62 protein-coding genes (1 of these 62 only partly in view) are annotated in these 54,642 nt (G+C 69.8%); 19 read left to right on the top strand and 43 right to left on the bottom strand.

The features are described 5' to 3' along the window. Nucleotides 1–410 carry the 5' portion of a hypothetical protein gene (locus tag JL475_RS21000; protein WP_202279343.1) on the bottom strand. Its footprint begins 10 nt before the window's first position, so only the first 410 of its 420 coding nucleotides appear in the window; it begins with the start codon at nt 408–410; its stop codon lies beyond the left edge, outside the window. Between the two features lie 90 nt (nt 411–500). On the opposite strand from JL475_RS21000, the gene JL475_RS20995 reads away from it, so the two are divergent. Further along, nucleotides 501–995, top strand: coding sequence for a winged helix-turn-helix domain-containing protein (locus JL475_RS20995; RefSeq protein WP_202279342.1), 495 nt, complete (start codon nt 501–503; stop codon nt 993–995). Further along, nucleotides 992–1,570 carry a transposase gene (locus tag JL475_RS20990; RefSeq protein WP_307825119.1) on the top strand — a complete coding sequence of 193 codons (579 nt, stop codon included), beginning with the start codon at nt 992–994 and terminating at the stop codon, nt 1,568–1,570. Before JL475_RS20995 ends, JL475_RS20990 begins: the two co-directional genes overlap by 4 nt. Before the next feature lie 32 nt (nt 1,571–1,602). Here the strand turns inward: JL475_RS20990 and JL475_RS41720 are convergent, their stop codons facing one another. The 4 genes from JL475_RS41720 to JL475_RS20970 form a co-directional block, all read right to left on the bottom strand. Continuing rightward, entirely contained in the window at nt 1,603–1,749 is a 147-nt protein-coding gene (locus JL475_RS41720) for an HNH endonuclease family protein (RefSeq protein ID WP_202279341.1), read from the bottom strand. Nucleotides 1,750–1,821: 72 nt separating this feature from the next. Continuing rightward, the gene (locus tag JL475_RS20980; RefSeq protein ID WP_202279340.1) at nt 1,822–4,572 is read right to left on the bottom strand and encodes an RNaseH domain-containing protein; all 2,751 of its coding nucleotides are present in this window, start codon (nt 4,570–4,572) and stop codon (nt 1,822–1,824) included. Continuing rightward, a complete protein-coding gene (locus JL475_RS20975; RefSeq protein WP_202279339.1) occupies nt 4,569–7,961 on the bottom strand; it encodes a hypothetical protein in 3,393 nt (1,130 codons plus the stop codon). The genes JL475_RS20980 and JL475_RS20975 overlap by 4 nt, the downstream gene beginning before the upstream one ends. Continuing rightward, nucleotides 7,958–9,157 (bottom strand): hypothetical protein, encoded by a 1,200-nt coding sequence (locus JL475_RS20970; RefSeq protein WP_202279338.1) that lies wholly within the window; start codon nt 9,155–9,157, stop codon nt 7,958–7,960. Before JL475_RS20970 ends, JL475_RS20975 begins: the two co-directional genes overlap by 4 nt. 509 nt (nt 9,158–9,666) lie before the next feature. Here JL475_RS20970 and JL475_RS20965 point away from each other — a divergent pair. Both JL475_RS20965 and JL475_RS20960 read left to right on the top strand, forming a co-directional pair. Then, nucleotides 9,667–10,638, top strand: a complete 972-nt coding sequence (locus JL475_RS20965) for a hypothetical protein (protein ID WP_202279337.1) — start codon at nt 9,667–9,669, stop codon at nt 10,636–10,638. A gap of 238 nt (nt 10,639–10,876) precedes the next feature. Further along, nucleotides 10,877–11,317, top strand: coding sequence for a hypothetical protein (locus JL475_RS20960; protein WP_202279336.1), 441 nt, complete (start codon nt 10,877–10,879; stop codon nt 11,315–11,317). 175 nt (nt 11,318–11,492) lie between these two features. Here the strand turns inward: JL475_RS20960 and JL475_RS20955 are convergent, their stop codons facing one another. After that, nucleotides 11,493–12,284: a replication-relaxation family protein gene (locus JL475_RS20955; protein WP_202279368.1), complete on the bottom strand. Its 792-nt coding sequence runs from the start codon at nt 12,282–12,284 to the stop codon at nt 11,493–11,495. A gap of 385 nt (nt 12,285–12,669) precedes the next feature. After that, nucleotides 12,670–13,137 (bottom strand): hypothetical protein, encoded by a 468-nt coding sequence (locus JL475_RS20950; protein WP_202279335.1) that lies wholly within the window; start codon nt 13,135–13,137, stop codon nt 12,670–12,672. Nucleotides 13,138–13,473: 336 nt separating this feature from the next. Between JL475_RS20950 and JL475_RS20945 the strand changes: the two genes are divergently transcribed. Further along, complete coding sequence (locus JL475_RS20945) at nt 13,474–14,097, top strand: hypothetical protein (protein ID WP_202279334.1); 624 nt, start codon at nt 13,474–13,476, stop codon at nt 14,095–14,097. 561 nt (nt 14,098–14,658) lie between these two features. Here JL475_RS20945 and JL475_RS20940 read toward each other — a convergent pair. Then, entirely contained in the window at nt 14,659–15,006 is a 348-nt protein-coding gene (locus JL475_RS20940) for a hypothetical protein (RefSeq protein ID WP_202279333.1), read from the bottom strand. Further along, nucleotides 15,003–16,811, bottom strand: coding sequence for a MobF family relaxase (gene mobF, locus JL475_RS20935; protein WP_237407773.1), 1,809 nt, complete (start codon nt 16,809–16,811; stop codon nt 15,003–15,005). The genes JL475_RS20940 and mobF overlap by 4 nt, the downstream gene beginning before the upstream one ends. 159 nt (nt 16,812–16,970) lie before the next feature. On the opposite strand from mobF, the gene JL475_RS20930 reads away from it, so the two are divergent. The 3 genes from JL475_RS20930 to JL475_RS20920 all read left to right on the top strand — a co-directional run bounded on the left by JL475_RS20930 (nt 16,971) and on the right by JL475_RS20920 (nt 19,103). After that, a complete protein-coding gene (locus JL475_RS20930; protein WP_202279332.1) occupies nt 16,971–17,165 on the top strand; it encodes a hypothetical protein in 195 nt (64 codons plus the stop codon). 220 nt (nt 17,166–17,385) lie between these two features. Next, the gene (locus tag JL475_RS20925; RefSeq protein ID WP_202279331.1) at nt 17,386–18,186 is read left to right on the top strand and encodes a ParA family protein; all 801 of its coding nucleotides are present in this window, start codon (nt 17,386–17,388) and stop codon (nt 18,184–18,186) included. Further along, a complete protein-coding gene (locus tag JL475_RS20920; protein WP_202279330.1) occupies nt 18,183–19,103 on the top strand; it encodes a hypothetical protein in 921 nt (306 codons plus the stop codon). Before JL475_RS20925 ends, JL475_RS20920 begins: the two co-directional genes overlap by 4 nt. 152 nt (nt 19,104–19,255) lie before the next feature. Here JL475_RS20920 and JL475_RS20915 read toward each other — a convergent pair whose 3' ends face one another. The 18 genes from JL475_RS20915 to JL475_RS20830 form a co-directional block, all read right to left on the bottom strand. Continuing rightward, nucleotides 19,256–19,933, bottom strand: coding sequence for a hypothetical protein (locus tag JL475_RS20915; protein WP_202279329.1), 678 nt, complete (start codon nt 19,931–19,933; stop codon nt 19,256–19,258). Next, nucleotides 19,930–20,367 (bottom strand): RNase adapter RapZ, encoded by a 438-nt coding sequence (locus tag JL475_RS20910; protein WP_202279328.1) that lies wholly within the window; start codon nt 20,365–20,367, stop codon nt 19,930–19,932. The genes JL475_RS20915 and JL475_RS20910 overlap by 4 nt, the downstream gene beginning before the upstream one ends. Nucleotides 20,368–20,456: 89 nt before the next feature. Further along, nucleotides 20,457–20,639, bottom strand: a complete 183-nt coding sequence (locus JL475_RS20905) for a hypothetical protein (protein WP_202279327.1) — start codon at nt 20,637–20,639, stop codon at nt 20,457–20,459. After that, nucleotides 20,636–21,118, bottom strand: a complete 483-nt coding sequence (locus JL475_RS20900) for a hypothetical protein (protein ID WP_202279326.1) — start codon at nt 21,116–21,118, stop codon at nt 20,636–20,638. Before JL475_RS20900 ends, JL475_RS20905 begins: the two co-directional genes overlap by 4 nt. Further along, on the bottom strand, nt 21,118–21,321 hold the full coding sequence (locus JL475_RS20895) for a hypothetical protein (protein ID WP_202279325.1): 204 nt from the start codon (nt 21,319–21,321) through the stop codon (nt 21,118–21,120). The genes JL475_RS20900 and JL475_RS20895 overlap by 1 nt, the downstream gene beginning before the upstream one ends. Before the next feature lie 24 nt (nt 21,322–21,345). Continuing rightward, nucleotides 21,346–21,612 (bottom strand): hypothetical protein, encoded by a 267-nt coding sequence (locus JL475_RS20890; RefSeq protein WP_307825118.1) that lies wholly within the window; start codon nt 21,610–21,612, stop codon nt 21,346–21,348. Next, nucleotides 21,609–22,055: a hypothetical protein gene (locus JL475_RS20885; RefSeq protein WP_202279324.1), complete on the bottom strand. Its 447-nt coding sequence runs from the start codon at nt 22,053–22,055 to the stop codon at nt 21,609–21,611. Before JL475_RS20885 ends, JL475_RS20890 begins: the two co-directional genes overlap by 4 nt. Then, on the bottom strand, nt 22,052–22,729 hold the full coding sequence (locus JL475_RS20880; RefSeq protein WP_202279323.1) for a GGDEF domain-containing protein: 678 nt from the start codon (nt 22,727–22,729) through the stop codon (nt 22,052–22,054). The genes JL475_RS20885 and JL475_RS20880 overlap by 4 nt, the downstream gene beginning before the upstream one ends. Before the next feature lie 89 nt (nt 22,730–22,818). Continuing rightward, on the bottom strand, nt 22,819–23,118 hold the full coding sequence (locus tag JL475_RS20875) for a hypothetical protein (RefSeq protein WP_237407771.1): 300 nt from the start codon (nt 23,116–23,118) through the stop codon (nt 22,819–22,821). Nucleotides 23,119–23,230: 112 nt separating this feature from the next. After that, on the bottom strand, nt 23,231–23,431 hold the full coding sequence (locus JL475_RS20870) for a hypothetical protein (protein WP_202279321.1): 201 nt from the start codon (nt 23,429–23,431) through the stop codon (nt 23,231–23,233). Further along, nucleotides 23,428–24,387 carry an ATP-binding protein gene (locus JL475_RS20865; RefSeq protein WP_202279320.1) on the bottom strand — a complete coding sequence of 320 codons (960 nt, stop codon included), beginning with the start codon at nt 24,385–24,387 and terminating at the stop codon, nt 23,428–23,430. Before JL475_RS20865 ends, JL475_RS20870 begins: the two co-directional genes overlap by 4 nt. Continuing rightward, nucleotides 24,384–24,734, bottom strand: a complete 351-nt coding sequence (locus JL475_RS20860; RefSeq protein WP_202279319.1) for a hypothetical protein — start codon at nt 24,732–24,734, stop codon at nt 24,384–24,386. Before JL475_RS20860 ends, JL475_RS20865 begins: the two co-directional genes overlap by 4 nt. Then, the gene (locus JL475_RS20855) at nt 24,731–25,237 is read right to left on the bottom strand and encodes a hypothetical protein (protein WP_202279318.1); all 507 of its coding nucleotides are present in this window, start codon (nt 25,235–25,237) and stop codon (nt 24,731–24,733) included. Before JL475_RS20855 ends, JL475_RS20860 begins: the two co-directional genes overlap by 4 nt. Before the next feature lie 73 nt (nt 25,238–25,310). Beyond that, the gene (locus tag JL475_RS20850) at nt 25,311–25,772 is read right to left on the bottom strand and encodes an RRQRL motif-containing zinc-binding protein (protein ID WP_202279317.1); all 462 of its coding nucleotides are present in this window, start codon (nt 25,770–25,772) and stop codon (nt 25,311–25,313) included. 196 nt (nt 25,773–25,968) lie between these two features. Further along, nucleotides 25,969–26,208 carry a hypothetical protein gene (locus JL475_RS20845; protein ID WP_202279316.1) on the bottom strand — a complete coding sequence of 80 codons (240 nt, stop codon included), beginning with the start codon at nt 26,206–26,208 and terminating at the stop codon, nt 25,969–25,971. Between the two features lie 109 nt (nt 26,209–26,317). Then, nucleotides 26,318–26,569 (bottom strand): hypothetical protein, encoded by a 252-nt coding sequence (locus tag JL475_RS20840; protein WP_202279315.1) that lies wholly within the window; start codon nt 26,567–26,569, stop codon nt 26,318–26,320. 49 nt (nt 26,570–26,618) lie between these two features. Next, a complete protein-coding gene (locus JL475_RS20835; protein WP_202279314.1) occupies nt 26,619–27,386 on the bottom strand; it encodes a hypothetical protein in 768 nt (255 codons plus the stop codon). Between the two features lie 121 nt (nt 27,387–27,507). After that, nucleotides 27,508–28,056 (bottom strand): hypothetical protein, encoded by a 549-nt coding sequence (locus tag JL475_RS20830; RefSeq protein ID WP_202279313.1) that lies wholly within the window; start codon nt 28,054–28,056, stop codon nt 27,508–27,510. 152 nt (nt 28,057–28,208) lie between these two features. Between JL475_RS20830 and JL475_RS20825 the strand changes: the two genes are divergently transcribed. Beyond that, nucleotides 28,209–28,370, top strand: a complete 162-nt coding sequence (locus JL475_RS20825; protein ID WP_202279312.1) for a hypothetical protein — start codon at nt 28,209–28,211, stop codon at nt 28,368–28,370. On the opposite strand, the gene JL475_RS20820 is transcribed toward JL475_RS20825, so the two are convergent. The 11 genes from JL475_RS20820 to JL475_RS20770 all read right to left on the bottom strand — a co-directional run bounded on the left by JL475_RS20820 (nt 28,371) and on the right by JL475_RS20770 (nt 38,551). Beyond that, nucleotides 28,371–28,559, bottom strand: a complete 189-nt coding sequence (locus JL475_RS20820; RefSeq protein ID WP_202279311.1) for a hypothetical protein — start codon at nt 28,557–28,559, stop codon at nt 28,371–28,373. It lies immediately after the preceding gene. Nucleotides 28,560–28,635: 76 nt separating this feature from the next. Next, on the bottom strand, nt 28,636–30,780 hold the full coding sequence (locus JL475_RS20815) for a chromosome segregation protein ParM (protein ID WP_202279310.1): 2,145 nt from the start codon (nt 30,778–30,780) through the stop codon (nt 28,636–28,638). 78 nt (nt 30,781–30,858) lie between these two features. Continuing rightward, entirely contained in the window at nt 30,859–31,278 is a 420-nt protein-coding gene (locus JL475_RS20810; RefSeq protein WP_202279309.1) for a conjugal transfer protein TraB, read from the bottom strand. 18 nt (nt 31,279–31,296) lie between these two features. Continuing rightward, complete coding sequence (locus tag JL475_RS20805; protein WP_202279308.1) at nt 31,297–33,060, bottom strand: ATP/GTP-binding protein; 1,764 nt, start codon at nt 33,058–33,060, stop codon at nt 31,297–31,299. A 550-nt stretch (nt 33,061–33,610) separates the two neighbouring features. Further along, the gene (locus JL475_RS20800; RefSeq protein ID WP_202279307.1) at nt 33,611–33,919 is read right to left on the bottom strand and encodes a hypothetical protein; all 309 of its coding nucleotides are present in this window, start codon (nt 33,917–33,919) and stop codon (nt 33,611–33,613) included. Further along, nucleotides 33,916–34,392 carry a hypothetical protein gene (locus JL475_RS20795; protein ID WP_202279306.1) on the bottom strand — a complete coding sequence of 159 codons (477 nt, stop codon included), beginning with the start codon at nt 34,390–34,392 and terminating at the stop codon, nt 33,916–33,918. The genes JL475_RS20800 and JL475_RS20795 overlap by 4 nt, the downstream gene beginning before the upstream one ends. Nucleotides 34,393–34,506: 114 nt before the next feature. After that, nucleotides 34,507–36,228, bottom strand: a complete 1,722-nt coding sequence (locus tag JL475_RS20790; RefSeq protein ID WP_202279305.1) for a DUF2637 domain-containing protein — start codon at nt 36,226–36,228, stop codon at nt 34,507–34,509. A gap of 240 nt (nt 36,229–36,468) precedes the next feature. Next, entirely contained in the window at nt 36,469–36,828 is a 360-nt protein-coding gene (locus tag JL475_RS20785) for a hypothetical protein (RefSeq protein ID WP_237407768.1), read from the bottom strand. 110 nt (nt 36,829–36,938) lie between these two features. Further along, the gene (locus JL475_RS20780; protein ID WP_202279304.1) at nt 36,939–37,250 is read right to left on the bottom strand and encodes a WhiB family transcriptional regulator; all 312 of its coding nucleotides are present in this window, start codon (nt 37,248–37,250) and stop codon (nt 36,939–36,941) included. A gap of 163 nt (nt 37,251–37,413) precedes the next feature. Further along, a complete protein-coding gene (locus JL475_RS20775; protein WP_202279303.1) occupies nt 37,414–37,599 on the bottom strand; it encodes a hypothetical protein in 186 nt (61 codons plus the stop codon). Nucleotides 37,600–37,942: 343 nt separating this feature from the next. Continuing rightward, the gene (locus tag JL475_RS20770) at nt 37,943–38,551 is read right to left on the bottom strand and encodes a hypothetical protein (protein ID WP_202279302.1); all 609 of its coding nucleotides are present in this window, start codon (nt 38,549–38,551) and stop codon (nt 37,943–37,945) included. A 338-nt stretch (nt 38,552–38,889) separates the two neighbouring features. Between JL475_RS20770 and JL475_RS20765 the strand changes: the two genes are divergently transcribed. From JL475_RS20765 to JL475_RS20730, 8 genes are all read left to right on the top strand, one after another. After that, nucleotides 38,890–39,648, top strand: coding sequence for a GntR family transcriptional regulator (locus JL475_RS20765; protein ID WP_202279301.1), 759 nt, complete (start codon nt 38,890–38,892; stop codon nt 39,646–39,648). Further along, nucleotides 39,645–40,355, top strand: coding sequence for an AAA family ATPase (locus tag JL475_RS20760; protein ID WP_307825116.1), 711 nt, complete (start codon nt 39,645–39,647; stop codon nt 40,353–40,355). The genes JL475_RS20765 and JL475_RS20760 overlap by 4 nt, the downstream gene beginning before the upstream one ends. Before the next feature lie 236 nt (nt 40,356–40,591). Next, nucleotides 40,592–41,824: an XRE family transcriptional regulator gene (locus JL475_RS20755; protein WP_202279300.1), complete on the top strand. Its 1,233-nt coding sequence runs from the start codon at nt 40,592–40,594 to the stop codon at nt 41,822–41,824. Between the two features lie 1,217 nt (nt 41,825–43,041). Continuing rightward, nucleotides 43,042–44,544 (top strand): helix-turn-helix domain-containing protein, encoded by a 1,503-nt coding sequence (locus JL475_RS20750; protein ID WP_307825115.1) that lies wholly within the window; start codon nt 43,042–43,044, stop codon nt 44,542–44,544. A gap of 9 nt (nt 44,545–44,553) precedes the next feature. Next, nucleotides 44,554–45,435 carry a DciA family protein gene (locus JL475_RS20745; RefSeq protein WP_202279299.1) on the top strand — a complete coding sequence of 294 codons (882 nt, stop codon included), beginning with the start codon at nt 44,554–44,556 and terminating at the stop codon, nt 45,433–45,435. Nucleotides 45,436–45,798: 363 nt separating this feature from the next. Continuing rightward, nucleotides 45,799–46,320 (top strand): RNA polymerase sigma factor, encoded by a 522-nt coding sequence (locus JL475_RS20740; protein ID WP_202279298.1) that lies wholly within the window; start codon nt 45,799–45,801, stop codon nt 46,318–46,320. Further along, a complete protein-coding gene (locus JL475_RS20735; protein ID WP_202279297.1) occupies nt 46,317–47,024 on the top strand; it encodes a hypothetical protein in 708 nt (235 codons plus the stop codon). The genes JL475_RS20740 and JL475_RS20735 overlap by 4 nt, the downstream gene beginning before the upstream one ends. A 92-nt stretch (nt 47,025–47,116) precedes the next feature. Next, nucleotides 47,117–47,287, top strand: a complete 171-nt coding sequence (locus JL475_RS20730; RefSeq protein ID WP_202279296.1) for a hypothetical protein — start codon at nt 47,117–47,119, stop codon at nt 47,285–47,287. A gap of 30 nt (nt 47,288–47,317) precedes the next feature. On the opposite strand, the gene JL475_RS20725 is transcribed toward JL475_RS20730, so the two are convergent. Next, entirely contained in the window at nt 47,318–48,289 is a 972-nt protein-coding gene (locus JL475_RS20725; protein ID WP_202279295.1) for a hypothetical protein, read from the bottom strand. A 194-nt stretch (nt 48,290–48,483) separates the two neighbouring features. Between JL475_RS20725 and JL475_RS20720 the strand changes: the two genes are divergently transcribed. Both JL475_RS20720 and JL475_RS20715 read left to right on the top strand, forming a co-directional pair. Beyond that, the gene (locus JL475_RS20720) at nt 48,484–50,733 is read left to right on the top strand and encodes a transcriptional regulator (protein WP_202279294.1); all 2,250 of its coding nucleotides are present in this window, start codon (nt 48,484–48,486) and stop codon (nt 50,731–50,733) included. Between the two features lie 9 nt (nt 50,734–50,742). Continuing rightward, nucleotides 50,743–51,300 (top strand): XRE family transcriptional regulator, encoded by a 558-nt coding sequence (locus JL475_RS20715; protein WP_202279293.1) that lies wholly within the window; start codon nt 50,743–50,745, stop codon nt 51,298–51,300. Nucleotides 51,301–51,391: 91 nt separating this feature from the next. Here JL475_RS20715 and JL475_RS20710 read toward each other — a convergent pair whose 3' ends face one another. From JL475_RS20710 to JL475_RS20695, 4 genes are all read right to left on the bottom strand, one after another. Then, nucleotides 51,392–52,318: a zeta toxin family protein gene (locus JL475_RS20710; protein WP_202279292.1), complete on the bottom strand. Its 927-nt coding sequence runs from the start codon at nt 52,316–52,318 to the stop codon at nt 51,392–51,394. Further along, nucleotides 52,315–52,743: a hypothetical protein gene (locus JL475_RS20705; protein WP_202279291.1), complete on the bottom strand. Its 429-nt coding sequence runs from the start codon at nt 52,741–52,743 to the stop codon at nt 52,315–52,317. Before JL475_RS20705 ends, JL475_RS20710 begins: the two co-directional genes overlap by 4 nt. A gap of 605 nt (nt 52,744–53,348) precedes the next feature. After that, nucleotides 53,349–54,119: a transposase gene (locus tag JL475_RS20700; RefSeq protein WP_202279290.1), complete on the bottom strand. Its 771-nt coding sequence runs from the start codon at nt 54,117–54,119 to the stop codon at nt 53,349–53,351. 7 nt (nt 54,120–54,126) lie between these two features. Continuing rightward, nucleotides 54,127–54,471 carry a hypothetical protein gene (locus JL475_RS20695; protein WP_202279289.1) on the bottom strand — a complete coding sequence of 115 codons (345 nt, stop codon included), beginning with the start codon at nt 54,469–54,471 and terminating at the stop codon, nt 54,127–54,129. Nucleotides 54,472–54,642: the final 171 nt, after the last annotated feature.

Genomic DNA, 54,642 nt, shown 5'->3' with positions numbered 1-54,642 from the left:
TTGCGGGCGGACAACGGGCTGGAGCCGGGGACGGCCCGGATGCCGGGAACGTTGTCGGCGCGGAGCCTGGCGGCCACCGCGCCGGCGCTGATCTCACCGGCCCCGTACTGGCTGGTGCGGGCTGCCACCATCTGCGCGACCGTCAGGACGCTCCCGGCCGAGAGACCCGCGAAGGCCTCGCGTATGTGGCGGGCGACGTCACGGCGGGCTCTGGGCACCGTGACCGTCGCCGGCCTGCCGGCGGGCGTGATCTTCTGTGCCCCCAGCCCGGGGGCCGGGAGGTCTGCGACCGAGAGGGCCGGTGCCCCTCCCTCCGGGCGCTGCCAGCGCTGGCAGAACGCCTCTGCCAGATGCTCCGCCCGGGCCAGGACGGCCTCCTCATCCCACTGCGCGGGCAGGGAACGGTTCAACGACAGCGCACTGTGCAAGAGGATGTCGGAGCGCTTCTGAGTTTTTCGCGTCGAGGTGCGGGGGCTCGCGGTCGGGTGTAGGCCGGAAGTATGAGGTATCCCGATGGTGGCGGCCTGACCGCGCCCCAGCGTGACCGGCGAGAGCAGGTCCGCTTCCGGGCCGCCGAGATGTTCGCGCAGGGGATGCGGCCGCCGCAGGTCGCCGAGCGGCTGCGGGTCTCGCAGAAGTCGGCCCGGGCCTGGCACGCCCAATGGCGCGCGGGCGGGACCGGGGCGCTGCGCTCGAAGGGGCCCAGCGGGCCGTCCAGCCGGTTCAGGCCGCAGTGGCGCACGGAACTGGCCGTGCTGCTGGAGCAGGGCCCGGCGGCGCACGGCTGGGTCGAGGACCAGCGCTGGACGCTGGCCCGGGTGGCCACCGTCATCGGCCGCCGCCGGCACATCTCGCTCAGCGTGCCGCAGACCTGGCGGCTGCTGCGGCAGATGGGCTTCACGGCGCAGGTGCCGGTGCACCGGGCCGCCGAACGCGACGAGCAGGCGGTGGCCACCTGGGTCGAGGAAGTCTGGCCGGTGGTGGAACGACGGTGAGGGAGCAGGACGCCTGGCTGTGCTTCGCCGACGAGTCCGGCCAGGGCATGCGCCCGCCCAAGGCCCGCACCTGGTCTCCCCGGGGCACCACTGCGGTGGTGAAGGTCACCGGCAGGGGCGGCGGGCGGGTGTCCCTGGTCAGTGCGGTGTGCTGCCGCCTCGGGGAGCGCACCCGGCTCGTGTACCGGATGCTGGTGCGCCACCCCGGCCGCGGGGGTGAGAAGAAGGGCTTCCGGGAGCCGGACCTGGCGGCCTTCCTGGACGCAGCACACCAGGAACTCGGTTGCCGGCCGATCGTGTTGGTGTGGGACAACTCCACCCAGCACACCGACCGCGCGATGCGTGCCCTGCTCGCCGCGCGTTCCTGGCTGACGGTGTTCCACTTCCCGTCCTATGCACCGGATTTGAACCCTGATGAGAGCGTGTGGGCGAGCCTGAAGAAGACGCTGGTCAACTTGGCTGCCTGCACCACCGACGAACTCGCCGCGCTGATACGGACCCGGCTCAAGCGGATGCAGTACCGTCCGGGCCTCCTGGACGGCTTCATCGCCGAGACCGGTCTCGTCCTGACGTGATGACAGGAGCAACGCACCCCGACGCGAAAACCTCAGTTGCGCTCCCAGGGGCCGTTGGAGACCGCTGGGTTGAGCCTGCGGGTGAGCAGGGTCAGGTTCCCCAGGGTATGGACGAGTACCTGCCGGCGCTGATGAGCCTCGACGCTGCCGCGGCCTGCGCTCTGGGGAAGCGAGTTCACCGCCTGTCGGCACAGCCGTTGTGCCCGCTGCGGTGATCCAGTCCTCCTTTCTCGGATCAGCTTCAGAGTGGCTCAGGTGTTAGCAACGCCCGGTACCGCGATGAGCGCCTCTGGTTCTTCGCAGCTACGCCGGTAGTAGGGGTGGTTTGTGTCGATCTGTTTCGCCAACCGGGAGGGCGTGGGTTCGGTTTGTCGGCCGTCCCAGCTGACTCCCTGGTTGATGAGGACGATGCCTGCCTTGCCGATCAGATCGGCATCGGCGTTGTCCGCGGTGGGGATCACCGTGAGACGTACGGCTGTGTGCGCGTATCCGTTCTTCCCTTGCCGCTGGACGGCTTCCGGTGCGAATCGTGAGTATTCCGAGCCGAAGCGGCCGGGGGGGCCGGCGGCCCAGGGGCGCGGCACGGTGGTGAGAAGGAAGTCGGGGAGGTAGCTCGATCCGTCGTCGGACACGAGCTGGAACGGGCTCTCAGTGGTCTTCGTCCGCTCCCATTGCCCGCTCTTGCCCCAGATGTAACCCCCGGTCGGCCGTCCGATGCGTTCGAGGTCGGTGATGGTGCGGACGACGGCGAGGGGTCGTTGGGTTCGGGGAAGGCCGTGGCCGGGGAGCCACAAGGCGGGCCTGGGCAGATCTGCAGGTGGTTGCTGTCCCAGGTTCTCGTCTCGGAGACCGGCCCAGATGGGCTCGCTGGTGTCGCCATTGACGTAGATGACCATGGGGGCGGATTGAGGCAGCTGGATACGCGCGGCCAGGAGCGCGGCTTCGGTGATCTGTGCTGCTGCCGATGCCTGGTGGCTTTCGTCTCCGATGGTGGGAAAGCTGGAGACGTCCAGTCCGAGGTCAACGGAGTGAACGGCAAGTCGGGTCTTCCGGTAGGGCTCCCATTGCGAGGTGATGGGCGAGTAGGCCCACGTGGTCCATGGCTCGGTCACGCCGCCGACGGGCCGCATGGCTGTGAGCACGATGGTGAGCGGGGCGGGTTTGGTGTTCCGCTGTCCGTACTGGCGGGGTTGGGCGTGCCGTCGGATGTGGATGCCGATGTGCCAGTAGTCAGGGAGCGGAATTTTCCCGAACGCGGTTCCGAGGCGGTGGTCGATGACGCCAAGGCCGCGGAGCAGGTCGCGGAGGGCGTTCTCCGTGGAGTTGGCCAGGCCGCCCTCGCGCGCTTTGGTCTCTCGTTCGATGAAGTACGGCTTGCACGGCTCGCCGTTCTTCTTGACTGTGGGCACCGGTGGGGGAGCCTGTTTGATGTACTGCGAGCTGATGCTGAGCCTGGCGAGTGCTGCTTTGGACGGCCACTTGCCGTCTTCGGCCTCTGCTTTCTTCTTCTGCTCTGGTGTGGGGTACTTCCGGTTGGGGTCCCACTCCGTCTCGCAGATGGCGGCGATGACTCGCCCTTCTTCTTGGAAGGGCGCCAGAAGTTCGGCGAGCTGCTGCTGTCGGCGCTCTGCGGTGGCCGGCCCGTGAGCGAGGGCGCCCGCCTTGTCCTCTAGGAAGAGCACGTCTACACGGCCGGGGATGACGTTGTCTTTCACGTTTCCGTCAGAGGCAACGAAGTCGTCGCCCAGGTGCCACTGGCGTGCGATCTCGCGTTGGACGCGGGAGCGGACTTCGTCGTCGTGGTAGAGCACTCCGAGGAGAAGCCGGTCGATGCCTGCGGCGTCCATGGCGGCGGGAAGGTGCTGGGGCTGGATCGGCCCGCTGGTGCGCACGCCGGTCTTCGCCGTGGGAACCGACAGACCCGGCACCTCGATGTAGACGGGTGACTTGTCCCGGTATGCCTCGCAGTGCTTGTCGATGTGGGACTCGATCCGGCGGAACATCTCCATTCCGTGGCCGCGGCCCAGGCCGGGTGTGGTGATGCTCTCGGGCGCCACGGCCCGGACCGCACCCAGCGCGGTGCCAGCCGCGATGACGTTCTCGTCCAGGGCATCAGGGAAAGGCGGCACCCGGTGGGTCAGACGTGGCAGCCCGGCCAGGCGCCGGCTGGCAGCCACGGCGGGCACGTTCAGGCGCCGTTTCCAAGGCGGCCCATCAGTGTGGGCGGACACGGCGAGGGGCTGGTCGGGATTGGAAAGCAGGACCGTAGCGACCCCGTACCAGCGATTGGCCAGGAGAGTGGTGACGGCGTTGACAGTGACTGCGTGCCGGGCGGAGTGTCCTGCGGCTGCGGTTCCGATCTTGATGCGCGGCAGGAGGCGGTGGAGTCGTCCCTCCGCGTCCGGTGCGCTGGGCAGTTCGTGGCCGATGGCAGCGAGGGTCCCGTCGGTGCACAGTACGAAGCGGGTCGGCTCCTTGCCTCCGAGGTTCCATTCGATGGCGGCCAGGTCTTCTGCAAGGCGCCATCGGGCCAGTTCACCGGGCCACCAGGTCAGGGTGCGCCGTCCGGCCACTGGGCGGGGCAGATCGGGGTAGGGCAGGGCTGGTGTTGCTGCGATCAGGTCGGCCAGCCGCATGACGGCTTCGTGCCCGGGCTCGTCGGGGAGGAAGGCTTCGCCCCAGTAGGCAAAGACGTCATGCCGGTCTTCGCCGGTCATCTCGGCGGCGGTGAGGAGTTGTGCCTGCCCGTTGCTGACGTCCCAGCGCGCCCAGGTCCCCAGCACGGCGCGCAAGATAGCTTCCAGGGCTCGGTACGGCGGCTGGACGTCCTGCTTCTTGTCGCCCACACGGTCTTTGTAGGCGCGGCACAAGTCGTGCCAGAGGCCGAGTGCGGCTGGGCCGGGGCGGTAGGCGATAACGGTGCCGAGGACTGCCGGGTGGGTGCGGTACTGCAGCAGGCCGGCGCGTTTGCGGTGTTCGTCTCCGGGGGGACACACGGTCATGCGGCTACTCCGAAGTGGTCGGGGTACCCCTTGCGCAACCCGGTGAGCAGGTGCGGGGCCTGGGCGTAGTCGAGGAACTCCTCGGCGGTGAAGCCATAGGTGCGGCCGGCTCCGGCGAGCTCCTGAGGGGTGTAGCTCTCGTACAGTTCGCGCACGAGGGTCGGCAGGTCGGTTCCCCAGGTGGTGTCGTGGAAGGCTCCGTCGATGAGGTGGAGTTCGACGTGGGTCTGGCCTCGTCGGCCGCGGCCGGCCAGTTGGATGCACTGGCCGAGGACGGTTGCGATCAGTTCGCAGCGCAGGTCTTCGGGGAGCGCCGTGAAGCGCTTGGGGGCGGCAAGGGTGGCCCACAGGCGAGCGCGGGCTGTTTTGCGGACGGCGGCAAGGCGCGCGGCGGGGGGCCCGTCGCGGGGTGTGGAGCGCCAGGCGCAGGCGGCGATGCTGGCGGACAGGGCGGCCGGTTCATCGACGGGCATGACGGGCCGGATGGCGAGGCCGATCAGAGTGATCGCGGATTCTCGTTTACCCGAGGGGGCCGTGGTGAGGATGTTCAGGCCGCGTTCGGTTCGCGGGAGAGGCGAGATGAGCACGTCGCCGCCCCGCTCGGCGAGCTGGGAGAACTGGTCGCGGGTGACCAGGGTGACGGCGTCGGGAACCGCCGGCAGATCGGGGTTGTCCGTGTCGGAGGTGGCCACGAAGATTTTCAGCCTATGTCCCAGTGCGAGGGCGGCTTCGTACAAGGCCGTCGCGAAGATGCGGGCCTGAGCGTAGGAGTTGACGGCGATCAGGGCGCGGGCTCGGTGGGCGGTGGCGATGTCACCCGCGAGGCGCCGGAGGTCGCGGATGAGGGTTGGTGCGTACCCGCGGGCGAGCGCGGCGACGCGTTCAGCACGCTCGTGAAGGGGTGTGCTGCCCACGGCCAGGGCGCGGCTGTCGGCCATGGGCGTACTGCGGAAGATACTGAGCCCTCCCCGCTGGGCGTCGGGCATGGCCCACTGCGGCTCGGCCAGCAGGTGGGTGCGTGCGGCCCGCGGAAGGTACCCAGTGGCCGACATCCCCAGCACGACCCGGCGGTGGCCTGCCAGGGCCAGAGACACCATGTCCCCCAGGAAGGCGGTCTCGGTGTGCGGGTCACCGCGCAGGACTTCCATGACCAGGCGCGGCTTGGCCGTGGCGTCATCGAGTCCCTCGAACCGGAAGCCGCTGATCTGCTGTCCCAGCGGCCCGAAGGGCACCACGTTGCCGGTGTCGCGATGGCCGACCGTGTCGGCGATCGTGGACGCTCCGTCGATGGCGTGGCTGGCGAGTTCCCCCGCGCGGTCGGCGAGGTCGAACACCGTGTGGTTGAGCGCGGTGAGCCACGCCTTCATCATCACGGCATGGAAAACGCCACCCGCGAGACCTGGTACCAGCTCCGGTGGTCGCTGTGGTGCCTGGTTTTCACCGCGGTTCCCGGCGTCGTCCGCCGTTGGTGATTCCCCCGCCTGACGGGCTTCCTGAAGACGTGCGCGGTCCCGTGCGAGCTGTATGACGGCCTTCCCTACGATCGCCCGCAGCTCCTCTTTGATCGTGTCTAGTTCCCACAGGCCGCTCTCGTCGAGGCTCAGCATCCGCTCCAGCAGGTGGGGGATCTGCCGCAGCCTCTGCGGCAGGACTGCAGGGACCACGCGGTCTTCGGGACGGGCAGCAATCGGGGGCAGCAGGGCCTGGAGGTGGTCCATCTGCTCCGCGTTGGCGCTCTCTTCGGTGTCGACGCCAATCAGGTTGTCCAGGAGTTCCCGGTCCCACCGGTGCGGCTGGTACCAACGGCGCCGGTCCTTGAGGACCTGTCGCATCCGCCGCGGATCCTTTCCGGCCGCGAGCGCCCGGGCCTGCCCGATCTCCGTGCAGATCTCCCCGCTGCTGACCAGATCGAGGAGCTGCTCGGCGAGCCACACAGCTCTGGTAAGCGATCCTCGTGACTCCACACGCAGACGTGCGGGAGCACGATGGAGATTGTCGCGAACCTTCCGCAGGGCCGTGTTCGGATCGCTGACGGAGGCAAGGGGCAGGCTCTGCGAGACATCGAAGCCACGGGACTGATACGCGTCGACCTCGTCGATGATCACCAGATGTGCGCGGCGCAGCAGCAGTTCCCGCACGCTCATCTGGCGGCGCAGTTCGCCGTCGACCAGAAGCGGGATCTTGACCATGCCGCGCTGGAAACAGGCATGCGTCGTCACGATGATCTGAGCCGAGCACGCAGCGCGGATATGGGAGAACTTGTCGCACCGGTTCACGTAGGGGCACAGTGACGCCCCCTGCGGGCCGTCGGGATCCGTGTGGCGCAGGCTCGTGCAGGGTTCTTGCCCGTCACCGAAACCGTCCGGTCCGTCCAGCTGCGCTGTGACCGCGCAGCCGTAACCGGACTCGGACAGCCGCTCCACGAGATCTTCCGGCATCTGCGACAGAGCTGTCTGGTCGTCGACCGCCTTGTGCGCCGTCTGCAAGGTGAACTCGTGCCGGCTCCCCGGTGCGATCAGGGGCGTGACTGACACATCGAGCTTCAGCGCCTTCAGCTCGCGGCGCAGCGTCTCCACCTCGCCGAAGACGTCGGTGTTGTCGCTGACGAGAAGAGCCACCGTGTGACCCTCACGGGCCAGTTGTTTGGCCTGGGCGCGGGCGAAGACGTTCTTGCCCACGCCGGTCGGCGCGCTGAGATGCTGCATCAGGCCCGGATCCATCAGGACCGCAGAGGCGGGCGGCTGTGTGCCCGATCCCATCGTGCCGCTCAGCAGAAGGCTGACCTGGTGCTCGCGGAAGGCGGGTCCCTCCATGGCTGCGTCCGTCGTGCGCGTGAGCCAGCCCAGCACGTTCGGGTCGACGGGAATCGGCCCCGTGGCGTCCACGGTCGTCACCGTGGGCGGTGTATAGCCCACCTTGAGCGTGTCGAAAGCGAGCTGGACGGGGCCCCGGCGGCTCGCCGCCACCCAGCCGCCTCCGCTGGCCACCTCGATCCGCACCTCGCGCTCCTCCGGCTCCAAGAGCCGGTCCGCCGAGTCCAGGAGGTGCTGCCCGTGCCGCGGATAGACGTCCACCATCCGCCAGCCGTCGCGGGCGCCAGGCGCGTAGCGGTGGACGACAGGGTCTTCCCACTGCTGGTCGAACCCCTTGCGGACACGTCGCTGCAGGGAGGCCAGATCGGCCTCACCGCGCGACCGCTGTGCGACGAGCCGGCCGATACGCTGCTGCTCGCTGTACGGGAGCTGGCCCCACTGCGGCCACACCTGTGCCGCCTGGCCCGACAGTAGGACGTGGGCGTCTTCGATCCGGACCACCTCCCGCCCTTCGCTGTCCTTGGCCGGGAAGTACTGCTCGGCCAGGGCCAGTGCCGCAGCCAGAACTCGGGTCATGCCGCAATCACCTCGCCGATCAGCGCCACATCGGTGATCACCCGGGCGCCGTGCGGCCCCAGCACGCGTGTGAGTACCCCGGTGTATCCGCTGAGGTGTTCGGGGATGACCAGGGTCAGCCCCGAACAACCCTCCGGGTCTTCACGCATCTGCTCTGCGATGCCCTGGGGATCGGCCCATGTCTTCACATCGACACGCCAGGTGACACCGTTCTTGGTGATGTGCAGGTCGTAGCTGTCGCCGTAGGGCCACAGCCGTACCTGAGCGCCCGCCTTTTCGGCGAGGTCTTTCAGCTCGATCTCCAGCAGGCCCGGCACGACGATCCACTGCCACAGGCCGTATGACAGCGCGACGTGTCCTTCAACCGGCCGCAGCTCCGGGACATCGCGGATCTCGCCGCCGGACGGCTCGAGCCGCCACTGTCCATCCCGCGATGACATCCTGAACCGGGCACCACGCTCCACATGGCGCGCGTCCTCGCAGAGCAGCTCGGCTGCATAACGGCCCTTGGGGACAGCACGCATGGTCCACCGGCAGAGCGGACACGGAGCCCACCATCCCGCGAACTGACGCATCGGTGAGATGGCCGTATACAGCCCGATATCCACCAGGTGCGTATGCCGGGCAAGGGTGCGCCGCGGCATGGCAGGGCTGGTGATCAGGGCTTCGCGGCTCTGCGTATAGGCGGCGAAACCGGCTTCCTGGAGGGCGCGGAACACCGCGTACTGCACCGCCTCGGCCGTGATGCGCGACAACCGGGCCCCCGCCGGCAGCTTGCCTAACGCTCGCAGCACGCTATGAACGTGTCGCAGGTCAGCACCCATTCCGGGCACCTCTTGGGCCCGCTCCGAGGCTTCTATCACCAGCCGGGTCAAGACTGCGGTCGCCGTACCGTCGTCCTCCAACAGACGCGCGTCGTAGATCCGCGGCCACGAGCCCGGCCCGGGCAGCAATCCTCCGACCGGGGCACGGCGTAGCCGCTTCAGGAAGTCGGGGAACGACGCAGCCTCGCTGGAAACACCGCATGCACGCATGTAGCGGCCGTGGCACTCCATCAGCAACCGAACGCGTGCGCGCACGTCGCCTTCCGGAGCGCACCACGTCATCGCCGCGATGACACACGCATCCAAGGCTTCTCTTTGCTCCGGGTCCAGCTCTTCGATCTCGCCAGGAACCACATCGGCGGCAGTAAGCACAGGAGGAGGTCCTCATCATCCACGGGGGCCGTCAAGCCACTCCCAACGCACATGAGTATGGCGAGAAAGGTCACCCCGAAATGCGGCCGTGTGAGCGCGGGCCAAGGAACCCACGCCACGCTCGGCAACCTCGGAAGCCGGTGGTCAGGCCGGGACTGGCTGCACACCGCCCCAACGGAGCGCGTGCCGCGCGACTGCAGTAATCCACCCACAAGGCCGAGGCTGTGAACGCACAGCTCGTTGACACAGCCCTACGACGCCTGATGGGCGCACAGCCCACGGTCTCCCGGGCCCGGTCCCAACTGCCAGCGACCGGATCCGCTCCCGCGTCATACCGGATACTTGTACCCATCGCGGCGCCGTCGGCCCCCGGGGCTCGAAGCTGCCCCCTCCACGGCTATCGGGCGCTCGCACTACTGGTTAGTCTTCCCGCCCTGCCCGCCACTGCACCAGACGCAGCCGCGATTCCGTGAGAGGTGACCATGAGTCGAAGAGGATCATCTGCTGAGATGATCGGAGACGCAGACGGCCCCCGTGTGGACTTCCCACCCGTCCCGAATGGCATCGACTACCTCTCGGAGGTTGTCACCCGGCTTGCGCGACCTGACGCAGAAGTCTCTCCGCGGGACCTGAAGTACGCGGTCCTCCACCTTCAGGCTGCCACCGAGGTACTGGTCAAAGCACGCCTCCAAATAGCGCATTGGTCCCTGGTCGTGAAGGACCTCAGCAAGTGCACCAAGGAGAAATACGACAAGGGCGAATTCGAGAGCGCCACGGTCGCTGAGTCGATGCGCAGACTCTCCGACATGGTCGGGCTCCCCATCAGGAAGGACGACCGCGAAGCGGTAGACGAGCTGGCGAAACTCCGCAACCGCCTTCAGCACTGGGGCCTTCAAGAGACGGTCGCCCTGGTGGAGAAGCGCGCAGCAAGCGTGCTGGACTTCCTCATGCGCTTCGTGGACGAGCACCTGGTCCCCGCGCTGGAGCCTGAGCAACTCGCCGCACTGCAGGAAGAAATGGACTCGGTGCGCCGAGGCGTACGGGACATCGCTACGTTCGTGGAGACTCGTCGCGCCCGCTTGCGTGACGAACTCAAGGAGTATGCGGACAGAACGGTGCAATGTCCGTCCTGCCACGAGTGGGCACTCGTTGTGGACCAGGAGGGCAGCAAGTGCCACTTCTGCCCACGAGCCTGGGACAGCGAACAGCTCGCCTACGCCTACGCGGAGAGCTTCGAAACTGGGAGCATCGAGGACGAAGTCTCCTCAGGTGACTGCCCCGAGTGCTGGACCCGAACACTCATCGTCGGTGTACGCACGACAGCCACTCTGGGGCAGCCGATCGACATGTGCTTCAACTGCACCAGGGTCTTCACCGGCCTGCGCCTGTGCAGCTGCCTCGAGTATTTCGTCCCCGTGGCAGAGGAGGACATCTGCCGGCGGTGCTTGGACCTATACATGGAGATGAACCAAGCGGACTGAACCGCATCGTGAGGAAATTCGCAGCTGACCCCCGCGTGACGCTGGAGCCCGGGGACGCGGAGTCGCTGAGCGGAGCGACTCCCTACCGGGCCCCGGGACACCTCCTGCCTGCTCCCCTCCGGCTGCTTGCCGGGTGCCCCTCCGACGGCAACACGTAGGCCGACGGACCTGGCCCGCGCGTCGCACCGACCCGTGTACGGGCCTGGACGCCCGCCATATACCGGACCAGGCTGTCGAAATGAACGACGCGAACGACTTCGACTCGGAGAACTGCAGGATCGACAACGCCTCCCTCTACATAGAGACGCTCAAGGCACGCATGGACCCCGAGCAGTACGACGTCCTGGCCAAGGCCGTACACAAGACTGCGCATCTGATAACCGAGGGACATCAAGCCGGCCCCGTCGGGGACCTCTCGGCGTTCACGCCTGAGGTGCAGCGCGAGTACGCAACGGTCCTGGCGATTCTCCTGACCGGCCGCATGGACCACCGGCTCGTGGAGATGCCCGGCCCCGACGGCAGTCCGGGCTTCGCCATCGTGGAAGCCTCCGCTGCCGACGACCCGGTGAGATTGCAGGAGCTTCGCGAGAACCACCATCGCTGGGCCACCGAGCGGCAGGCCGTCGACAACGAGCTGGACGGCATCGCCCGCGTCAGCGGGCTAAGCGTGGACGACTGAAGCGTGTGGCCACGGGGCCATGCCTGCTGCGCACGGTGGAGAAAGGCCGGCGCTCCCCACTCGCTGCGCTGGCGCAGCAGGCCGCGCCGACCCTGACCGACGCGGTGCGGTCCCCGAGGACGCTCCCCCCACAGCTTCTGCGTGAGGGAGCGTCCTCGTTTCCGGCAGGTCTGCCTCAGCGACCGGGCGGTTCGGGGTAGCGCTCGCGGCGCCGGTCCGGGTCGTCGACGCCGATCTCGTACCAGGGCTCGCCGCGCTGGAGCCGGGGCAGGGTGTTCACCCAGACCGCGACGGTGATCCCCTTCACGTCGGCGGCGAGCGCCTGGAGGCGGTTGTCGAGCAGGTGCTCCTCCTTGCCCGCCAGGACGACGTGCAGCCGCGGGAAGGTCGCGGACCGGGTGTAGCGGTGGCGCTGCCAGAACGGGTGCGTGGTGCCGATGGTGCCGCGGGCTCCCTCCCAGAGGCGGTGCCCGGCGTAGCGCTCGTAGTCCCAGACCTCCTTGGCGAGGCGGGCCTGGGACATGGTGCCGTTGTCGAGCTCGAAGAGGCGCACCTCGCCGGTCTTGGTCGGCAGCGCGAGGACCGCGTCGGTGTTGAAGCTCAGGCCGGTCTCCTTGATGGCGTGGTTCACCTCCACCTGCCAGTCGGTCAGGTGCTTGCGGCCGCCGTAGGCGAGGATCATGTCCGTCACCGCGACGCCGTGCGGACCGAACCCGGCCTTCACCGCCTTCGCCCCGGTGCCGGCCTTCGGGCGGAAAGGCAGCTCGTTGCCGTCGGCCAGCGCCTTCTGCCCCGCCGGAGTCAGGTTCCAGATCGGATGTCTTCCGTCCTTGCCGTTCGTCTCCGCCAGCCCCAGCTCCGCCAGCTTCCTCATCGCCCTGCGCACGTACGACCGGCCGTCGGCATCCTCCGCCGTGATCACCTGAGCCATCTGCCGCACCGTGGCCATCCGCACGCACCCCAGCATCCGCAGCGCATCGGCCCGCACCTTGGCCGCAGGTGTGGACTTCCTCCCCTTCGCCGACGTCTCAGGGGAAGGGAGAGAGGTGTCAGCGTGCCAGGAGGCCCCTTGCCGGGCGGTGTGAGCTGCGGTGATGGGCACGACGTTGGAATCGTTCGCGGCACCGTTCACGGCACTGGATTCCGGGCCGCCCAAAGGCCGCTCGGCACCCCTTGACCGGGTCGGGCGTGGCTCCGGTTCGGGCTGCTGGGCGCTGCTGGTGTACGTCATGATCAGGCTCCTCACGCAGGTGGCGCGGGGGTTCGGATGGAATCCCCCCGTCACTTGCTAGAGGTGTGGCGAAAGTCGACGGTGTGACACTCCCCTGAGCGCCGTTACTGATCCGTGATCGTCAGGCAGGTGCGGGGCAGAGCTCGGAGACGATCGCGAACGAGGTCGTCACCATCTCCGCCGCCATGGCCGGCGGCATCACCGCGTGCGTGGTCTGGCCGTGCGCCATGCCGTTGCGGATCTGCCGGCCGTAGTCGAGGTACTCCGCCTGCCGGGTCGTCAGGACCCCGTCGGCGGCGCCCTGCTTGATGAGCTGGAACAGTGGCTTGGTGCCCGCACCCGGGGTGCGGTCGCGCAGCACGATCTCCACCGCGATCAGGGAGTGCATGACCGCCACGGTGGAGAACTCGTAGCAGTAGTACGACTGGCGCAGCAGCTCGCGGGCCGTACGCAGGACCGTCGCCGCGGCCTCGGGAACGCCGGCGGGCACGACCAGGTCCTCAACGAGGTCGTGCATGTCGGCGTAGCTGTCGACGAAGAGGTGGGCGCGTTCGTCCGGGACCGGGAACGGCAGCCGCTGCGTGGTCATCCCCGCAGTCTCCCAGCGGCACGCCCCAGGCAGCAGCGGCTTTTCCCCAGGGACGTCGCGCAGCGTGCCGGGACGGAGACTTCTCCCCTGCCTAAATAGGCGGAATGTCGCAGGTAGCGGACCTGGGCAAGGGGGCAGCGCGAGCGCCGGTGTAACCGGGATTTCTACCTTGCGGATGGGGTCTACGCGTTGTGGATCTTGATCGAGTGGCGCCGAGTTGCGTCAATCTCGGAGATCGAAACGCTGGCGGGGTGCTGTCCTGTCGAGGGCTCCGCGAACCTGCGGTGGCGCCGAAAGCAGTGGCGGGGCAGCGGCCTCGGCGGACAGAATCCCTGCATGTCAGATGATTGGCCCCCGCCCGGGCACGCCTTTTCCCACAGGATGGAAACCCGCCTGGACGGCGGCCCGTCCTTCACCATGGACATCACCGCCCCGAGTGCCCGCCCGGACGTGGACGTCTCCACCTTCAGGTTGGGGCGCCACGGAGGTCCGGATGAAGGGGACCTCGCATTCCGTGAACGTCTCTACGGGCTGATCGGCGCCATCGTGGTCGCGGGCGGGCATGTGGAGGCCGCCATGAAACGGCTTGTCTTGCTCCTCCGAGACGATCAGAACGGCTTCTCAGTGGTCGACAAAACATGGTCAGACCTCCACAAGATGCTGGTGGCGCAGTCACGCCGGAGCATTCCGCGGGCCGCCGCACTGGCCGAGACTCTTCAGTGGGGCGACGCACATGAACTGAAGCGTCGGCGCGACGACGCAGTGCACGCCTCCTGGTGGAACTGGGACGGCGTGGGCGTCGTACGGTCCCGCTTCTTCAGGAAGCAGGACGGCGCCAACCTCGTCTGCACCCTCGAGGACCTCGAACAGGACGCGGCGCTGCTCTTCGAATACGCCGGCAGACTCGACCAGTTCCTCGGTCCGGACTGGCCGCAGGGCAGACTCCCGCGTCGACGCTAGTGTGCTGCGCCAGATGGAGGCCGTCGGCTTCGGCCAGACCCTCGATGCGCACCCCGCACCGGCTGGTGCGCACCGCCGTCCCGGGTGCGCACCACCGCCAGACAGATCCACTGCACCTTACGCACCACCGCACCCCACCAGGCGCGCGGCGGCAGGCTCTCTATCACACACCCCCTTGACCACGGCCTGATCGGCGGCCCGAACGTACTGTGGCAAGGAGAAACGCCCTCGGTAGCGGACCTGGACAAGGGGTCGCGCACGCACCCGGCCGCACCTGGTCAAGGGGTCAGGTCGACGGTGCGCGCGCCAGTGCGGCGCGCAACATCGGGTGCGGTGCACCGAGGGCGCGCGAGCGCCGGCCATCGCCGGGTGGTGCGCACTGGGTGCGGTGGCGGACATCGCGGTGCGCACCAGAGTGGAGTCCACTCGGTGGCGTCCACTCTGGTCGGGCCCCCCAAGTGGGCTCCACCCGATGGGCCCACCCGGGTGGACTCCACTCAGTGGCTCCACCCAGTGGAGTCCATCGGGTGGGTTCCACTCGGTGGACGATGTCCGGCACCGTCACCACAGCCAGGCGTTGGAGTATCGCACCCGGGACAGAGCACGCGCGTTGCGGCGCGCGGCGGCGTTGCCGATCCGGTTCTGCCGGGAGCGAGGCCGGCGCGACTGCCCGGCGGCGAGGCGGCGCCGTCCGGCGTCCTGGAGCCGCCGCCGCTGCTTGCGCAGCTCCGCCTTCTTCGCCGCCTTCGACTTCGGCTTCCGGGGCCGCTTCCAGACCGGCTGCCATCCCAGGGGCTCATCGGGCTCTGGCTGGTGGTCCTCATCGAGCGCGGCGGCCATCTTCTTGGCTGCGGCGCGGGCGCGGGCGAGGGCTTCGTCAAGGCTGGGTTGTTCTTCCGGGGTGCTCACTCGACTCCTCCTGTGGTCCGGCCCGGTGTGTGCTGGGTGCCGGGCTGCTGGGGGTGCGGCGGCGGGGCCGTCGCCGGGGCGGGCTGTGGTCGGGGGCCGTGGGTGAGGGCACGCTCCCGGGCGCCTTCCTGGACCCTGGCAAGGGCGGCCTCGGCAAGCGTCCGGCGGGTCTGCTCCACCGTGTCCACGTCGGTCGTCTGCTCCGGAACGCGGCCGGCCTTCCGGTCCGAGTGGAACGGCCGCGGGCGCGACCTCGAGGCGGCGGGCACGGCGACGGTGCGCGGTCGTGTGCGGGAGCCCAGGCGGTCCGCGCGGCGCACGGCCTGGGCCCGGACCCTCAGCGCGTCGGCGGCGAGGCGGGCCCGCTCGTACGGAGTCGCGGTCCTCTTGCGGGTCAGCGGGCGCAGCACAGCCTGGTCCTCGGTGTCGCGTGGGTACAGGGCGCGCAGGTCGGCGGTCATCATCCGTCGGCCGGCCGGGCGGGTGTAGTCGTCGATGACCGTCTGCACGATCTGTTCGTCCAGGCCCACCTGGTGGGGCCGGCCGCGCAGAACGTAGGAGAGGTGGCGGCGCGCTTCGGCGAGCAGATGGTGGCGCTTGAACGCCCCGCGCATCACGTACACCACGGCGACGACGTCGACGGCCGCCAGCGCTATGTCGACCACCGGCCGCACCCGCGCCCCCACCGCCGCGGCCGCCGCCCGCGCCCGCTCCGCCAGCCGGTCGACGACGTCGGCACCGTAGGCCCGGACCGCTGAATCCCGCCATCGCTCGCGTAGCTCGGTCAGCGACAGCAGCACCGTGCGCTTGGGCGGGCGCGTCTGGTCGGCGGCCTGGCAGCCCAGCGCGTAGGACGCCCGCTCCCCCGGCGAGTGCCCCTGCCGTTCCTCGTACCTGGCGGCGAGGACGGACAGCGCGTCCTCGATCTGCTGGCGGCGGGTCGACTGCCAGCCGATGAGCCGCTGGTCGATGCCCGCGATCTCCATGACGGGCCGTCGGCCGGGCGTCACCTCGCGCGGCTCCCACGCCCACCCGAGTCGGGTGGACACCTCCTCCATGAAGTAGAGGGTGTAGAGGGTGTCGGCCGCGACGATGTGGGCCATCATCGAGTCCGCCGACAAATTCCCCCACGTCCCGTCCGGCCGCCGGGCGCGGATCGACACCACCGCATGATCGTGAAGGAGTGGCTTCGACTCGGCAGCTCGCGACTCGTAGTGCCGGAAGACCGCGACGATCAGCCCGTCCTTGACCCGGGCGCGATGCTTGCCGCCGCCTTTCCAGCGGATCTCCGCGACCGCATCCTCCATCCACGCCAGCGCCTTGTCCCGGGCGATGTCCTGGCACAGCTCCAGCACCAGGCGGGTCTCGTCATCCCCGAGCGCCCACGCGATGTGTGCCGTCGGCGGGGGCCGGAACACCAGGTCCATGCCCAGCCAGGGCGTCCGCTCCTTGGCCTTGTCGGTCTCGGGCGAGCGGTTGTGCTCGATGGGCCTGCCCAGCACGGTCGCCCGCCGGGCCTGTGCCGGGCTCTTGCCCTCCGCCAGACACTCACGCTCGATCCGGTCGGCGTCCGGGTGCCGGCCTTCCCCCAGGAGCAGTTCGGCCTGCCGCTCGGTCACCACGCCCCCGGCCGCGAGGCCGACCGCGGCCAGCCCCCGGCCCTTCCACACGCCGGGCGGGACACCGGCTTCGTCCTGGGCGGCGCGCAGCGGCGTGCCCGCAAGGCGGTGGCCGTCGCCGACCATCACGCCACGGAAGAGGTAGCGCCACCCGTTCCCCGGGCGAACCTCCGACATGCTGATCATCGGCCCATGGAACCCCGCCGCTGACCTGCGGAAAAGCGCGATCCGAAGTCCTTCCCGCCGGGTGGGAGGCCATCACCGAGTCTTTACCGGAGTGCCCGCCAGGCGGGCCGCCGCGACAGCCCGAGACGGTAAGCCGTCGATGTGTGCACAGTCCCGCCCATGACGATCACCAGGTATGGAAAGCCCTGCCCTCTCTGCCGCACGCCGCTGCTCGTGGACGTGTACCAAGTCCACTCCGCACAGTCCGACTTCCCCACGACTGAGCGCGTCACCGGACGCCGCTGCCCTGGCTGCCAGGCGGCTCGGCCCGAACAGCGGACGGAGGTGATGCGAGCCGTCTACGGCGATGCCTGACGATGTCGTGCGAATGCTGCGCTCATCGTCAGCTGATCACTCACGAGCCAAGTCGACAACGTTAGGAGCGACTTGGTGTCTCGTAGCTGACAACGGCGTGGGCGGAGTCTCTGTCGTGAGTGCTCGTTCGTGTTGTCCGCCGCCGGGCGGCCCTGGATGCCGGGCTTCCTGTCGATAGTCTTCCCCCCATGAGTTGGGCGCATCGACTGAAGGTTCTGACATGAGCAGAGTGCTGGCTGTGTACAGCGAGAAGGGCGGCGTGGGCAAAAGCGCCCTGTCCGCAGGCCTAGTCGCGGCCGCGCGAAAGCGGAAGCTTAGTGTCATTGCGGGAGATCTGGATCCGCGAGGAACCTTCACGGCAGAGCTGGGCATTTCTCCCGATGAAGCGCCGGCCTTCTCCATGAACGACCTGCTGGCGCTGGACCCACAGGGAGAGACTGGCCTGGCCGCAGATGCGTTCGCTGAAGCTGGGAAGGCCTGGTCCGGCGTGCAGGTCATCGCCGCGGAACGGGCTCTCGCCAACCGGGAGACCGACAACATGGCTGTCGGTCTTGAGTTCCGGCTACGGCTGGGGCTGAAGGGCGTAGTCGGGCCCGACAAGGTCGGCATTCTGGACCTGCCGCCCCGGGCTGGCGGGAAGCTGGTGACGTCTGCTCTCGTGGCAGCCACCGACGTGCTCATCCCGGCAACCCTGGATGAGGACGGCCGTATCGGCGCAGCAGAAGCCCTGAGCACGATCAAGCTCGTCAAGGATCTGGGCATGAACCCGGACCTGAGGGTGGTGGGGATCATCCCGTCGATAGTGCCGGGCGGCCGCAGCACGCTGAAGGACGCCATAGGGGCGTACCTGGCAGACACCTACGGCTCCCTCTACCGGGACGACCTGGTGATCCCTCGCCACTCGGTGCGCCAGCAGACGCGGTTTGCGTGCGTGCCGATCACCGATGCGCCGGGCCGAGAGGCGCAGGTGCTCACTGACGCGTACGACCGGATTCTCATGGCATCAGGAGTGGAAGCGTGAGCGGCAACAGGCTGATCGCGGCAGGTACCAACCGCCTGAAGAAGGCTGCGGATTCGGCTGTCGACCCGGCGGTTCCGGCTGAGCTGCAGAAGCGCGCGGCGTCAGACGCCGTGAAGCAGGGCACGGTCGATGGTCAGGAGCCCAGCGTCTTCGCTCATGGCCGGGTTCTCAGCGCTGACGACATCGTCGGCACTCTTGAGGAGCAGTTGGCCTACGTCACCGAGCGCCTGCACGAGATCGACCTCGCGGGCAAGCGTGCCGAGGACTTCACCGTCCTGAACAAGGCGGTGCTGCTGGAGGTCGCCCAGGAGCGCGAGCTGCACCTGGTGGCAGGCCATACTAATTTCTCGGTGTGGGCTGCGGGCGTGCTCGACGTCGAGCCGAAGTATGTGTTCGAGCTGTTGCAGGACGCAGCGCGTATTCGGGCGATCAGTGAGTTGGGGCCCGATCTCGCGCAGCACCTGACCCGGGCGTCGGCCCGCAAGGTCATGGCGGAGGTGATCACCAGCCAGGGCCTGGAGACCGCTCAGGTCGTCATGACCCAGGGCTTGGCTCAGGCAGCGGAGCAGGGCAAGAAGCGGCCTACCGCCTCGCTGCTTGCCTCGATCGCGAAGAACCTGACCACACCTTCGATTCCTGCACAGGAGCCGAGGTCAGAAATTTCTGACCCCCCGGCAGCGCCATCGGCGCCCGGAGTGATCACGGCCTTGGAGCGAGCAGCCACCTCACTCAAGGAACGTGTCTACTCGCCGTTGGCCCCTGCTGCGGTCCAGGCCGCCCTGGAAGACGACCCGGCCGTGACGCGCGAGCACCTGGAGCGCTTGGAGACCGAGATGCAGCGAGTCACGAAGAGGCTGGCCGCCGCCAAGCGTGCCGTTGCCGCAGCCTCGGAGCAGACCAAAGCCGCCACCAGCTGAGTTGGGAGCAGGGGTCAGAAATTTCTGACCTCTAGGCGATCACGACGGCCCTGAAACAGAAAAAGGCCCGCACCTCCCGCGCGTGAACGCGTGGTAGGTGCGGGCCTTTGCCGTGTTCGGTCGTGCGCGTCAGGCCGCCCGCGCCTTGGTGATCACGCGCTCACCCCTTCGACCACGCCGGCCAGGAGCGCGAGGATGTCGGCCTCGTACGGTTCGGTGAACAGTTGGTGGCCGCTGACGTCGAACGGTGCGGGCCGCGCAGACACCCTGTAGCCGGGTACGGCGGTGGTCTCCCGTCCCTCCAGTGAGGCAGTGAGTAGGGCGGCGTCCTGGGACGCGTGCCGGGCCTGGGTGTACGGGCCGAGGCGCAGCAGGGTGTAGCTCTTGCCGTCGGGCTTCCGGGCCTCCACGTAGATGGCGTAGTGCGCCGGTTCCATACCGACGTCGGCCGGGAGGTCCAGGCCCGCCGCGGCGTGGGTGAGCGGCGCGTAGGCCGGATCCCACACACCGAGGATCTTGTCCGTCTCGCAGCGCAGCCAGCCCAGCTTCCGGTAGCACTCGCCGTAGGGCATGTACTGGCCGTCCGGGTGTTGCAGGGCCACGGCGATGATGTCGGGCCCGTGGTCGTCACCGGGACGGGTGTGGGCGCGCTCGATGAACGGCCCGACCCTCACGGCGACGTCTTGGTAGCGGCCGGGCGTCCAGGGCTCCGGGGTGCGGAGGGTGGCGATGGCGGCGAGGTGCGTGCGAAATTCGTCGACGGCAGTCTGGTCCTCGCGGGTGAGGGCGCCGGGCGCGTGGCCGCAGCGTCGGAACATGCGACGGATCATCGGGCGGTCTCCTGCTCGGTGTTGGCGGTGCGGGGGTCGGCGGGCGTCTTAAGGACTCGCGGCAGATGGACGTGCAGGTGCTCCACTTCGACCTCGCGGCCGCGGTCCCGGATTGCTCGGGCAAGGAGTTCCGTAAGACCGCTGGCACGATGGCGACCTCCTGCACAGCCGATGGCGATACGGCGGGGACCGGCGGGAAGGGCCGCGTAATCGGCGAGGTTGGCGAGCAGTTCGCGGGCGCCGGGGGTGTTGAGGACTACGTCTTGGACGCGGGGGTGGAGGCCGTCCAGGTCGAGGATGTCGCGGGCGGCGGCCGGGTCGCGGAGCCGGTCGCGGACGTCTTCGATCCGGTCGGCGGCGGGCGGGACGGGGGAACCGTCCGGACCGGTGGGCAGGTGCAGGTAGCCGAACGAGATCAGGCGGATCGGGGGCAAGGGATCCTCCTGCTCGATGGTGAGGAGCGGGCACACGGGCAGCGCCGCGCCCAATCGGGAAGGGCCGGGCGCGGCGCTGCGGGGTGCTGCTACTGGGTGGTGGTGTTGGTGACCACGATGAGCTGGTCGCTGTCGAGGTCCATGACGACTGGGGCGTCGGTGCCCTGGGCGCGCTGGGCGGCGGCGTATTCGTCGGCGGGCCAGGAGCCGCGGGGGTGGCCGGCGGGGAACCGCGCCAGGACGGTGCGCTGCGCGGGGAGGGCGGTTGTCATCGCGTGCCGCCGTTCTCGTGGGCTTCGATGAGGTCGCCGATCGCGTCGGGGCTGGCGGCCTCGCCGACCCAGCGACCGGAGGCGGTGAACACCGGCACGGCGTCGCGGTCGGCGTCGAACACGACGACGTAGATGCCGAACCGCTCCAGCACGAGGTCGTAGAGCACGGGGGCCGGTGCGGCCTCGAGGACCTCCAGGCCGTCGACGGTGAGGTGGGCAGGGGCCTCGGGGTCGTCGGGCTGAACGACGGTGCCGGTGACGCGCAGGAGGTCGCCGGGCTGGATCTCGCGCAGTAGTACGTCGGCGATGCGCGGGTCTCCGGTGGTGCAGGCGTACACGGTGTCCGGGGCGTCGGGGGCGATCCGGTCCGCGTCGGCGGGGGAGTGGATCAGGTCGAAGCGGGCGGTGCCCCAGCCGGTGCCGGGGGCCGGGATCGCGTCGACGTAGCCGTCTATGGCCAGGTGCGTCTGGGGGTTCATCAGCGGGCCTCCGCCAGGGTCTTGGTGGAGCGAGGGGAGCGGGGTCGGGGGGAGCGCTGCGCGAGGTCGAGGAGCTCGCGGTTGCGGCGCTGCTGGGCGGGGGTGAGTGGCCGGGCCTTCGGGCTGCGGCGGTGCCAGAGTGGCGAGGCCGGCGGCTCGGGGTAGGCGAGGGTGCGGTCGACGTCGGGCTGGGTGCTGCTCATGGGGCCTCCGGGTGGAGGTAGAGGTCAGGCGTGGTCGGTCGTCCCGCCGTCCTTGGGCAGGTCGGAGACGAACCGGGTCTCGCCGGGGTGCCGTGCGTTCCAGAGCTCCGCGCAGACCTTGTGCACGGGCTCCTTGGCGTGGGACCTCAGCGGGGTGGTGGTGCCGCACAGCACGCACGGTGCGGGCGAACCGAAGTGCGAGGAGTGGCGCCAGTTCAGAAGCTGGACCGGCGTCACGGGCTGCTCCGGCGGCATGGGCACCGCGCGCAGATGGCGGCGCCGGGTGGTCACGGCCGCAGGTGCGGCAGCTGCTGGAGGACCTGGTCGACCAGGTGCTCGGTGGGCCGCCAGGGTCCGAGCTGCCCGCGCGCCGGGATCGGCAGGGCGAGGGCCTGGACATCGCTGACCTCCAGATGCCACGCCCCGGGCTGCGCCCACTCGGTGCAGGGCGGGGAACCGTCCGGGTCCTGGTGGCAGCCGGTCAGCCGGGCGATGCCGATCACGGCGCCGGTCGTCAGCTCGCGGCCGCGGATCGTGCGGGCGATCAGCGGCACGCGCAGGGCGGGCCGGTCGGTCTGCTGGCTCGCGTGCAGCAGCAGCCAGCCGCGCCACGACCACGCCCGGGGCCTGTTCTCGATCGTCTTGTCCCCGGCGAGGAGGCAGGCGGCGTGCGGTTGCTTGACGCTGATGCCGCGGATCCAGTAGCCCGCCGGCGGAAGGGTCGCGGTGCTCATGCCGCTCGCCTCCACACGGCCGTGCCCGGCCTGCCCGCGCAGCGCCCGTTGACGGACGGCGCAGCGGCGTGCGCGGCGGTCGCCAGGACCGCCTTCCCGGAGTGCTTGCCGTCGTACAGGGCTGCGTCGGCTGCCTTCTGCAGGCGCGTCAGGTCGCGTGTGCCGATCATGTCCGGGGTCGCGGCGCCGACCGAGGCGGCGACGTCGACGGTGCGGTCGTCGTCCAGGGTGACCGGCGTGTGCAGCATCCGGACCAGCTGCTCCAGGCGCTGTTCCCGGCGGTCGGAGGGCAGGTCCAGGACCACGGCGAACTCATCTCCTCCGAGGCGGCCGATCGCGGCGCGCGGGCCCGCCCAGGCCGTGAGCCGGGCCGCGATCGACGCGAGGACGGTGTCGCCCGCCGCGTGGCCGAGGCCGTCGTTGATCTCCTTGAACCTGTCGGCGTCGACCATGACCACGGTCGTGTCGTCGCCGTGGCGGGCCAGGAGCCGGCGGGCGCGGGCGGTGTAGGAGTCACGGCGTAACAGGCCGGTCAGCGGGTCGCGGCGGGTGGCGGCAAGTTGCTTGTGCAGCGCGGCCGCGTGGACCGCCCAGCCGGTCAGCGGCACGGCGACGGTCGTCAGTAAGAGGGTGCGCTGGCCGATCCGGCCCTGAACGCTCAGGAAGGACGACATACTTGGGTTCTCCGTCTCGTCTCGTACGGGATGGGTGGACCCGGGACAGTCGTCCAGCCGCCAAGCAGAGCGGCTGTCCCGGGGCGGAGCTACAGCTCGATGGGGCTGGAGTTGAGCCAGCTGTACGGGCTCCTCCAGGGGCCGACGGTCGCGGCGGGCCAGTCGAGCTCCCACCCGGGCCGGTATCCGCGGGCACCCCAGCCGTCCGGCCGACCGTGGGGGATCTCGCGTCCGGCCTCCGCCGCAGCGCGCGCCGCGTCGTAGACCTCGTGGGCGATCCGAACGGCGGCGCTGCGGCTGTCGGCCAGGCCGGTGAAGACGTGCACCCCGCGCAGGGCGGGCGTCTCGGTGCTCCGTACGGGGACGTCGACCTCGTACAGGTGGGTCATGACGTCCATCTCCTTCCGTGCTCGGTGATGAGGGACCACCGCGACCGCCCCGGTCTCCGTGATGCGGGGCCGGGGCGGCACGGAGCGTCCGTCACGCCGTGGCGCGGCGGTGTCAGAACTCCAGGTGGATCGTGATGGGGCGCCGAGGGTCTCCGGAGTTGGAGTGGACCGTGCGGCGGTGCGCGGCGAGGCCGGCGGCCCCGCCCTGGATCGGCTGGTAACACTGCGGGCAGCCGTGCCACCAGTCGTCTCCGGCCGGGAGGTCGGCCGGGGTGAGCGGGTGGGGGTGCGGGCCGTCGGCGGCGCGGCTCACGCGACCGCGTCCGCGTACTGCGCTTCCAGGTCCGCGCGGCCCTCGGGGTCGTCGTCCTGGTCGTCGTCGACGCCGTCACCGTGGACGGTGCAGACGATGTCCTCGTCACGGTCCAGCCCGCCGGTCAGCGCCCGGTACAGGCAGCTGACGCTGTAGGCCGGTGCCCATGCCTGCCCGTCGCACTCCGGGTCGAAGGGGCAGGGCAGTAGGGCGTCGAAGCCGAAGTCGCCCTCGCCGTCGACGTCGTCACGGAAGGCCAGGGTGAGGGACTGCTGCCCGAGGCGGACTTCCGCGACGCGGTCCCGGCCGGTCACCAGGTCCGAGCCCGGCTGCCACCGCCACAGCGGCAGGATCTCCGGGCCGAAGAAGCGGCGGACCAGCAGCAGATCGCCCAGGCCCTCGCTGCCGTCACGCCCGAGGTCGGCCTCCCGGGCCTGCGAGAGCCGCTTCAGGAACGGCTCCAGGCGGCGCAGGGCGTCGGCGAAGACGACCGTGTTGAAGCCTTCGGCGGCGAGGCGCTGGTGCGAGTGGACCATGGCCTGGTGCTGGGCACGGACGACGTCCTCGGGCACGCGCCGGTTGTCCGGGCGTGAGCCCTGCCGCTCCAGGCACAGGTTCAGGGACGTGGCGACGATGACCGCGACGGTCGGCATGCCGTGCCGTTTGGCGGACATCACCAGCTCCACCCGCACGGACTGTTCGACGTTGGTGGCGTCGATGACCGTGTTGAGCTTGCGGGCCATCCGGCGTTCCAGGATCAGCTTGAGGACGTCGGCGGCGTCGCCGGTCGCGCTCTGGTCGCCGGGATCGTCGCTGACCGTACCGCGCAGGGCGTCGAGGGAGAGGACCTGGGAGGCCGGCCAGGTGCGGGCCAGGGTCGACTTGCCCGCACCGGAGGCGCCGATCAGCACGATCAGCCCGTTCTCGGGCAGGTCCGGGTACAGCACCGAGGTCATGCGGCATCTCCTTGCGGGTCGAGGGAGCGGGCAGCCCAGTTCAGGCGCTGCCCGGCGTTGTCGGTGAGCAGGGCGGCGGCCTCGTGCAGGGGGCAGGAGGCGTCGCCGTCGCGGTCGGGCTCGATTTGCTCCGCCCGGCGGGCGGCGGTGGTGAGCAGCTGCGCGAGGGAGGGGAAGAGGCCGTCGGGGACGTCGACGTCCTCCTGGAGCTCGCGCAGGATCGCGGCAAGCTCGACGGCGTCGACGTCGTCGGCGCTCAGGTCGTCCTCGATCTGCTGGAGGGCGAGCTGAGCGATGCCGACCGAGGCGCGCATCCGGTCCAGGCGGCTGCGGGTGCGGCCGGTCATCGGGTGGTGGCCTTGGTGGTGGCGATCAGGGCGGCGAGGGTCTCCCAGCCGTGGTGCCAGGCGCTGTCGATGCAGTACGCGCCGTTGAGTCCGTGGTCGGCCAGGCGCCAGAAGTTGGTCTTGCCGGTCTTCGTGGCGAGCGTCTCCAGGAGCCCGCCCGGCACCCGGCGGTCCGCGGCGTAGTGCGTGACGAAGGACAGGGCGAGCGCGGCCGCGGCGGCGCTCGGGTGCAGCCGGATGCCCAGGACGCGGGCGCCGGCCCCGACCGCGACGGCCTGGGTGGCGGTGTAGGTCAGGCAGTGCCAGGCGCAGGCCTTGATGCCGTCGGCCGTGCCGTGGACGGTCGGTTCGTCGTCCGGGCTGGCGGCGTAGTGGACGGGCTTGTCGTCGGTGGCGCCCTTGACGCGGGCGCAGTAGTCGGACTGTACGAGGTGGTCGCCGATGTTCGACCCGGCGCGGCCGAAACCGAGGACGGCGGCGAAGAGGGCGGAGCGATGCGTCATGCTGGGCTTCTCCTGATCTCGCAGGGGTGAGGGAGCGGGCAGCCGGCCCTTGCCGGTGCTGCGGCCGCCCGTGCTATGCGGCCAGCCGGTGGGCGGCCGGGGCCGTGAACGTCATGTAGGTGTCGGGGCTGGGCTCGTAGCCCTTGTCGCAGGGGTCACAGACGCCCTGAGTGCGCAGCGGGAGGCAGAAGTAGTACCTCCGGCGGCACCGGGGGCACGTGGACCTCGCGGCCATCGCCCGGTCCAGCGCTTCTTCCTGCGCGAGCGTCGGCACCCGCTTCGGCCGGGCGAGCTCCACGCTGTAGAGCCAGGCCCGGGTGGGGTGGATGCATGACTGGTCGGGCCGGTAGGCGCACGCCCTGCAGCGCAGCACCGCGACCGGGCCGTGCCCGCCGGGGCTCAGTCCGCGCTCGCGTAACTGCCGCCGGGTGACCAGGCCCTTGGGACAAGCGCGCCGGTCGAACTCCGGCAGTGTCGCGTCACTGCGCGGCACCCGTTTCACCTCGCGGCGGGGCTTCTTCCTCGGGCGCGGCATCACCTGCTCCAGGCGCCGGGCAGCCGGTCGGGGCGGTGCGGGTAGCGGGGGCCGGGACGCTGTGGGCGGGGCCGGCCGATCCGGCGGCGGGGGCAGGGGATGAGCATGAGCAGTTCCTCCAGTCGTCGGGGGACAGCGCTGCGCCCCGCCGACGTCGTGCTGGTGTCGGCGGGGCGCAGCGGGTGGTGCGGCTGGGTTATGCGGCGAGGCTGTGGGCCGTGCGCGTGGGGTGCTCACCGGGCGTGGCCGGCGCGGGCGTGGTGTGGCCCGGCCGGGGCGTGTCCGGCTGCTGCTCGGGGGCGCCGTGCAGGTGGGTGCCGATCAGGTAGCCGATCAGCAGCCCGGTGACGCCGAAGATCTTGTGGCGGTTGACCTTCCACCAGGTCGGAGCCGGGGGCTCGGTGAGCACTCCTATGACGGTCGGGGCTTTCGCCAAGACGGGGTCTCCTTCTCTCGTGGGCGGGGTGGTGCGTGCGGCCGGGCGGCCTGTCCGGTCCTCGTCGGCCCCGGGTGCGGGGCGGGCGAGGGCCAGGCAGAGCGTCAGGTCAGCGGGCGGTGAACAGGCGGGTGGCCCACGACCGCAGCCGGTCGAAGCGGGTCGGGTGGGTGTGCCGCCAGGCGGTGGGGAACACGCCGTGCTCGGTGGGGAAGGAGCGGGACGCGCCGCACGTGCACGTCCAGGCGAAGGGCTCGGGGCGGGTGTCGTCGCGGGTCGCGGTGACCTTGGCGGGGAGGCCGTCGTGGCTCCCGTGGAAGGTGCCGACCCAGAACTCGGTCTGTTCGAGCTGTGTCTTCATGGGATTCCTTCGGTGCGTGGTGGCGGTGCCGGACAGTGCGAGTGCGGGGTCAGCGCTGGAGCGGGTGGACGTTGTCGGGGCCGTAGTCGTCGCCCGCCGGGGTGGGGGCGGGGATCGTGGCGTGCAGGTGGAGCGCGGGGCTGAACTGGTACTGCGGCGGGTGGTTGTGGACGATGGGCCGCAGGGTCAGGCCGCGCAGGGCGAAGATGCTGGCCAGTGCCCACATGAGGGCAGCGAGCCCGGTGGCGGCGGCGCGGCCCCCGGCCGGGGCGGCGGACCAGATCATGGCGAGGCTGCCGATGCCGAACAGCACCCAGGCGATGCGGGCGCCGGCGTTACCGAAGAACCCGCCGACCAGCCCGAGCAGCCCGGTCAGTTGCCAGAACGCGTACAGGGCGGCGGGGGCGACGGCGAGGTGCGCGGCCTGGTCGGCGAGGAACACGCGGACGGGGTGGTCGACCATGCCCCACAGCCCGCTGCCGTCGCTGGCGCTGGTGGCCGGGACGTTGGAGAGGCCCTTGAGTGCGGCGGAGGTGATGTCGCCGGCGGCGTCCAGCATCAGCACGATGAGGCTGAGTCCGCCGAACAGCGCGGCCGTCTTGATCCAGTTGGCGACCTCGTGCCAGCTAGCGTGCCGGGCTTGGCCGACCTCTTCCCACCGCTGGTGGAGGAAGCCGCTCTCCTCCCAGGACTTGCGCCACGCGGTGCGCAGCCGCGCCAGGCGCTGCTTGCCCTTGCGGGCCGGGGGCAGTTCGAACTGGTCGAGGATGTTGTTCGGGCGGTGCTGGCCGTTCATCTGCCTGTCGTTGTGGGACATGCGGAGTCGCTCCTTCGGCTGGGAAGTCGGTGGTGCGCGTGGGTGTCCGGCCGGGTGGCCTGCCCCCGCTCCGGCCCCCGGGCAGGCGGGGTTCGGGCGCGAGGCAGGGGAGCCGGAGCGGTTACAGGCCGCGGGCGTCGGCGAGGTGGGCGGCCTGGTCGACCATGCGGAGTGGGACGCGGGCCGATCCGTGGGCGTCGTTGAAGGACGGCACAGAGTCGACGCCGTCGCCGAACGTGCGGCGGATCGCGTCCAGGAGCACGGAGGCGGCGCTGGCTTCCAGGCCGCTGTCTCCGCGGGCCTCGGCTCGGATGGCTCCGAGCATGCAGCGGGCGCCGTCCTGGTCGACCAGGGCGCCGGAGCACCAGCCGCCGGTGAGCAGCCGGTGGTGGGCGCGCTGCAGAAGGGCGGCGACCGGGGTCGGGTAGGACTCCGGCTGCGGCTGGAGCGTCGGGGTCAACGGGACGGTGACGACGTCGCCCAGCTCCACGGGCTCGGTGGGGATGTGCGCGGTGTTGACCTCGTAGGCGACGGCCGCTTCGTCCAGGCGCGCGGTCATCGCCGCGTTCACGAGGGTGAGGCGTTCCTCGAGGCTCAGTTCCGCTGGCGGCGCGGCCGGGGTGGTCGGGGCGGGGTGGTCTATGGCGGGGGAAAGCAAGGCATGGGACATCGGGACTCCAGGCAGGGGACGCCGAAGGGCGCCGCCGGGATGGTCTCCGGCGGCGCCCTTCGGCGTTGTGTAGCGGGGGAGTGGGCGTTTGGGTGTCGGCGCGCCCGTGTCCCGGGCATCCTCGGACCATCAGGCGCGGGGAAGGGGATGGAGTGGAGTTCGTCTTCGAGTGCGGATGGTGCGGCGGGGACAACTACTTCGTGGGCAAGCAGGTCGGCTTCTGGGTCGACAAGTGGGAAGTGCCCGCGGAGTGGGACTGCCGTTTCTGCGACGGGCTCAACTACACCCCTGACCCGCCGTGGCCGGAGGCGTAGTCAGAGGCTGGAGATCAGCCCGGCGAGCGAGGCGAGGCCGCTGTTGATGGTCGGGGCCAGGCCGGTCGCGGCGAGGGTGAAGCCGAACAGCGTGCAGGCCAGCGCGGAGCCGACGCGGACGTAGCCGCCCTTGACCAGGACGAAGACGATGATGCCCAGCAGCACGGCGGCGGAGATGGACAGGGCCACGGTGGTGGTGCTCCTTCACACGGGGTCGGGTGGGGTCGACCGTGCTCGGGCAGGCCGACCCCGGGGATGGGTGTGATCAGGCGTCGGTGAGGCTCTTGATGGCCTCCAGCGCCTGGCGGGGAGAGGCGACCTGCTCGGAGCGACGGTTGCCGCTCTTGGAGCCGCGCCCGCCTCCGCCCTTGCCGCCGCCTCCGCCGCCGCGCCGATGGGAGCGGCCCTCGCCCTCGTCGTCCTCGTCGGGCTCGGGCCAGAACTCGCCGGGCCGCACGGGCTCGTTCCAGTCGAACCACAGGCCGCGCTTCTCCAGCTCGCTGACCTCGTAGTCGGTGAGCCGGTTGACCTCGTCGGGGAACAGCCGGGACAGGTCGGTGTCGAAGTCGGCGTACAGCGACCGCATGAGCACGGCGCGGCCGTTGTCGAGGACGATGACCGCGACGCCGCCCGTGGAGACGCCGTTCTCCGGGTCGGCCTCGCCGCGCATGGCCCGCTCGATCGCGGAGCCTTCGCTGCGGGAGTAGCGGGCCGGGATGGTCGGCACGTCGTAGGCGTTCTCCATGGTTCCCTCCGCCGCCTTACGGGTGGCGCCGGGCGAACCCATGTTGAAGATGACCGGGCGGCTGTTCTGCCGCAGGTTGTCCTTCATCTCCGTGGAGAACCCGTTGTGCGCGAACGGCGACTGGCCGGCCGGGTTGAAGCCGATGCCGTACTTCAGCCCGGTGACCGTGAGGTCCTCGCCGTCCTTCTGGATGAACTCGCCGAAGTCCCCATCCTGGGCGGCGGTCATGAACTCATCCGCATACACGTTGAGCTGCCGGTACGGGCAGCGCGGGTCGCCCGGCTTGTAGTCGTGCGGCTGGCCGTCGTGCGGCCAGGGCATCTCCGCCCGGATCTCGCACAGCGCCTTCGCCGCCCGCAGCGAGCGGGCCATCCACAGGGCATTCGAGCCCTGCCGGTCGATGTACTTCCCGAGCACGGTGGTCTTCTCGTCCTTGCGGACGGTGGACAGCCACACCACCTGGCCGTCCAGGGACTGGGCGGCCATGTTGATCGCGAAGAACTGCGTCTTGCCGGAGCGGGACACCCCGAGGGTGAGGCCGTGGGCCGGGGCGTTCTTGTCGTGCTGGTACACCATCGTCTTCACCGGCTGGCCGGTGATGGTGAACCCGCACACGTACATCCCCTTGGCGTCCGGGGTGAGCAGCTCGCGGGTGGCGGGGAAGATCGCGGACAGCGGCGGGGTGTCGAACGCGCTGATCAGGAACTCCGAGCCGTCGATGAGGACGAACACGCAGGAGTCGTCCTCGGGCAGGTCCAGCGCACGGCAGACCTTGGCCAGGTCGATGCGCGGCGACTCGGTGGAGTCGCTCATCTTCGCCCGGTAGAAGGTCACCCCGCGCTCGTTGTCACGGGTCTTGTGGACCAGCTCGGAGCCGGGGGCGCCGCCCTTGGGGCCGGCCACCCGGTCGATCCAGCGCTCCTGGTCGGTCGGCTTGGTGCGCCGCCGGGCGTTGGCCTCCGGGGTGATGAGGGCCTCCATCCAGCCGGGTCCGCCCTGGCGGCCGGGCTGGATGGCGACGTCCGCGAGGGTGACGTCGGCCGCGGACACGCCGAACGCGGCTCCGACGATCTCGGGGGAGAGGCCGGTGATCGGCCGCCCGGTCTCCGAGGCGCGCAGCAGCAGGGTGAGGTCGTGGCGCATGGCGGTGTGCCGGGTGGCCTTGACGACGTGGGTGCGGGCGGGCATCCCGGCGCGCTCCCACAGCATCCGCGCCTCGCGGGTGAGCTGGTCGGCTCCGTCGTCCGGCTGCGCCACGGTCGGCTCCGCGGCCTGGGCGGGCGCCGGCTGCGGGGCCGGGGCGGCGAGCGCGGGGCGGTGACGGCGGCGGGTGTGCCGGGAGAACGGCAGCACGAAGGAGCCGGCCGCCGCCCATCCGGCGGCGAGCAGTCCGTCCAGCCAGTACGGGCCGAAGCCGGTGGTGTGCCCGGCGGCGACGTCGACGGCGGCGGCCAGGACCAGCGGGGTCCAGCGCAGGATCTTGCGTCCGGCGCCGGTCTCATCGCTCTTGGCGGCGAGGAAGATGCCGCCGATCCCGGCGGCGCCGACCAGCTGCACGACGGAGTTGACGGGGCTGTCGGGGTAGAGGTTCGGGGCCACGGCCAGCACGGGCGCGGCGAGGGTGTAGGCGAGGCGCTCAAGCGCGACACTGCGCGGCGTGGTCACCGGCTTCTCCTTCGGGAACGGGCACGGGCGGCCCCGCGGAAGCTGCGGGGCCGCCCGTGGCGGGGTGGGGGAGTGGGGTCAGCGGTTGAAGAAGGCCGGCTTGGGAGTCTTCTCGCGCCGGTTGGAGCGGATGTCGTCCAGCGCGCCGTAGAGCTTGGAGTGGGTGCGCCGGGCCTGGTGGGTGAGGTCGGCGGTCTCCTCCGCTGTGTCAGCCAACTTGCGGACCTGGATGGCGGCACCGCCCAGGGCGACGGCCACGTTGTTGGTCAGCTCCACGAACTTCACGTCCAGGTCGGCATTGGCGATGTCGCGGGCCACGTCCTCGGTGCGGGAGGCGTTGGCCTGCATGCTGCGCCGCAGCCCCTCCAGTTCGAGGGTGGCGTCGTCCATGGCCTTGCCCAGCTTGAGGAGTTTGCCCTGGACGGCCTTGTAGCGGTTGTCGCCGTCGGCCGGGGCAGGCGCTGCGCTGGTGTTGCGGGGTGCGAGATCGCTGCTCATCAGCGGGGTCCTCCGTGCTTAGTCGTGGTGGGCGGCGGCCGACGCGTACCTCAGGCCCGCGTCTTCCTTGGCGGCCATGTCCTGGCCGTAGACGCGGGCGACCATGGCGGCCGCGAGCGTGGCGGCCTCCTTGGCGATGCCGCACTGCTCGGCACACCGTTCGGCCTGCTGCTTCATACGGGCTGCGGCGTCGGCGAGGTCCGTGATCAGGTCGGTGACCTGCGTGGAGACGTTGTGGTCGCCGATCAGGTCGGTGGCCATGTCCCGCAGGGCGTCGGCGACCTTGGTCAGTGCCTCCGCCAGGGCTTCGGCGCGCTCCTGGTCCATGCCGGCCTGGATGGCGATGTTCGCCATCTCCATCAGGAACTCGTCGAACGTGATGTCCGTGCGGTGCTGGGCGGCCAGGCCGCTCTGCCCGGACGGCCTGCTGACTTGCGAGCTGCTCACGTTGCTCCCTTCCGTGCCGGGCCGGCTGGTGCCGGGCCGTGCGGTGTGCGGCTCCGGCGCGGGCGGCAGGCCCTTCACGCCGGTCGTGACGGCTGTGGGCCCGTCGGGGACGATGTCCGCGTCGACGATGTCGTCCTCGCCCTTGACGTCGGTGCGCGGCGGGCGGGTGGGCCGGTCGGGCCACTCCACCGTCGGGGTGGAGTCCTCCGCGCCGAACGGGCTGTCCGCCGGGCGGCCGCGCCGACCGGCACGACCCGTCCGGCCGGTGCGACCGGTGCGACCGGTGCGGCGGGTACGTCCGCGCCGTTCGGCCCGGCCCGTGCCGCCGGTGCGCCGACGCCGGAACCGCCGCCGCTTCTTCGAACCGTCAGACGCCCCGTCACCGGCCGTGGAGTCCTTGCCCGGCTCATCGGTCGCCTTGCCGTCCTTCGCGGCGCTGGAGGCCCCGTCCGAGCCTTCCTTGGCGGTCTTTCCGCCCTTGCCGTCGGTGCCCTTGCCCTTGGAGTCCTTGTCCTTGGACAGGTTCACCTTCTCGGTGCCGGCCTTCGCGGCCTTCGCGGCCTCCGCGTCGGCGCGGCGTTTGTCCCAGCGGCGCTGGGCTTCCTCGCCCACGGCCTGGCCCAACGTGGTGCGGCCCGGCGTGGCCGACGCGGCGGCTTCCCGCTTCGCCTTCCGCGCCGCGTCGCGCTCCTGCCGCTTCGCGCGGCGGTCCTCCCAGGCCTGCTGCCGCTGGGCGCGGGCCTGGTCGCGGCCCTTGGACCGGTCCGCGACGCCGGCGGCGTGCCCGGCGCTGCGCCGCTCCTGCCGCCCGGCCTGCCGGACCCCGGCGCGCTCCTGGCGGCCGCGGGCCCGCTCGGCCCGAGCACTGGACGCCGGACCCTGCTGCGTCCGACCGCCGTCACCCTTCGAGCCGCTGCTCCGGCCAGAGCCGCCAGAGCCCGTCTGAGAGCCTTTCGAACCCCCGGACGAACCGCTGCGCCCGGAACCGGCTGCGCGGCCGCCAGAGCCCGACTGAGAGCCCTTCGCGCCGCCCTTGCCGCCTCCGCCGCCCCCGGTCGATCCGGAGCCGGAACGACCGCCGGGGCCGCCGGAGTTGGAGCCGCGCGAGGCCCCGGACCGGTTCGCTCCCGAGCCGGAGTTGTTGCGGGACGGCCCGCTGCCGCCCCCGCCGCGCGAGGACCCGCCCCCGCCGCCGGCCTTCGAGCGGCCCTTGTCCGACCCCAGGCCGAAGGCGGACGACTTCGCGCGGTCGGCGTCCGCCTTTCCGCGTGCCGCCGCCTTGTCGCCCTTCGCTTTCATCATCGCGGCATGGAGCTTTCCATTCTGCTCCATCATCGCGACTTCCTGCGCGGTGCGGCCTTCCAGCAGCGCAGCCTTCCGCGCTATTTCGGCCTCGCGGAAAGGCGCTTCGCCTTCATGGAGCGCCCGCGCCCTTTCCAGCCGGAATTCCAGCCAGTCACCGAGACGGTCAGCGAGAGAACGAGGCTGCTCGTATTCGCCTTCCTCGTATTCGCCGTCATCTTCACCGGTTTCCGGCGCCGTAATCCCTTCGGAACGCAAGGCCGTCGACGGGTCCGGGACAGCCGGAATCGTCGGCAGTTCCATTGTCGTCTCTTCCGGCGATTCCGGGGGAGCCGGGGGAATGTCTTCCGGCGGCGGAATGGTGTCGCCGTAATCCGGGATCGGCGGTGGCACGTACGTGGAATCACCGCTCCAGGGGCCTTGGACCAAGGTCCCGGTGCCGTCCTCATCGGACACGGTGCGCCTCCCTCCTGGGACTTGACAGAGCGTGGGGTCTTGTGTGCACGCGTGTGCACGTGCACGTGTGCACGCTTTACGCGCGCGAGGCCCCGCCGGAGTCCGGCGGGGCCTTCGCTGGTGACGTTCAGTGACGCGGGGGGTGCTTCGCCACGACCTGCTCCGCGTACTGCAGCAGGTCGTTCCAGATCCGTCCGTTGCCCTCCACTCGCTGGTCCATCGCCGTGATGAACAGGCGGCAGATCAGCGCGAATCCGGAGTAGACGTCGCCGCGACCGGCTTTAACGTCCTTGGCCATTCGGGATCGTGCCAGGCGGAGCCAGAATTCCATCTGCCCTGCCTCGCCGCGAGATTCGCGGGCTTTCGTCGCCTCTTCCTTCAGCCAGTTCTGGCGCCGCTGTGCGGAGCGTTCGGCGCTGCTGAGGGGGCGGTTCACGCCGACTCCCGACCCATGTCGTAAATCGATGTGGGACCACCATAGCCGAGATTCTGACTCTGCGCACCCTGCTGCGGCGGATTCGGCGCAGCCTGGAGCGGCTGCGGATTCTTCTTACGCTGCCTTTCCAGCTCCTTTTCCTTCCTTCCCTTTGCCGTATTCACCACGGCCTCGTCGTGAGCGCGACGCTTATAGGCGCTCTTTTCCAGGCCGTCGGTGAGGTTGTTCAGGTTCTTGAGCACATTCCCGAGGGCCTTTTCGACGGGCATCGCGCGCAGCCTGGCGTGGTACCAGCGGTCGCCCTCCACGTGCGTCTTGCGCAGGTGGAGGCGGGTCTCGATCGCGAGGGTCTCCAGGTTCTTGCCGATGTCCAGCAGGACCCGCTGAACGTCGGCCAGGTACCGGGCGGTTGCCTCCGGGCTCTGTGCGACGTCGCGCAGAGGGGAGTAGTTCGGGTCGTTGTTGCTGTTCACGGCGGGGATTCCCTCCTGGTGTACTGGTGGGGCTGTGACTGCTTCCGGCAGTCGCAGCGAGGGCCAGCCCGCTTCCTTCGGGCTGGCCCTCACTGGTGTGTGCCGGACGGTGGATCAGGGGCGGTAGCCGCCGGCGAGCAGCTCGGCTGCCTCCTGGCGGTACTCCGAGGCGGTGCCGGGCGAGGTGACCGCCAGCTCGTGCTGGATGTCGGCCAGCGGCAGCCGGTCGGCGTCGCCACCGGCCGCGAGGATCAGCCGCGCGACCCGGCGGACCGCCCGCTCGCGCGGCTTGAGCTTCGCGACGTCCTCGGCTTCGACCGCGCGCCGCTCGATTTCGGCAGCAGCCCGCCGCGTTTCGGCGGCGGCCCGCTCGGCTTCGGTGGCTTCCTGCTTGGCGCGCGCGGCGTCGGCGAGCGCGACCTCCCGGAGGCGCTCCTCCTCAGCCTCCTTGCGAGCGGCTTCGGCGGTGGCGCGCTGCGTTTCGGCAGCAGCCCTCTCCGTTTCGGCAGCACGCCGGTTCGCTTCGGCAGCAGCCTCGCGGGCTTCGGCGATGGTCTGGGTCTCGATCGCCTGTGCCTCCGCCGCGGCGACCCGGTCGGCCTCCGCCGCTTCCTTCCGCTTCTCGGCTGCCTGGCGCTCCAAGTCCGCCGCGCGAAGGTCCGCTTCGGCCTTCGCCTCGCGCTCGTCGGCCTCCTTGCGCTCCGCCTCCGCCTCACGGGCTCGGGCTTCGGCCATGACGGCCTGGTCCAGCGCCTCCTGCTCCAGAGCGGCGGCCCGCTCTGCGGCGCTGACCTGGGCTCGGGCGTGAGCGCGGGCCTGTCCGGTCTGGCCGTCGACCTCCGCGCGGACCGCCTCCACCTTGCCCTTGGCGCGCAGCCGCTCGGCTTCGGACTCCGCCTTGGCGACCTCACTGCGTGTCTCCGCGTCCAGGCGCCGGCGTTCGGCTTCCTCCTCCCGCTCCTGGGCTGCCTGGTCCTGCTCATCGGGCATGGCCAGGGCCTGGTCGACGGTGTAGCCGTAGGGGGCCATCTTCATCGGCAGCAGCTCATCCTCGCTGGCCTTGGAGATGTCGCCCTTGTACTTGCGCTTGAGCCACTGCTCGTAGGCGATGAGCTGCTGGTCGCGGCGGATCATCTCCGGGTAGGAGGTGACGCCCCACAGCCGCATCCGGCGAAAAATCCGGGCGGTCGCGACCGGGGCGAGGATCCACCGCAGCCACGGGATCGAGTCGCGTTCTTCCTGGTCAGGCCGGAGGACGCGGTCGATCGCGGTGCGGCCCAGCTCCACCACCATGATGAAGAGGACCGGCACGACGCCGTGGGCACCGGCCGCGACGTAGTCCAGCAGCTTCCAGGCGCCCTCCGGGGCGCCGGAGGCGGCATTGAGGACGACCGTCGCGGCCGTCAGCAGCCACACCGGGTAGCGAATCCAGCTGATGGGGCGCTTGAGCCAGGCCATCAACAGGTCGACCGCGATCATCACCATGATGCCGACGTCGACGCCGACCGCGAACAGCTGGCCCTTGCCCAGCGAGCCGAAGCGCAGCTCGGTGAAGGCGAACTGGGCGACGTGCTCGAAGGACAGGTACAGGCCGATGCCCGCGAGGGCGAGCGCGGCGACGACGATCGCTCCGGCCGTCCACTTCTGGGTGCCGTTCAGCTTCGCCAGGGAGGGCTTGGTTCCGGTTCCGCTTTCCGTCTCCGAAACGAACTCCGGCGCATCCGAAACGGTGCCGGTCGTCCGCGAAACCGGCCTGGGCGTTCCCGAAACGGCGGCCGGTGCGTCCGTCTCGGAGTCGGGTTCGACCGCGGTGCGCGGCCAGTCGGTGATCGTCATGCGTGCCTCCGGAAGGGGTCGTTCAGGGCGTGCGCGAAACGGCGGGGGCTGCTCCCGAAACGCGGCGGCGCGTTCCCGAAGCGGCGGTCGGTGCGGTCGGTTGATCACGAAACTGGCACCGGCTCTACCCGCTCCGCGCGCACGAACAGGCCAGCGGCCCGGGGGGCGGGCGGCCGGTCTCGCGAAGCGTCACCGGGCGGGCGCGAAACTGAGTGCGGCTCCCGCCGGGCGGGCGCGAAGTCAGCTCTCGGGGAACTGCGCGCCGTGCCGGCGGAGGTCGGCGGTGGTGATGCCGAAGTGGCGGCACCGGTCGATCAGCGGCTGGAGCCTGGTGCCTTCGGCGCGCGCCTCGGGCGAGCCGACGCCCAACAGCTGCTGCGTGGCGAACAGTTCGTTGAGCGCGGCCGCGGTGCGGGCGGCGTGCCGCTCGAAGCGGCCCTCGCTTACCCACTCCTCCGCGATGACGTGGAGGGTCGTGCGCCAGCTGCCGCTGTAGTCCTCCGGGTCGATCGGCGGAATGTCGCTGCCGAAGATCGCGAAAGCGGCGGCCTGGGCGGCGGCTTCCGTGCCGGGCTGGAGCGGGGTCATCGTCGTGGCCATGTGGCCTCCCTCGACTGTCGGTCCGGGCTGTCCGGCTCCCCTTCACCGCCCGTCCCGGCCGCCGTGGTGCAGCGGTCGGGACGGGCGGATCAGGCAGCCGCCAGAACGGATCAGGCAGCCTTGGCGCGGTTGCGGGCGGCGCGGCGCTTGATGCGGCGGCGGTCGTCCTCGCTCATGCCGCCCCAGACTCCGTGGGCCTCGCCCATCTCCAGCGCCCAGGAGGCGCAGCGCTCCAGCACCGGGCACCTGCGGCACACCGACTTGGCCTCCTCGATCTGCAGGAGTGCCGGGCCGGTGTTGCCGATGGGGAAGAACAGCTCGGGGTCCTCCTCCTTGCAGGCGCTGCGGCCGCGCCAGTTGGTGTTGACCGGCACGTCGGCGGAGGGGGCGTAGCCGGTGCGTACGATGGAGTCGCGATTCATCAGGGCCTCCCAGAAGGTCCAGAGCGAAGAGACAGCCCCGGGGCGGCCACCCCGGGGCTGTTGCGTGTTGTGGCGGCCGGACGGCCAGAGCGGGCGGGAGCTCCCGGCGCTCTCCGCCGGCCCCGGCCGGGAAGGCGCGGGGACGACGGGCAATGCCGAGGGATCAGCGCTGCTGCTTCTGGCGTGCGGTGTAGGCGTCCTGGAGGCGGGCGAACCGCTCGTGGATCGGCACCCCTTCTGCACACGGCGTCTCGCCCTGGCAAACCGGGCAGGCGGCGGTGTGCTTGGTGGAGTCCTCGAGCGCCTTCATGTAGCAGACGAACAGGTCGTCCGTCGGTCGGGCGCTCATCGGCGGTTGTTCTCCGACTTCTTGTTCTGCTCCCTGTTCTTCCGCGATAGTTCCTCGCGTTCGGCGTCGGTGAGGCTGGTGATCGCGTCCATCACTTGCCTCCCCGTGCCCGGCGCAGTGCCTCGTCCATGTCCGGGTCCGAGTCTGTGTTGCCGAGCGGGCGTGCGATGCTGATCTGCATCAGGTCCTCCAGTCAGGTCCTGGACAGCCCCAGGGCCCTAATCCCTGGGGCTGTCGCGTTCACTCCCCAGTCGGGGAGCTGACTGCTTGTACGAGCAGCCACGGCCCCGGCCTCCCCGATCGCTCGGGATGGCCGGGGCCGTGGGCGTTCGTCCAGAGTGGGTCAGCGCGCGGGGCGCTCGGGGTGCAGCGTCTTGAGCGGCACCGGCGGTGCACCCAGCAGCGCGTCACCGGCGGGCAGCTGCGCGCGGCGGGTGTCGGCGTCGCGGACCGCCAACTCGGTCGACGCCCACTGCTCCTTGCGCAGCAGCCACAGGGGCCGACCGTCGCCGGGCTCGTCACCCGTCGACGCCGTCTGCTTCTGCGCGGCGATCTGGCTGACGGCCGGGGCGGGCGCGACCTTCGGCTTGCGCCGCACAGTGGTCCGGCGGCGGTGAGCGGTCTCCGCGTGGCCCTCCACCAGGCGTTCCTCCCACTTCTTGGCCTTGACGTCGACCGTGACCAGGCGGTTACTGCCCTGGCAGCGGACGGCCGCGTCCTTGCCCGCCAGGCCGGTGTCGTGCGGCACGAGCTTGGACTTCTTGGCCTGGAGGCCGGTGATCGGCACCCACGTCCTGCAGTCGGGGCAGATCAGCGACGCGCAGGCCGGACGCAGGTCGTACTGGTGCGGCTTGAGGGTGGAAACGGCAAGCGCCGGGCGGCCGTTGACGTTCCGGGAACGGGTCCGGCTCCGGCGGGGACGAGCGGTGCGCTCAAGGGTCGAAGCAGGCATCTGAACTCCTCATGGACGGAGCGGCAGGGGATGCGTCGCGATGCTCTCTCCGCCCTCCGGGCCGCACGGCACAAGGCCGGCGTCCCGCAGGACAGACAGCGCACAGCGCTGCGACGTGCACACAGTCGTCGCGGCCGTCAGGCTCCGGGGGAGTTTGATGAAGCTCTCAACCCCGGCCGCCCCGAAGGGCGGACGACTACTGCGTTCTTGCGGTGGTGCCCGCTCGGTGCTCCCGGAGGATCACCGACGCCTTACATACATCAGGTTGCATCAGGTACCCTCAGGTGTCAAGCGGTATAGTGAGGCACCCAGAGGGAATTTGAAGGAGGCGAAGGCACATGCCAGGGCCACCCCGAGCCGACAATCGGCCGCCGTACGCGCGCATCGCGGGCCACTACCGCGACTTGATCAGCTCTGGGGAGCTCTCGCCGGGCGACCTCCTGCCTAGCATCAAGACGCTGGCAACCGAGTGGGAGGTCAGCACAGCCACTGCGGACCGGGCCATGCGACTGCTGCGCGAAGAGAAGCTCGTGCAGGGCATCCCGGGCGTCGGCACCGAGGTGCTGGCGCGCCCGATCTCGCTGTCCTCCGGGGCGGAGCGTCACGACCGCAGCAGCAAGACGCAGTCGTCGTGGGGTGTCGGCGAGAAGTCGTCCGGCCACACCGCCGGCATAGTCGAAGCTCCCGAAGACGTTGCTGACGTGCTGGGCATTTCGGCTGGTGACGACGTGATTCGCCGTAGCCGTGTCTACCGAGACGGTCACGGCATCGTCTCCCACTCCACGTCATGGATCCCAGCGGAGTTCGCCCGGGCCGTGCCCGAGCTGGCGCGGAGCGAGCGGCTCAAGGGCGGGTTGTCGCTCGACTTGATCGCTCGGGCCACCGGGCGGCGCGTCGTGAAGCGCGTAGATGAGGAGACGGCTCGCATCGCGACGGAGCGCGACCTCGAGCTCCTGGAGCTGGAGGCCGATACCGTCGCGGCGATCCTTGTACTGACCGCGCGCTTCCTGGACGCCGACGGGGAGCTGTTGGAATACGGCGTGGACTTGGGCGCCCCGGGCCGCACCCGACGCACGACGTCAGAGGTGTTGCGGTGACCACGCGCAGCGTCGCCGTACTGGACGACATGCTCGTCTCCTGCTTCGAAGCCCGCCTCAGCCAGCTCCTCCGAGCTGAGCACACCGACGCTCTCACCCTGGAAGGACGATTCGAGATCACGCGCATCTCCGCCGCTTTGTCCGGCCGACCGGGCCCCGCGCCTCGCGCGATCCTTATGTCCGGTCTCCAGGGCTCCGGCAAGACGACCCTCGCCCGCGCCTTGGAGAAGGCCGGGTTCTGTCGCCTGTGCCCTGATGAGGAGATGTTTCGCCGCTACGGCCACTACGGCAGGGACTTCCCCCGCGGGCAGTTCAGGATCAGAGAGGCGCCCGTACTCAAGGACATCGCCCTTGATCTCCAGGGACTCCTGGCGGCTGGACACGACACCGTGGTCGACCACGGCTTCTGGACTCCGGAAGAGCGGGCCCAGTGGGCAGCGACCGTGATGGAGGCCGGCGGCGAGCCCGTTCTCATCTACTTGCCTGTGCCGCATGACGTGCGCTGGGACCGGATCCGGAAACGCAACGAGCGATCGCTGGTCGACGCGAACAGTATCGAGTTCAGCGAAGAGGATCTGCTCAGGCATGCTGGCCGCTTCTGCCCGCCGACCGCCGATGAGCCGCACATCGTGTACGACGGTCACCCGGAGAATGTGCTGGCCGCGCTCCGCCGTGCACGTCCTTCCATGGATGGCGGCCCACATTGACCCCTACCTCCCACACGCAGCTCCTGGCACTTGATGACCATGACCGTGCTCGGGTTCTGCGACTGCGGAAAGTGACATCGGCCGGTGACATTCGGAATGTCACCACCACTTGTCACCTCCGCGCGATCAAGAGGCCGTGCCATGCTCGGCCACAGAAGGGCCAGCTTCCGCTCTGCGGGCATCACCCTGTCGGGGCGCAGGCTGCGCCGCTGGACCGTACGGGGAAGGGGATCGCGATGGTTGACGAGCGTCCTGACTGGGCTCGCCGGATGGTGGATGAGCGCGCGGCTCGTAACTGGTCGCAGTCCGATGCAGTGCGCGCGTTGATGGTCCGGCTCCCGGATGACCAGGTCGTAAGCGAGCAAGACCTACTGCGCCAGTGGAAGCGGTGGGAAGCGGGGGAGAGTCAGCCGACGAAGTACCGGTCGGCCATCGCCGCCGTGTTCGGAACGACCACGGGCGCCTTTTTCCCCGAGCGCTCCCGCCGTGACGGCCGTGCGGAGATTTTGCAGGTCAGCGGCATGGACACAGTGGACATCATCGCGCGGCTGCGAGCCTCGGACGTGGACGTCGCCACGCTGGACGCGCTGCGGATCACGGCGGATCGGCTGTGCTGCGAGTACGCGTACATGCCTGCCGACCAGCTGCTCCTGGAGGGCAAGGCATGGCTCGCCCGCGTCGTCGGCCTCCAGCACCAGCGGGTCAGCTTGGCGCAGCACCGCGAGATCATCGCGCTCGCCGGGCGGCTGTCGCTCCTGGTGGGTTGTGTCGAGTACGACTCCGGCCGGCCCCGCGACGCCGAAGCCACCCGGCAGGCCGCGCTGATGCTCGGTCAGGAGGCCGGGGAGCTGAGCGTGCAGGGCTGGGCTCATGAGATGAGGGCGTGGTTCGCGCTGACTCGGGGCGATTATCGCGGTGTCATCGCGGCTGCGGAGGCCGGCATCGCCGTGGCGCCGACCGAGAGCGTCGCCGCGCAGCTGTACGCGCAGAAGGCCAAGGCATGGGCCCGGTTGGGTGACCGGTCGCAGACTGAGGTCGCGCTCGACAAGGGCCGCCAGATCCTCGAACTCCAGCCGTATCCCGAGAACATCGAGAACCATTTCGTCGTCGACCCCGCGAAATATGACTTCTACCGCATGGACGCGCTGAGGAAGTCGGGCGAGAACCGGCTCGCGGAGCAGCTGGCCAACGAGGTCATCCGGGCGGGCACGGATTTCGACGGAACGGAGCGCTCGCCCATGCGGATTGCGGAGGCCCGCGTCACGCTTGGCGTGGTCGCCGCGCGCGAAGGTGACCTGGACACGGCGCTCGCCTATGGGGAGCGGGCCCTGACGGGGGAGCGGAAGTCGTTGCCGTCGCTGGCGATGGTGGCCGCCGACCTCGGTCAGGCCCTCCAGACGCACTACGAGCACGCATCCGAGGCGCAGGAGTTCGTCACTCATCTTCGCGAACTGCGGGGTGGGCAGTGACTTTTCCGTACACCGAGCGCTTTCCCGCGCGCTTCCCGTCAGGCGGACTCGCCTCGGATGCTGCACGAATTCGCCCCACAGTTCTGTCCGGTTATGCAGTTAGGCTGTGCGCAGAAGTGATCGACAACGGCGAAAGCCCCCGGGACCGGGCCTGGTCCACTGGGGGCTCTCGAACGGGGCGAAGCTCCGTTTGGGCGAGCACCTGGTTGGGAGGTGATCGCGGGATGAAGACTACCCGCACTCGTGGAACTTCACGCGTAGCTGCGCCGTTCCACCATCGCGATCACGCCTCCGGGTGCGCTTTCCGGCATGCCGACTCCACCTTCGGTATCGAGGGGGTCGGGATGACCTAGGTCATCGGCCGCGCGCGCCATTCTGTGGACTGACAATCCACTTCGGCCTCGCGCGGCCCTTCGCGCCGATCGGGCTTGACACCCCGGTTCGGCTGCTCGGTCCCGGGCTTGACACCGGTTCCGAGCTTCGGCTCATCGAGCCATTTCTTCACCTAGCAATACCCCGCCTTCGACAAGCGGGTCGGCCCCTTTGACAAGGGCCACGCAACACCCCGGCCACTGACAGGCCGACGAGCAAGACCCGGCCGCTGACAACGGTCGGTGCCCTACCCGCGAACCGCGGGGCCCTTTGACAGGGGCTCTGCGGTTCACACCGAGACCCAAACGAGAGGAGAAATCTCCCCCCTTCCGACCCACCTCGCGGTGTTTCGGTTCGGCCCCTGCCCGCTCCTCACGGAGGGGGCCTGGTGCCTTCCATCCACTCGTCGGCCCGTCCCGCGTTGCGGGGTGGTCCGGCTCGCATATGGAAGTTGGTGTCCCCGCCATAGTGCACGACCTTGCGTCCCCTTGTCAGCTCGACCGTGCCCGATTCACACCGGTTCGAGCCACCAGTGCTTCCCGCGTGACGGAATTCGCACACCCTGTTTGCGCAGTTCACGGCATTAATCACGAAGATTCACGGGGTCGGGGTGTCACACGGACCCCGGTCCGGCGCACCTTTCATAAGTGGGGGACCCCTGTCCTCCTGGCGGCGCCCGCGGCCGGGGTGCTCCGGTGCTCCATCCCGTGGGGCGGGACGCGATCCGAAGTTCCCGCCCGCCTGACGGGAGGCAACGGGGTTCTCGCCGTTGCTCGGACTCTGTCCACAGGTGGCCTGCGTAAGGCTGCCGAGATGATCTCTATCTCGTCCGTCCGGGCGGGCCGGTGAGCGCCGTGGCGGCGCCGGCCGCCGTGATGGTGCCCGCTCCGCGCCCGGCGGTCGACGACGCCGGCGCGGTCGCCTTACTGCCCGGCCTGTTCGTGCCGGAGGCATCGCAGTGGCTGTCGACGTCATCGGGCCGGATCGCGGGCGAGGGCTACAGCTGGATGCAGGCGGTCCACTGGGTCGCCGGGTCCGGGCTGTACCAGCCACGGCGGCACCGGTCGCACGGGCCGCGCAGCTTCGGCGTGACAACGGTGCGTGTCGCCCAGGAGCTGGCGCAGCTGTTCCCGTGCCGTCCGGGGATCGAGTACCTGGTGCGCCGCACCGGCCTGTCCGAGCGGTCGGTGGAGTACCACCTGGGGATGCTGCGGGAGGCCGGGCTGCTCGCGTACATCGTGCGGGGCACCCGGGTGCGCGGTGAGTCGGCGCAGGCGTCGGAGTTCGCGCGGATGGTCCCGCTGGAGTTCGACCAGGCGCTGGGGATCCGCACGGTGCTGCGCGACGAAGGCGCGCCGGAGTACACGCGCGCGGTGACCGGGATCGCGGAGGCGGGCCGGGAGCTGATGGCGAAGCTGGCGAAGAAGGCGTCGCGGAAGGTGTGCCGGCCCCGGCCGAAGACGTCCTCGAAGGCCCCGGCGAAGGCTGCCCGAGAGGCTGCTGAGCAGGGGGTTGTGACGGCTGTTTCGGATGAGGTCTGTTGCACCCCAATGCAGGTCGGTACCTCAACTGTCTCTTCTGCGGGTGGTACTTCCTTCCCCCCTGAGAGCAAGCTCGCAAGCGGGGTCAGCAAGTCCCCCACCCCGAAGAAGTCCAGCGGCAAGGCCGGCGGTCGCCGGAAGCTGAACGCGGTCGGGCGCCGCTTCCAGCTGGCGAAGGAGCTCACCCAGGAGCTGGACTGGCTGCGCGGCTGCTCGGTGCCCCGGATCGCCTGGGTGGCCCGGGGCGTGGCTGATGCCGGATGGACCGTGACCGACGTGAAGGGCTGGCTGCACCTGCGCGGCGAGGCGGCACGGGTCCGCCGGGGCTCGGGTCTGCTCGCCGTGCTGCTGGCCGGTGCCGAGACGGTCCTCGACACCCCCGAGAAGCGGGCCGACGTCGTCGAGCAGTGGCGCGGGGCCCAGGAAGCCGCCCGGCGTCACCGCATTCAGCAGGTCCGCGCCCGCACCGAGCGGTACGAGGGCGACTGGGACGCTCCGACCAGCCGCGCGGTTCATCGGGAGGTGGAGGCAGCATTCGCCCAGGTCAGGGAAGCGGCGAACGGCGGCCGCCGCCAGAACCAAGGCGACGTCGCCGACGACCGGGTCATCGGGCTGGAGCCGAGCGAGCAGGAGCTTGCCGAGCTGCGCGCCGCCGCTGCGGGCGAATTGATGCGGGGTGAGACGACGCTGATCACGTCCCTGGACCCGGAGACGGCGCTGCTCATCTTCGGCGAGCGCCTGGTACGCCGCGCCCACCAGCTCGAGAGCGGCTTCCGCAGCTCGCTGATGACCTACGGACACCGGTAGGAGGCCGACGTGACCGAGCAGACCACCACCGATGAGACCGGCAGCGGCGACGGCGCCCCGGAGCTGTCCGGCGTCGATCTCGCCCGGATCGCTCTGCAGCAGGCCCGGTTGGCCGCGAAGAACAACGACGGCGGCGAGGCCCGCGCCCCGCGCCGACGTTGCCCGACCACCGTGAAGCGGGACGGACGGGAGCCCTCCGGGTTCGCCGCCGTGCTGGCCGGGCTGATGGCCGATCAGGCCTGGGAGCTCCCGGCTGTCGGCGGCAGCGTCCTGGACCGCTGGCCCGACATCGCCGCAGCCGTCGCCCCGCAACTGCCCCATCACGTCACGGCCGTCGCCTTCCATCCGGAGACTGGACAGCTGGACCTGCGCCCGGACTCCCCGCCCTACGCCACCCAGCTCCGCCTGATCACGGCGCGGATCGTCGCCACGGCAAACAGCACGGTCGGCGCCGACGCGGTGCGCACCGTGCGGGTCCTGCCGCCCGGCGCCGCGCCCGCGCCCCGGACCGCTCGGAAGGTACTGGCCGCAGCGCCGGACGCTCCGTCGGCGCCGGTGAAGACCCGCGAGATGGCCTCGCCGGGTTTCCATCAGGCGCTCGCCGCGCACCAGGCCGTCGTACCGGCGAGTCGCGTGGACCCGTCGATTGCTGAGGCGGTGGAGCGGCAGACCCGTGCGATGCGGGCGCTCAGCCTCCGGGCGTTCCCCGAGGCGGAGGAGGCGGCCGACGACCAGCCGGCCCCGATCGAGCGGGCCCGCATCGAGCGCCGCCGCCAGGCCGACGTCTCCCGCGCCGCGGCCCTGCGCCGGGCCCGAGCCGAACGCGCCGCCCGTCAGGCCGGTACGGCGGCCGCCGTACCGCAGTCCGCTGAGCTGCGGACCACGGCGTGAGGTGCAACTGTCGGCATGGAGGGGTGCGGCTCGACTGCTTTAGCAGCAACCGTCGGGAAGATCTAGGGAATTGAACTGATTCCCCCGATCGCGTGTTGATCTTGGATGCTTTCAAACCTGGGGCGCCTGTGGTCTTCGTCACTTGATCATGGCGGCCTGTCATTGCCATGCCACACTCAGTGACCCAAAGTCGCTGATCAAGCCGTACTGCACGATACAACTATCGTCACCCTGTGCGACTAGTTGATTTCCGAACGTAAAAGTCGTCAGTCGGCGCATGCGTGTTCGGGGCTCTCGGGCGGTTGAGTAGTTCACGCCCGGCGCACCTCCGCGCCGATCAACGCCCCTCAACGAAGAGGACTGATGACCGAAGAAGTCGGCGAGGACGGCCGCGTTCCCGTGGCCGAGGCCCCTCTCCCGCTGCCCGTGGAGTTCGAGGCGCTCTACATCCTGCACCAGGAGGCGTTCCACGAGTTGGCCCTGGCCGTTCTGGGTACGAACGACGCGGCCGAACGGGCGGTCCACCGCGCCTTCCTGGAGATCCTTCGCCTCTGGGACAGGCTGAAGGAGGAGAGCGAGGACCTGCAGCAGGAGGTGTGGGCGATCGTGAGGCGTACCGTCATATCCGAGGAACTGCTGTCCCTGCGCGAGCAGATGGCGGCACTGGACAGCGGCACCGGCCTGTACGCGGCGCTCGGCGCGCTCCCGCCGCGCCAGTTCGACGTCATGGTCCTGCGCTACATCGGCCACTACGACACCAAGCGCATCAGCTGGTACATGGGCGTCACGACCAGCACCGTCGACTATCACTGTCGCAAGGCCCGGGAGCGTCTGTCCCCGGTCTACCAAAGGATTCTGAAGTGCCAGGGGGAGGACACCGTATGAACACATGGGAAGAACGTTTGGCGGGCGCGTCCACGTGCGAGCCGCGCCGCCCCTTCGACGTGGCCGCCGGCCTGCGCCGCCTGGCCCAGGACGCCGGGTATCTCCCGCCCCCGGCTCCGGCTCCGGCTCCGGCTCCGGAACGGCCGGACAGCACATCGGCCCGGCACCGGCTGACGGCCGTCACCTCCTGGAGCGTCACCCAGGCCGGCGCGGCCTCGCACGTGAAGTACCTCGCCGACATCATCGGCACCACCTGCACCGTCTTCGAGGGATGGACCGACGACCTCGACATCGACGGGATCCACGTCTTCGCCTGCTCCCTCTACCTCGCCAACCACCCCGAGAGCGCCCTGTTCTGGTGGGGGTTCGCCGCGGGCGCCGGCCACGGCGCGGCCGCCTACTGCCTGCACCTCCAGCACCTCACCAACGGAGAGCTGGGGGAAGCAGACCTCTGGTGGGAGCGGGTCGAAGACGCCCTGGCCGACGCGGGGGGCGACGACCTGAACGTCGGCGAGAGGACGAAGCTGATCGAGGTGCTGGAGAACTTCGCCGGGTACCGCGCCCGCACCGGCGCCCACCGGGTAGTCCCCATCAGCGGCCTGCTGGAAGAGGTCGACCGCCTGGCCGACCAGTACGACGACGGCCTGCTGGGCCGGCCCGACCGCCGCCTCGCGGACCGCCTGCGCGAACTCACCAGTCACTGACCCGCCGACCCACCGCTGAAGGGAGCCTCCCCGGGCGCCAACCCCCACCCGGGAGGCTCCCTTCAGCTATGTCCCCAGAAGGGATGCGTCCCGTGACCACTCCCCCTCCCCCGCCGGACGACCAGCGGCCCCCCTCCCGGCGCCGCCCGTGGGCCCGGGCTCAGCACCGCGCTGCCGCGGGGCACTTCGTGCGCGGTCTCGCCTACGGCACCGGGCTGGCCATCGCCAGCTTGGTCAGCTACTGGCTCCAGCAGGTGGTGTGACCCCCAAGCGTTCGAGCCGCCAGATGCTGGTCAGTCGCTGGTCTCGTGGGGGAGGCCGTCGTCCAGGACGATGCGGATGGTCTCGCCTTGTCCGGCGACGTCGGTGAGTTCGGTCGCGATGCGGTTGTAGGAGGTCATGGCCAGTGCCCAGTCGCCCTCCAACGGGGTGGCGGTGGAGCGGGTGTTCCACAACTCGATCAGCAGGGCGATGAGGGAGCGTCCGGACAGGACGGTCTGGACGCGGCCTTCCTTGATGTCCTCGACAGCGGGCGGGGTGCGGAAGTGGCTGTGGTCGACGGCCAGGGCGGCGAGCCACTCCCAGGTGTCCCGGTGCGTGATCAGTTCGGCGGAGGCCACCCCGGCGGCCTTCAGCAGCAGGACGCCGTGGGCGATGCGTGGATCGTCCGCGCCGGTGGAAGCCTGCGGCGTGGCAGCAGAGGGCTGACCGGTGGGGGCGCCGGTGCCCTGGTAGGTGGCCTCGATGGCGTTCTTCAGTGCGAGGTCCTGGTCTTCGCTCCCTGTCTCCGGCTGTGGCTGGTGCTCGGTGTTGTCCATGGTTCCCCCCTGGGCGTCGGTGTCGGATGGGACGAGCGGATGAGCTTCGGCAGGGTCGTTCAAGCCGTGGCCGGCCTCCGCCTTGGGTTCGGGCGGTTGCGCAGTCCCCCCGGCGCGCATCTGCGTACCCTCGCCGGGCTTCTCGTCTGTCCCCTCGGGCGGCGCGAAGGGACGCAGGACGTCGACAAGGTCCAGGAGCTGTCGGAGCTCGCCCCGCGTCTCGTTCAGGTCGCTGATCATCCGGTCCTGGCGTCGGCGGACCTCCCGGTTCTCCTCGCGCAATCCGGTGACGCCCGCCTGGACCTGTTCCAGGATCTTCAGGCGGCTCTGCGCGAGGTCCCCGTGCAGTGCGGTCAGCCCGACCGTCGGATCGTCGAGACGCGCGAGCTTCTTCTGTATCTCCTCCAGTTCGTTCATCGCGTCACCGAACGCGTCTTTCCACCCCACGTGACCCCCTGATTACTCAGTGCATGCGACCGCCCATATCTCCCCACGAGAGCCTGGCGTGACGCGATGGTTTCCAGCCCTTCCCTGGCCAGGACCGCCCTCACCGCCACCGCACGCTATCTGTACGCACTCCGCACGGGAAAAGTACGCGATCTGTACGGTTAGTGGGGTAGGGTGCGGTCAGGAGGTGTTCCATGTCCGAGTTGTTCGAGGCGGTCGACGCGCTGGTCGCGTCCCGCTCTCCGCTGCCGCCGGCAAAGGAGCGCAAGCGGCTGCGGGTCGCGCACGGCCTGACACTGGACGAAGTCGCCGCCGCGCTGAAGGTGCGCCGGGCCACGGTGTCCGGCTGGGAGTCGGTGAAGAAACCGACCGAGCCGCGCGGCCCGGAGCGCGAGGCGTACGCGCGGCTGCTGAACAAGCTCGCAGAGCTCTACCCCGCCCCCGCAGTGCCGAAGGAGCCGGCCGTCCCGGCGGTGCCGGCCATGTTCACCGGCGCGCCCGCCCCGGCGGAAGCGCGGACTCTGCCCACAGGCCAGGCGCCCGACGCTGCGGACATGACCGCACCCGAGAACACCCAGACCCCTGCACCTGCTCCTGTTGCCGCTGCTCCGGCGGCCGCGCCGCGTCCGGCGCGCACCACCAGACCGTCGTCGACGTCGCGCCGTCCCGGCGCGAAGCAGGCGGCCCCGGCCGCGACCCCGGCGAGCAAGACGGACCCGCGGTTCGAGAACGGTCCGCTGGCGGTCGTCGACGTCGAGGACGGGCAGGTGCTGGCGTACTGCACCGGCGGCCTGGTCCTGGACGTGCCCGCCAAGTCCCTCCCGGCCCTGGTCGACTGGACGCTCACGGAGGCGAGGCTCGGGCAGCCGAGGCTGTCCGGCCCGGGCAAGGACGCCGACCCGCTGCTCGTGCTCACCGAGGCCGCCCTGGAGCGCTACGGCCTCCCCGTCGCCCTCACCGACGAGGAGCGCCTCGCCGGGCGGATCCCGGAGGGCCACAAGGTCATCAAGCAGCTGACCCGGGCGGAGTGGAAGCTGACCAAGCGCGGGTTCGGCCCGTGGGCGCGGATCTACCGCCCCGCGCAGGGTTCCGAGCGGGCCTGCGTGCAGCTGTGCATCCCGTCCTGGCACGCGCTCGACTCCCGCCACTGGGACACCGCCGGGCAGTGGCCGCCGGCGGACCTCGCCCGCGTGCTGGGCGTGTACGCCTCGAGGGTGATGACGCCGCGCGGCTCGACCGCCGTGACCGGCCTGGAGCTGATGACCGCGCTGCACCCGCCGACCCGCGCCTCCGAGCCGGACGCCGACGGCAAGCGGCACTCCGAGCACAACCCCGGCAGCCTGGGCAAGGACCCGGTCGACCCGGCGCCGTGCGAGGCCCCGGACGGGCACCCGCTCCTGGCGGACCTGCCGCGCTTCCACGTGCGCGGCCCGGCGGAGAAGCTGTTCGAGGAGGCGTACGACTGGGCGCGCCCGATGACCGATGCCGAATGCACGCGCCGCCACCTGGTCGGCATCGACGTGAACATGGCCTTCGCCGCCGGCGCCAACGGCCTGAACGTCGGCCTCGGTGCCCCGACGCACGTCAAGGCGCCGGCGTTCGACCCGAAGCTGCCCGGCTCCTGGCTGGTGGACCTGTCCCACGTCGACCTGTCCCGCGTGAAGGTCGGCAAGGACACGTGGGCGGACCTGGACCCCGGTCTGCTGCCCAGCCCGTTCACGCCGACGGGCGAGCACCCGGAAGGGCCGGCCTGGTACGCGACGCCTACCGTCGCCTACGCGGTGGAGCTGGGCTACGAGGTGCGGCCGATCGAGGCGTACGTGCGGTACGAGAACGGCCGATACCTGGACGGCTGGTACCACCGGCTGCGTGACGCCTACCTCGCCACGATGGCCGACCTCGGCGTGCACGCCGACATGGAGCCGGCCGACTTCCTCGCCGCGATGGAGGGCTACAAGGAGCGTGACCCGGAGCTGGCGATCGTCGTCTCGGCGATCAAGGCGACGGTCAAGGGCGGCCTGGGCAAGCTGCGCGAGCGGCCCCGCGGGGAGGGCTGGCGGCCCGGCGAGCCGTGGCGGGCCCTGTCCCGCCCGACGTGGCGGCCGGACATCCGCGCGGCGGTCATCTCCCGCACCCGCATCAACCTGCACCGCAAGATCGTCAAGCACGCGGCGTTCACCGGCCAGTACCCGGTCGCGATCCTGTCCGACTGCGTCGTCTACGCGGCCAATGGGCCCTCGCCGCTGGACTTCCTGCCCTACCGGGAGGGCAAGCCGCTGCCCGGCGGCTTCAAGCTCGGCATCAACCCCGGCCTGGTCAAGCACGAGGGCACCCAGAGCGTGCTGTGGGGCGAGGAGGTCCGCGAGCGGTTCAACGCGCCGGAACTCAACCTCGCCCGCTACATCAAGGACGGCACCGTCACCGATGTCGACAACGGAGAGTAGGAGTAGGCGATGAGCCTGTTCGGGGACGGCCTGGAGGCCGCGGTGCACAAGGCGTTCACCCGCCCGGCGCCCAAGAGCGCGCCCGCGCAGATGCGGTACCTGGTCAAGCAGCTCAAAGGAACGAAGGCGGTCGCGCAGTTGCTGCGGGTCTCCCAGCGCACCGTCGAGCGGTACGTGAAGGGCCAGATCAAGAAGCCCCGCCCGGACCTCGCCGCGCGTCTGGAGCGCGAGGTGAAGAAGCGGTGGCAGCCGCAGATCCGGGCCAAGGCCAAGGCGAAGGCGGCAACCGCCGACGGCATCGTCATCGACACCTGTGCCCGCATGGGCTACACCGCACCGATCGGATCGACCGACCAGGACCGCATCCGGCACCTGACCGTCGCCCTGCCCCCGCAGTACGCCGCCCGCCTCTTCGACGCCCAGGAGCAGGGTGCCAGCGACGCCCGCCTGCAGGAGATCACTGCCGAAGCGCTCAAAGAGGTGTACTTCCAGGACGGCGGCCGCCGCGCCGGACAGCTGGAGGAGGTCCGCTTCACGGACATCGAGCACCTCGAGTTCGACCTGTAGCCCACGAGCACCCTGCGAGGCCCGCGCCACCGGGGTTCGCCAGTCCCGGTGCTACTGACAGTGGCTTCGGCGAGTTAGACGTGTCACCAACCTATGCAGGCGCATCTGGGTGGCCGACAGGGATTTGCAGACAGAACAAGGAGTGAGGCGTGACGTCGGCGAATATATCAGCGACGGCGCGTGCGACCTCATGACGGAGGTCTTCATTAAGCGAGCCGTAGTTCAGCCATCTCTGGCTTGTCGTGCGGAAAAAGACAGACCCGTTTGCGTTCCAGTGCTGCACACGCCCCTGTTGAATCGCCGTAGCAGCCCCGTTCCCGAATGTTGAACCTGTCGTGGTTCTCTCATAAATTGGCAGGCCTACGTCAGGGCGATAGATAGCCAGCCTCAAGTTTCCGAATTGGCCAGCGTCGAGCTCGTTTGCAGTCTCAAGGACTCCCGTGTAAGCGGCGTCATGAACGTCAGCCGGGACATACCTGCCAAGGGCGTAGGCGTCGAGGTGATCCTTGAGGTAGCGATCAATGACGCCAAGACGACTACTACCCCGATGTACAGCCGTGAAAACGACAGACGTTTGATATTTGGCCTGCTGGAAGGGCGTGACCTTTTCTCTGGCGCCTTCCGGGTCTTTTAGCGTTGCGCTGACTACAGCATCACAACCGCGCTTGATCACAAACCTGATGGCCATGTCCACCCATTTGGCTGCTGCCTCATGGGTTCGCGCAGCTGCCGTGCGGTCGTCCTGACTGGCCCACTCTAAATACTTAGGATGGTATCCCCTAAATCGGTCGGCATCAATCCATGCTGGGTTCCGGAGACCTAGCCGCTTTGCCATGACCTTTTCAATCGTGGTCTTAAGCGAGGATGGCTGCCCTGCTACGAACAGAACCATTGGTGGTTCCGGATTCTTTGGGCGTGCCAGGAGGTCGCTAGCAATGGTATGCGAGGTATTTTCATCACCAAAGAAGGTGTTGATGTCTGCCTGTGACAACCCTGAAAAACCCGCGCCAGACATCATTGCCTCAATTGGTCGAGAGCTTGCTTGCCATAGGTAACGGCCTCGGTCAGCGACCCGGGATCCTCGGGATCCAGCTCCTCCCGCCGCCGAACGGCGTCGCTGCGGAGAGTGAGAAGATCGTCTCTCTCCGTGTCGCTGGCGTGCTCAGCTCGTGCACTGCACTCTGCGATCAGCGTACCAAGCAGCGACACAGCATTTTCATACCGCTCTGCTGCTTCATCCGAAATGGCTGGGACGGCAGGAAAGTCCTGCGAAGGAGCTGTCGTCACTTGTGGGCTGCCTTTCTTCAACATCTGGACCGTGGCCTGTGTGACCTCGGTGGTGGCGTTAGCTACGTCGGTCACAGCATGCACGACGTCGGACGCGGCATGGGCGACCCGAGCCCTGGCCTGGCTCCGGACCTGCTTCGCCTCGCGCGGCTGCATGCGCTGCTGATGCCTCGGAGGTGGCACTTTAACCTCCTCCCCGTTATGTCGACGATGCTTCCCGTGTATCAACTTGATGGAGATCGAATCGGCCGGCCTCCAGCCCCGCTTTGGTGAGCGGGCGCTTACCGGGAAGGACTCACACAACCTTCCTTACACCATCTTCATGCTGCAGTCCTAATCCCGCAGCTTGGGCCGGGCATGTCCACTTCTCAGCGTACTAGGGGAGAATTTCTCGTTCCTGATAGTCACAGGCCGGGGAGAATTGAAGGGCTGTCAGCCATGGTCTAGCGTCCCTGACGGAGAGACAGGTTTGCTCGTGACAGTCAATAACCCCGAAAATCAGTCGCGCTGACGCCCTTTATGGTGCTGGGCACACGGCGAGAACCAGCCGACGACGGCCGCACGAGCCGGGTTACCCCGGCATCTGGGCCGCAGCGCGCTGCTTGCCTCTCCGAGACTCAGGGATAGGGCGCCGCCGACCGGCACCGCTGCTGAGACGCTCAAAGAGGTGTACTTCCAGGACAACGGCTGCCGCACTGGCCAGCTAAGCGTTGTCTCGTAAATGATCTACGGCATGCTGGATGACCAGCGTCGTTTCCCGGTCACCCGGCGAGGGCGAGGTTGTGCAGGCGGGCGATGCCGAGCATGGCGTGGTGGACACCGTCGCCCTTGAGGCGGCAGTCGCGGAGGATTTTCCAGGTCTTCATCCGGGCGAAGGCGTGCTCGACACGGGCGCGGACCTTGCGGTGCGAGCGGTTTTGGTCTTCTTTCCAGGCCGGGAGTCCGGTCTGACCGGGTGCGCGGCGGTGTGGGATGACCAGGCCGGTGCCGCGGTAGCCGCCGTCGGCGATCACCGTGGTCCTGCCGACGGCGTCCTTCGCCCCGGACAGCTCCCACGCCGTGCAGTCGTTGCGGTTGCCGGGCAGTGGCCGGCCGACCGCGACGACGAGCCGGGTGTCGGCGTCGATGACGACCTGGTGGTTGGTGGAGTACCGGTAGTTCTTGGACTGCTCGGCCACCGTGTGGTCGCGGGTGGGCACCAGCGTGCCGTCCACGATCAGCACGGTGTCCCTGCGGAACCGCTTGCGCTGCTGGAGCGCGAGCGCGGGTGCGCGGTGGTCGATGATGCGGCCGGCCGCGGACTTGGACACCCCGAACAGCGGGGCGAGTTGGCGCAGGGTGAGGTTGGTGCGCCAGTACGCGGCGACCAGCAGCACCCGGTCCTCCAGCGGCAGGCTCCACGGCCGGCCCCTGCGCACCGGATCGGCGCCCTCGCGCCGCAGCGCGGTGATCAGCTTGCCGAACTGCCGTGGGCTCAGCCCGGTGAACGGGACTATCCAGGAAGGCTCCGATGCCGTGATCACACCAGTCACTGCATGATCATTCCACTGCTTCAGGTTCTTCCTGCTCGAACCCGATGCGGCAGCGTTCTACCTGGTCGGCCACCTGCTCCATGAACCAACGCATGATTTCGTAGGGGACAACGCGCTCATCGGGGCTGTAGACGCGGACGGTTGTTTGCAGGTTTGGGTCCTCGTCTGGGACAAGCGCTACCAGGAAGGCAGCGCCGGGCAGGTACGTCACCGTGGCGTCGGGGTTCTCGACCTCCTTGGCCGACGCAGGCACGGCCTCGCTCAGCTCCACGGCCCAGGCATCGTCGGGCAGGGCGTAGTGAAACAGGACGGCGTAGTGACGACCTGCATGTTCTTGCAGCTCCCATGGCATGTCAGCAGGCTGCCACAGCCGCCGTGTCGGAGTCTCGCGAGCATCCCTGCTCCTACTTGGACGCGACCCCGCCAGGGTTTGCGGGACAACGCTTAGTAGTCGGGTCGCCCGGGGGAATCTCACCCCCGGGCTCCCACGGAACCGTACGTGACAGTCTCCCGTCATACGGCT

It is taken from the genome of Streptomyces sp. M2CJ-2, assembly GCF_016757295.1.
GTDB lineage: Bacteria > Actinomycetota > Actinomycetes > Streptomycetales > Streptomycetaceae > Streptomyces.
The sequence above is the reverse complement of the archived record's forward strand: the minus strand, read 5'-3'. Positions and strand labels throughout refer to the sequence as shown.

What these genes read in the sequence shown, in the direction of transcription:
- JL475_RS20735 (WP_202279297.1), top strand. Translation starts at nt 46,317, where the DNA reads ATGAACACATGGGAAGAACGTTTGGCGGGCGCGTCCACGTGCGAGCCG.
- JL475_RS20740 (WP_202279298.1), top strand. Translation starts at nt 45,799, where the DNA reads ATGACCGAAGAAGTCGGCGAGGACGGCCGCGTTCCCGTGGCCGAGGCC.
- JL475_RS20755 (WP_202279300.1), top strand. Translation starts at nt 40,592, where the DNA reads ATGGTTGACGAGCGTCCTGACTGGGCTCGCCGGATGGTGGATGAGCGC.
- JL475_RS20895 (WP_202279325.1), bottom strand. Translation starts at nt 21,321, where the DNA reads ATGAGCAGCACCCAGCCCGACGTCGACCGCACCCTCGCCTACCCCGAG.
- JL475_RS20780 (WP_202279304.1), bottom strand. Translation starts at nt 37,250, where the DNA reads ATGAATCGCGACTCCATCGTACGCACCGGCTACGCCCCCTCCGCCGAC.
- JL475_RS20695 (WP_202279289.1), bottom strand. Translation starts at nt 54,471, where the DNA reads ATGCCATGGGAGCTGCAAGAACATGCAGGTCGTCACTACGCCGTCCTG.
- JL475_RS20835 (WP_202279314.1), bottom strand. Translation starts at nt 27,386, where the DNA reads ATGTCCCACAACGACAGGCAGATGAACGGCCAGCACCGCCCGAACAAC.
- JL475_RS20975 (WP_202279339.1), bottom strand. Translation starts at nt 7,961, where the DNA reads ATGACCCGAGTTCTGGCTGCGGCACTGGCCCTGGCCGAGCAGTACTTC.
- JL475_RS20980 (WP_202279340.1), bottom strand. Translation starts at nt 4,572, where the DNA reads ATGACCGTGTGTCCCCCCGGAGACGAACACCGCAAACGCGCCGGCCTG.
- JL475_RS20955 (WP_202279368.1), bottom strand. Translation starts at nt 12,284, where the DNA reads ATGCTGGGGTGCGTGCGGATGGCCACGGTGCGGCAGATGGCTCAGGTG.
- JL475_RS20925 (WP_202279331.1), top strand. Translation starts at nt 17,386, where the DNA reads ATGAGCAGAGTGCTGGCTGTGTACAGCGAGAAGGGCGGCGTGGGCAAA.
- JL475_RS20945 (WP_202279334.1), top strand. Translation starts at nt 13,474, where the DNA reads ATGTCAGATGATTGGCCCCCGCCCGGGCACGCCTTTTCCCACAGGATG.
- JL475_RS20770 (WP_202279302.1), bottom strand. Translation starts at nt 38,551, where the DNA reads ATGCCTGCTTCGACCCTTGAGCGCACCGCTCGTCCCCGCCGGAGCCGG.
- JL475_RS20710 (WP_202279292.1), bottom strand. Translation starts at nt 52,318, where the DNA reads ATGATGTCTGGCGCGGGTTTTTCAGGGTTGTCACAGGCAGACATCAAC.
- JL475_RS20805 (WP_202279308.1), bottom strand. Translation starts at nt 33,060, where the DNA reads ATGATGGAGCAGAATGGAAAGCTCCATGCCGCGATGATGAAAGCGAAG.
- JL475_RS20875 (WP_237407771.1), bottom strand. Translation starts at nt 23,118, where the DNA reads ATGACCCACCTGTACGAGGTCGACGTCCCCGTACGGAGCACCGAGACG.
- JL475_RS20715 (WP_202279293.1), top strand. Translation starts at nt 50,743, where the DNA reads ATGAGCCTGTTCGGGGACGGCCTGGAGGCCGCGGTGCACAAGGCGTTC.
- JL475_RS20830 (WP_202279313.1), bottom strand. Translation starts at nt 28,056, where the DNA reads ATGTCCCATGCCTTGCTTTCCCCCGCCATAGACCACCCCGCCCCGACC.
- JL475_RS20960 (WP_202279336.1), top strand. Translation starts at nt 10,877, where the DNA reads ATGAACGACGCGAACGACTTCGACTCGGAGAACTGCAGGATCGACAAC.
- JL475_RS20905 (WP_202279327.1), bottom strand. Translation starts at nt 20,639, where the DNA reads ATGACAACCGCCCTCCCCGCGCAGCGCACCGTCCTGGCGCGGTTCCCC.
- JL475_RS20965 (WP_202279337.1), top strand. Translation starts at nt 9,667, where the DNA reads ATGATCGGAGACGCAGACGGCCCCCGTGTGGACTTCCCACCCGTCCCG.
- JL475_RS20865 (WP_202279320.1), bottom strand. Translation starts at nt 24,387, where the DNA reads ATGACCTCGGTGCTGTACCCGGACCTGCCCGAGAACGGGCTGATCGTG.
- JL475_RS20950 (WP_202279335.1), bottom strand. Translation starts at nt 13,137, where the DNA reads ATGACCACGCAGCGGCTGCCGTTCCCGGTCCCGGACGAACGCGCCCAC.
- JL475_RS20790 (WP_202279305.1), bottom strand. Translation starts at nt 36,228, where the DNA reads ATGACGATCACCGACTGGCCGCGCACCGCGGTCGAACCCGACTCCGAG.
- JL475_RS20915 (WP_202279329.1), bottom strand. Translation starts at nt 19,933, where the DNA reads ATGATCCGTCGCATGTTCCGACGCTGCGGCCACGCGCCCGGCGCCCTC.
- JL475_RS20860 (WP_202279319.1), bottom strand. Translation starts at nt 24,734, where the DNA reads ATGACCGGCCGCACCCGCAGCCGCCTGGACCGGATGCGCGCCTCGGTC.
- JL475_RS20705 (WP_202279291.1), bottom strand. Translation starts at nt 52,743, where the DNA reads ATGCAGCCGCGCGAGGCGAAGCAGGTCCGGAGCCAGGCCAGGGCTCGG.
- JL475_RS20995 (WP_202279342.1), top strand. Translation starts at nt 501, where the DNA reads ATGAGGTATCCCGATGGTGGCGGCCTGACCGCGCCCCAGCGTGACCGG.
- JL475_RS20785 (WP_237407768.1), bottom strand. Translation starts at nt 36,828, where the DNA reads ATGGCCACGACGATGACCCCGCTCCAGCCCGGCACGGAAGCCGCCGCC.
- JL475_RS20930 (WP_202279332.1), top strand. Translation starts at nt 16,971, where the DNA reads ATGACGATCACCAGGTATGGAAAGCCCTGCCCTCTCTGCCGCACGCCG.
- JL475_RS20775 (WP_202279303.1), bottom strand. Translation starts at nt 37,599, where the DNA reads ATGAGCGCCCGACCGACGGACGACCTGTTCGTCTGCTACATGAAGGCG.
- JL475_RS20885 (WP_202279324.1), bottom strand. Translation starts at nt 22,055, where the DNA reads ATGAGCACCGCGACCCTTCCGCCGGCGGGCTACTGGATCCGCGGCATC.
- JL475_RS20810 (WP_202279309.1), bottom strand. Translation starts at nt 31,278, where the DNA reads ATGAGCAGCGATCTCGCACCCCGCAACACCAGCGCAGCGCCTGCCCCG.
- mobF (WP_237407773.1), bottom strand. Translation starts at nt 16,811, where the DNA reads ATGATCAGCATGTCGGAGGTTCGCCCGGGGAACGGGTGGCGCTACCTC.
- JL475_RS20720 (WP_202279294.1), top strand. Translation starts at nt 48,484, where the DNA reads ATGTCCGAGTTGTTCGAGGCGGTCGACGCGCTGGTCGCGTCCCGCTCT.
- JL475_RS20850 (WP_202279317.1), bottom strand. Translation starts at nt 25,772, where the DNA reads ATGCCGCGCCCGAGGAAGAAGCCCCGCCGCGAGGTGAAACGGGTGCCG.
- JL475_RS20840 (WP_202279315.1), bottom strand. Translation starts at nt 26,569, where the DNA reads ATGAAGACACAGCTCGAACAGACCGAGTTCTGGGTCGGCACCTTCCAC.
- JL475_RS20855 (WP_202279318.1), bottom strand. Translation starts at nt 25,237, where the DNA reads ATGACGCATCGCTCCGCCCTCTTCGCCGCCGTCCTCGGTTTCGGCCGC.
- JL475_RS20900 (WP_202279326.1), bottom strand. Translation starts at nt 21,118, where the DNA reads ATGAACCCCCAGACGCACCTGGCCATAGACGGCTACGTCGACGCGATC.
- JL475_RS20765 (WP_202279301.1), top strand. Translation starts at nt 38,890, where the DNA reads ATGCCAGGGCCACCCCGAGCCGACAATCGGCCGCCGTACGCGCGCATC.
- JL475_RS20880 (WP_202279323.1), bottom strand. Translation starts at nt 22,729, where the DNA reads ATGTCGTCCTTCCTGAGCGTTCAGGGCCGGATCGGCCAGCGCACCCTC.